We start from the raw sequence: 57,671 nt of genomic DNA on the forward strand, positions 1-57,671 counted from the left end.
TTCTCTTTCCCAGTTGTACCAAAAGGCAAGGCCCGTATTCGCACGCAGATGTCTGCGGCGCATACCATCGCGCATATCGACCAAGCCGTTGATGCATTTATTGAAGTGGGCAAAGAGCTAGGAGTGATCTAATGGGCGTTATGAATAAGCATCAATCATCAATGAAGTCCTTATCCAAACTCAAGTCTGAAAAAGGCATTTGGATGGTTGATAACCCGGTGCCAACGATTGGTCCCAATGACTTGTTGATCAAAATTCGCAAAACCGCTATTTGTGGTACCGATATGCATATCTTCAACTGGGATGAATGGTCTCAGCAAACGATTCCTGTGCCGATGATAGTGGGTCACGAGTATGTTGGAGAAGTATTAGAGATTGGCCAAGAAGTGGCTGGTTTTTCAATCGGTGACAGGGTATCGGGTGAAGGCCATATCACCTGTGGTCACTGTCGAAACTGCCGAGCAGGGCGAAGACACCTTTGCCGAAATACAACGGGTGTAGGTGTTAATCGACAAGGTGCGTTTGCAGAATATTTGGTTATTCCTGCATTCAATGCGTTTAAAATCCCCGATAATATTTCAGACCAAATGGCCGCCATTTTTGACCCCTTTGGCAACGCTGTTCACACTGCGCTTTCATTTGATTTAGTGGGCGAAGACGTTTTAATAACAGGTGCTGGCCCAATTGGTATCATGGCAGCTGCGGTTGCAAAGCACGTCGGTGCAAGGCATGTTGTGATTACTGATATTAACGAATACCGTCTTGATTTAGCTCGTAAAATGGGGGCAACTCGCGCGGTCAACGTGATGTCAGAAGATCTAAAAGATGTCATGAATGAGCTTGGCATGACTGAAGGTTTTGATATTGGTTTAGAAATGTCAGGTGTACCCGTGGCCTTTAGGGATATGTTAGACAAGATGAATCACGGCGGCAAAGTTGCCATGCTGGGTATTCCCCCACAAGATGTAGCTGTAGATTGGAACCAGGTGATATTTAAAGGCCTGACAATTAAAGGTGTCTATGGGCGCGAGATGTTTGAGACGTGGTACAAAATGGTTAGTTTGCTACAAAGCGGGCTCGATCTTAGCCCCATCATTACGCACGAATATTCTGTTGACGAATATTTAAGAGGGTTTGAAACAATGGGCTCTGGTCAATCAGGAAAAGTAATTCTCGATTGGCAGTCTTAATAGCTTGATATTCATGCCCTCAGTCCCAATTTCAGCTATTATAAGCAAATATTAATAGCTGATACGCGTCACTCGGATTGGGAGCCTTCATGGAACAGTTTGCACATATATCACCGCAAGATACTAAAAAGCGTTTGGACGAAAACAGCATAAAAGTGGTTGATATCAGGGATGAACAATCATTTGCCTCAGGTCGAATACCTGGTGCATTTCACCTAACTAATGGCTCTATTCAACAGTTTATCAATGATAACGACTTTGAAACACCGGTGGTGGTGTGTTGTTATCATGGGATTAGTTCGCAGCAAGCGGCCCAATACATGTTGCATCAAGGGTTTGAAGAGGTGTATAGCATGGACGGTGGCTTTGAAGCTTGGCGTGGTAACTATGAATTTGAATCAGGTGAGATTTAATACTTCGTGTCTAAAGTACTGATCAGTTTCAAAGCGTCAACAGCGGCGGATTTGCTTTCATCCTATTTAAGCAGTCGCGGTATTCAAAGCGAAGTGGTCTTTAGCGACAATATCTGCGAGCCTGAGAGCACAGAAGTATCGTCTGGATATCAGGTAGCTATTGTAAACGAACGTGATCTCCCAGCTGCTATAACGATAGTCAATGATTTCATCCGAAATCCAAATCAAGCAAAGTTCCAAGATAGTGCTTGGGAGCAAGGCAGTATCTCTTCTCATGCCAATGCAGCAGAAAATGAGGCTTCGAGCAGTGCAAAAGTACTTTATGAATTTAAACGCACGCCGTTTACCTTCATTGTATTAGCCCTTTGTAGCCTTGTTTTCATCGTCAGCTTTTTAGGCTATTTACCGCTAATGGGAGCATTGTTGGAAATACGCCCCTTGGGCGAACTATTGCAAACACACCAATGGTGGCGTTTAGTTGGCCCTAACTTTTTGCATTTTTCATTTATGCATATTGCGTTTAATTTGGTGTGGTGGTGGATGTTGGGAAGGCAACTTGAAATTTCATTTGGCACCAGTGCAATTATCATATTCTTTTTTATTGCCAGTTTGTTTGCCAATGTATCTCAGTTAATTGTTTCTGGCCCTAATTTTGGTGGTTTATCAGGCATCGTATACGCACTTGTTGGTTTTGTATGGTGGATAGGGTTTTTGCGACCTACTTGGTTGATTTCATTGCCAAACAACGTGATTTATTTTTTGTTAGGCTGGTTGATAATCGGTTACTTCGAAATTTTGTGGGTTAATATGGCGAATGAAGCACACACATTTGGGTTGATGTCAGGTTGTCTGATGGCCCTCATTATTCATTTAGGCACCCCAAAAAAAATAGTAAGGTGGATAAAGATTAACCACCCTGTCTTAAGAATTTAGTAAAAATGATGTTCTTCATCACTTCGTCACCTGTTTCTTTTTTCATGATGTCTTTAAAGGCTTGAAGAAGCGTTCTTCTTATATCTTCTCGTCCGGTTAATGACTTAATTTTGTCTTCTGGTTGGGCACCAATAACCTCAATAGCGGTGGCGCGAAGCAGCGGCATATGATGTTCGATATCTGGTATTTTAGTGGGATCGTCAATCATCATTTCGATGGTAATTCTTACGTAGCCCAGTTTTTTAGCATTATCACCTGCGTAATTGGTAATGATGTCTGGCTCTATACCTACATAAGCATAGGCTGGCATCATAGGCGTTGCGTCAGCTTCGTCTTGGGCACTGGCGTGATTGACGGTAAGCGCTAATAAAATCAACCAAAAAAGTGTCGCCAACTTAAATGTCATGGCTTTAGTGTTTTGTAACAACTCAATATAGCTTGTTGGCGTTGTTTTATCACTTGCTGTCGATTGCATTTACTTTGCCCTTTTATTAGTGCATCAAAACTGCGGTTTTCTATTTTGCTGTGGTAGACTTCTTGTTATCGGTTTTAATCACAATTTTCTGAATCTTTTGTCTCAAGAATATAGTTTTCCTGTGGGGTTAAGTGCAAATTGGGTCAATCCTACGCAACTCAAACCCCAGCAGTCGTTATTAAATGACTGGTTGCTTAACACCGGCTCATTAACCGAACGCCTTCAGGCCAATTCAAGCCAGTTTGCTGTACAAGTCATTGGACAGAAAAAACTAGTGCCAGATAGCAGCGAGGCGAGACTCTTACCTGATTTACACAAGTACGAGTGGCAAATTCGAGAAGTTGTTTTATATGGAGATAATCAACCCTGGGTATATGCGCGTTCTGTGCTGCCTGATTTTTTGTGCTCTACTAAATGGGCGGGTCTTGGTACTCAGCCCTTAGGACAGCGCATATTTAATGACGATCAGTTTGTTAGAAGTGGATTTGAGATCGCTAAATTAGCATGTAATCCGATCAACCCAATACAAAAACAGACATTGTGGGCGAGGCGTTCAGTCTTTACTATGGAAGCGTATCACTTACTTGTCGCCGAAGTTTTCTTACCAAACTGTCCCGCTTATCGATCTGGTGCTTAATGCTACTCTTAAAATGGAAAAATAGACGTGCCTATTGGCGCTTAATGCGGGCGGATAAGCCAATTGGTATTTACTTGCTATTGTGGCCGACCATGTGGGCTTTACTACTTGCCTCTTCCGGCTACCCACCGTGGGACATAACACTGATATTTATGTTAGGGGTAATTGTGATGAGAAGTGCAGGTTGTGTCATCAATGATTATGCCGATCGAAACGTTGATGGTGGCGTGGCACGCACAAAAACACGCCCTCTTGTTAGTGGAGAGGTTACGCCAAGAGAAGCGCTTCAATTATTCGCTTTATTGATACTAATCGCGTTTGGGCTGGTGCTTATGCTCAATTGGCAAACGATTCTGCTATCAGTAGGAGCACTGGTTCTGGCGAGTATTTATCCTTTTATGAAGCGCTACACTCATTTACCTCAAGTATTTTTGGGCGCTGCATTTAGTTGGGCGATACCGATGGCGTTTATGGCTATCACGCTCTCTTTACCGGCATGGATATGGCTACTCTACGCCGCAAACCTTTGTTGGACAGTGGCATATGACACTCAATATGCAATCGTTGATAGAGAAGATGACTTGAAGGTCGGCATAAAATCAAGTGCTATATTGTTTGGCAGATATGATTTGTTTGTAATAGCGCTTTTACAAGGGGGAACGATTGCCTTGATGGCAATAGTTGCCCAGGCGCAGCAATTGAATTTGTTTTTTTATATCGCTTTGGTGGGTGCTGCATTGATGTTTGTTAAGCAAGCATTTCAGACACGGACAAGAAATAGAGACGCTTGCTTTAAAGCATTTCTAGAAAATCACGTCATCGGAATGATAATCGCGATTGGTATAGCAGCGAGTTATTGGAGCCCTTAAAAAGCGCTGATGATTATTCGCTGTCTTCTTGTTTTGGCTCTAACGCGGCTATTCTTGCCTCCAAAGCTTCAATCTTTTCGCGAGTACGAATTAAGACCTGACTTTGTACATCAAACTCTTCACGAGTCACAAAGTCTAATTTGGAAAGCTGGGTTTGAAGGTTTTGTTTGACCTTGGTTTCAACTTCATCAGCCATTGATTTAAGACCAGGTGGGATCGCATCTGAGATGTTTTTTGCAATTTCTTCAAGTTTTTTTGGATCTAACATTTTTTATCCTGTGTTCTTAATCGGTTAGCTGATAAAGCTCGGTTGAAGCATATCTAGTTTGATTTTATCACTCAAGCTAGATTAAAGCAGATTAAAAAAGCATTGTCCTGTCTGAGTTTGTTATAATTTGTTGCTGCACTGATAGCTAGCGTCTTTTTTGACAACTATTAATATCTTCATTCTATTGGAAACTGAATAAATGCGCCTTAATCCTGCCCAACAACAAGCCGTTGAATATGTCTCTGGTCCTTGTCTTGTTCTTGCCGGTGCGGGTAGTGGTAAAACACGCGTCATTACAAATAAGATTGCTTATTTAGTGAGAGAGTGTGGGTATAAAGCGTCACAAATAGCAGCGGTGACATTCACTAATAAAGCTGCGCGCGAAATGAAAGAACGCGTTGGACAAACACTAGGAAAAAAAGAAGCTCGGGGGTTAAAAGTCAGCACGTTTCATACCCTTGGCTTATCTATAATTAAAAAACACGTTACCGTTTTGGGATACAAAGCTGGCTTCTCTTTATTTGACGATAAAGATACTTTTGCTCTGATTAAAGATTTAAGTGATGAACTGTACGATGGTGATAAAGACGCTATTTCGGCAGTAGTGCGTTCAATATCAAATTGGAAGAATGATTTGATATTACCTGAGCAGGCAAAAGTACAATCGAAAGATGCTCTTCAGTCAGAGCATGCGCAGTTTTATGAGCGTTACACTTCTCATATGAAAGCTTATAATGCAATGGATTTTGATGACCTCATCATGCTGCCCACTCTTTTACTGAAGCACAATGAAAGTGTCAGAGAAAAGTGGCAAATGATGCTCAAATACTTATTGGTTGATGAGTATCAAGACACTAATACAAGTCAATATGATTTGATCAAGTTACTGGTCGGGCAACGCGCAAGGTTTACCGTTGTGGGAGATGATGATCAGTCTATCTACTCTTGGCGGGGAGCAAGACCACAAAACTTAGTTTTGTTGCAAAGCGACTTTCCGAAACTAAAACTCATCAAGTTAGAGCAAAATTATCGCTCTTCTGGGCGCATATTACACAACGCCAATATACTGATTCAAAATAATCCTCACGTGTATGATAAAAAGCTTTTTTCCGAATTGGACTATGGCGAAAAGCTAAAAGTACTCGTTGCTAAAAATGAAGAACATGAGGCTGAAAAAGTCGTCGCTGAACTAATGGCTCATCGTTTCATGAACAATACTCAATATAAAGACTATGCGTTCTTGTACCGTGGCAATCATCAATCTCGTTTGTTTGAGAAGGTGTTAATGAGCAACCGTATACCATACAAAATCAGTGGCGGTATGTCGTTTTTTGGGCGTTCAGAGGTTAAGGATATCATGGCGTATCTTCGTTTGCTGGTTAATCAAGATGATGACAATGCCTTATTACGGATAATTAATACACCTAGCCGAGGTATCGGTCGAGCAACACTTGAAAAAATAGGGCATTTTTCTAATGCAAATAAACTGACGCTTTTCGAAGCGGCTTGTCATGATGGGCTCAGCTCTATTTTAACCGGTAAGTCTTTACAGTCTGTTCAGCAATTTACACGGTGGGTAGTTGAAGCTTCTGACAACGCACAAAGAGGTGACACTATCGCTGTGATACGTGACTTTATTAAAACGATGGGTTATGAAGAGTGGTTATATGAGACTAGCACTAGCCCCAAAGCCGCTGAAATGGCGATGGCAAACGTTAGTACTTTGTTTGGTTGGATCGCGGATATGCTAAAAGGAGGCGATTTAGATCCTCCAATGACCTTGCCAGAAATAATCAACCGTTTGATATTGAGAGATATGATGGAACGGTCTGAAGATGACGCCGAAGCGGATCAGGTTCAGCTAATGACTCTACATGCTTCAAAAGGTTTGGAATTTCCCTACGTTTATATGGTCGGCATGGAAGAAGGCTTGCTTCCCCATCAAAGTAGCATTGATGAAGATAATATCGAAGAAGAACGCAGACTTGCATATGTGGGCATTACACGCGCCCAAAAAGAGCTTGTGTTTAGTATTGCACGTGAGCGCCGTCAGTTTGGTGAGGTAATCGAACCCGAACCCAGTCGCTTTTTATATGAACTTCCTCAGGATGATGTTGAATGGGAATGGACTAAGAAAAAGCAGACTAAAGAAGAACGGCAAGAAAAAAGCAGTCAAGCGATTGCAAATCTAAAGAATCTTCTATGACCACCTAAGAATCAGATGATAAAGCGTCATTTGGTGATTGGTCTAAATTGCCTTCGATTTCGACGTCTATTGTCTCACCCAATAAAGCACCAACACCATATTCGCAGCCCATTTCGATTAGCGTGTCTAGTTTTTGCTGGCTGTTTATACCTTCGGCAATCACGGTTAATCCAGACTTTCTTGCAACGATAATTACCGACTCAATAAACTTAAAGTTTTTACTAGAGCGGGTGAGTGAATTAACGAAACGCTCATCTATTTTTATTAAATCGTAGGGATATGAAAACAAAAAGTTTAAAGATGCACTGCCGCTTCCAAAGTTATCCAATACTAAGCCAAAGCCGTTTCGTTTTAGTTTCTTAAGAGCAGGAATAATAAACTGGGAACGATTACTCAGTGCACTTTCAGAAAAGGCCAGCAGTAATTTATGAGACTCAAAGCCACACGAAGATACAGAGTTGATTAACTGAGAAATTAATCCCGGTTGCATCAAATGCTCCACAGACAAACTCACGCCGATTCTATCATTGGCTTTTGTTTTATCATTGCCCCATTCGGCTAACAGCTTACAGGCACCATCAAGCAAGAACTGATTGAGTTGCAAGGTCAAGCCACATTGCTCAACAATCTGCCAAAACTGCTCTTTATTGATATCGCCAAAGCTAGCATGGTGCCAGTTGATTGCGCACTCATAATAGAGTATTTCTTGAGTAGTTAAATTAACAACTGGTTTAAGCACACAATCAAACTCTTTGGCTTTGAGCGCTTTTCTAAATGCAGACTCTAGTTGAATATCTTCTAAAAGGCGCTCACGCATACTCTTGTCAAAGGTAACGTAACGGCCGCGGCCAAGGCTTTTCGCTTGATACATCGCCGCGTCAGCGTCACGTAGTACTTCTTCAGCTGTAATATATGTACTATTAAGGTGTGCAATACCAACACTGGCACCAGAGTACATTTCTTTGCCTTCTAATTTGAAAGGCGCGGAAACTGAACTGATCACACGTGATGCTACTTCTTCGATGGCCTTGATATCAGTGAAGCTATCAACCAAAATGACGAATTCATCGCCGCCAAGTCTAGCGAGTAAGTCATGGCCTCGCTTACACATTCCGACACGCCTTGCCACCTCAACCAAAAACTCATCTCCAGCATGATGGCCTAAGGTGTCATTTATGACTTTAAATCTATCGAGATCGATAAACAGCACTGCAAACTGATTTTCAGGGTGACGCCGTTTATTAGCAATTGCTAGCTCCAAACGGCTCATAAACATCGCGCGATTTGGTAGATCGGTGAGGGCATCGTGATGCGCATCATGAATCAACTTGAGTTCGATTTCTTTTCGTTGTTCGATTTGCTTTTTCAGGTACTGATTGGTTTCATGTAACTCTTCGGTGCGCTCTTGCACTTTCTCACTGAGTTGTTTGTTGTATTCTTTAAGCGCTCTTGCACTCGCTCTTCGTTCCATTGCCACTGCTATGTGGTGAGATACAAAGCGTAAAATTTCGAGGTCTTTTTGTGTATAGTCTTGGCCTTTGCCATACGTTTGTACTGCAATCACGCCTTGGACTTCATTGTCGATCATCAATGGAGAGCCCAGCCAAGAATTGCCATATTTGAGCATGTTATCCGCAACTTTTCGGTCTATTTCACCTTCATTTGCCAACTCGCCTATACGATGTTTGTCGACTAGCGATGCCTCGCCTCGCCTAATAATATATTCACTCAGACCTAAGCTTAGCTTACGTTCTTCAACAGTCTCATTGATTTCGTCACTAAAATAAGGAAAGCGCAAGCCATCTTTTTCTTCGTTTAAAACCGCGACATAACAGTTAGGTGCACTAATAAGGCCTGCAAGAATTTCGTGGAGTTTGGTATAAAAACTCTCGAAGTCTTCGTCGACGGTGGAAGACAACTCAGAAATCTGGAAGAGCGCTTGTTGAAGCTTTTCAACCTTTTGTCTCTCTAATATTTCCTCTTGTAGGTCTTCGTTAATTCGACGAAGTTGTTTTGTACGCTCTCTTATTGTGCGCTCGGTGTGCTCTCTGCTCTTGACGCGATCGACGGTTGTGACGATATGCTGTGATATGAAAGACAGGACTTCGAAATCATCGTGATTATATCTCACAGCATCGTGATAGCTTTGAACAACCACGGCCCCTATGACTTCTTCACTTCGTTTTAAAGGAACACCAATCAAATCGACAGGCGGCGTTCCAAGAATAGTAATACCTTTATCTGCTTTTATTTCTTCGATATTCTCTTTAGTTACAATAAGAGAATCGCCTGACTTTAGAATGTAGCCAGTGATGCCGCTTAATAATTTTTCTATTGGAATACTTTTAACAACGTCTTCGTCTTTTTGATCAACAAAATAAGCGAAGTCAACCTTTGCGTTTGGTTTATCATAAAAAGCAACATAGAAGTTGTCGGCGGTAATGAACCCTGAGACTATTTCGTGGACAGTTTTGTAGAGGCGCTCCAAATTACTTGCAGAGCTTGCAAGTTCGCTAATTTGGAAAAGAGCAGATTGAATTTTCTCTGCTCTTTTATATTTTTCAGTCAACTCTTGAAGCTGAGGAATGAGCTCTCTCAGTTCAGCTTCAGTTAAATCGCCTATTTTTTGATGATCCGCCATCTATCCTCAAATATGGTTTAGTATCACTAATACACTGTCGATAGGCGGTATCTTGTAACTTAAATGCCTTCGATCATATACTCGATTGCAGCTTTAATATCGTCTTCAGTGCAATCACCGCATGTTCCCATGGGAGGCATTGCATTGATCCCGTTAACTGCGTTTTTCCAAACTTGGTCAAACCCTTTTTCATCTAAGCGAGGTTGCCAATCAGCAGCGTCTTTGAGCTTGGGAGCACCAAGTACACCTGATGTGTGGCAAGCGACGCACGCTTGATTATATATATCGGCACCAGAGCGAGGTCCTGCAGCTGCTGCAGGAGCAGCGCCAGCAACATGTACCTTACCTACCGGTTTAATTCGGTTCTTTATGTCTTCTTCGGTCATATCTTGCGCGTTTACAGCTGCTCCAATAAGCATAGCAGTTGAAATGCCCAATACAGATAATCTTTTATAATTCACAGTTTTACTCCCGCTTAAAGCGTAGACTTTTTACAAATTACCCTGATTATAACGTGAAGCTTGTTCGACACAATAGTTTGTTGTGTACAATCTTGGTCTTAAAGTAATGTCGGCGATACAGCGGAGTACTTTAGTCAATTTTTAAAGCTCGAAAGGATAAACTACATTCGTAAAATTAAAGTATCGAGTGTGTGTGTAGAGTATCCGCTCTTATACCAATAGCCCCACTTCATAACGAATAACTTGTCTAGGACTTAAAGCAATTTCTCGGGACATAACATCGCTTTCAAGCTCATAAGTATGGAGCGGTTCAGATAATTCCTTCTAATTGACTGTTTTTTATTCATCAACACTGTACAGTAGAGAGAAAGACAGCATCCCCTCTGTTGTTAGTTCAATTTAGACAAGGAACCGTGGCCCATGAAGCTAATTCTCAGTATTGTGATTGTTCAACTTAGTGTGTTATCCAATTATCTATATGCCCAAGAGACTCGTCTATTAAGACAGCCAACGGTTAGTCAACAACATATTGCATTCGCCCACGCTGGTGATATTTGGTTGACCGACTTGAACGGTCAAAACAGTCGGCGCCTAACTAGCACAGGCGCTATTGAGAGTCACCCACAGTTTTCTCCAGATGGTCAGCATATTGCCTTTTCGTCGGATCGTTCGGGGACTAACTCGGTTTATGTGATGGATACAAAGGGGGGACAAGCCAAACGGCTTACGTGGCATGCTTCAGGGGGAGCTGTGCGAGGTTGGACCGTTGATGGTCAACACGTTCTGTTTACATCGGATCGAGATACGGCACCGCGTCCAATTAACCGATTATGGACAGTGCCCGCTGACGGTGGTCCGGCGACCTTGGTATTGAATCAATGGGCGTTTAATGGTGATTATTCAGACGATGGGAAACACTTAGTAATCGACCGAATGGCCCGTTGGGATACAGAGTGGCGTAATTACAGAGGTGGCCAAAACACCCCTTTGGTTGTTGTTGATCTTCAAAGCTTGCAAGAGACGATGATTAGCAATGACTCAACTATCGATATCGAACCTGTATGGGTAGGTGACAAAATTTACTTTTTGTCAGATCGAGATTGGGTTTCAAATATTTGGGAGTACTCCGTAAAGCGCAAAAAATTGAAACAGGTCACTCGATTTAGAAACGCCGATATTAAACAACTAGCTAGCAATGGTGAAATTTTGGTGTTTGAACAAAATGGAGATTTATTTCGCTACAATATTGCATCTCAGAGCACACAAAAACTCTCGATCAGCTTGATTGGTGACTTCCCATGGGCTGAAGCTCGCTGGCAAAACGTCGGTGATACTGCGGGTGCAGCTTCTTTATCACCTACTGGCAAGCGCGCATTAATGTCGGCTCGCGGTGACATTTTTACCATACCATTAGAAAATGGCAGTGTACGAAACATTACCCAAAGCTCTGACGCTGCAGATCGCGCTCCAATTTGGTCGCCAAAAGGGGATCAAATTGCGTGGTTTTCAGATCAAGGTGAGCAAGGCTATCAATTGATGCTACAGGATCAAGCCGGCCTATTGCCAGCCAAATCCTTGCCTATTGGTGAATCCAAAATGGCATGGGAGCCAAGTTGGTCACCCGATGGTAAATATATTGCTTTTGTGGATGACGATGTGCGAATTCGTATCATTGAACTGGCTACTCAAAAATTGAGGACGATCGACGTTGGCGGAACAAATTTAGAACGGGGATACAATGAGTTAACTTGGTCACCTGACTCAAATGCACTGGCATACGTCAAAACTGCCGACAATGGTTTTCAACAAATCAAGGTCTATACGCTTGATAGTCAAAAAGCTCACTTCCTCACAAATAAGTTTGCTAATTCTTTGTCACCCGCTTGGGATCAGAACGGTAAGTATCTATATTTTCTTGCTAGCACTGATTATGGATTGGATAGCGGTTGGGCCAACACAAGTGCGATGTCTGCAGAACCAGAATATGCTCCCTATGTAGTGAGTTTGTTGGCAGAACAAGTGTCACCGTTTGCGCCTAAAAGTGATGAAGAAGAAATTGCTAAAGACGATGACAGTAAAGCAAATACCACAGAAAACGACGATGAAGAGACGGCTGATAAAGACAGCAAAATCAAAATTGATTTTGCCAATATCCAAAGACGTATTTTGCCCTTACCAATGCCTGTTGGCCCTTACGCTTTTGCATTGAGCGCAGGAGAAGGTCAAGTATTCTTTGCTACTTCTGAAGGTCGACAAATTGCATTAGTAAAATTCGATCTCGAAAAGCAGAAAGCCGAGCCATTTGTCGATGGTATTGAGTCAGCAAGTATATCAGCGGATTTTAAGAAACTACTTATTAAAAAAGGTGAAAGTTGGTTTGTTGTAGATGCTGGTGGCGGCAAAGCAAAACTAGAAAAACCGCTAAATCATCAATTAATGATGCGTCTAGATCGCAAAAAAGAATGGCGCCAAATGTTTGTGGAAGCGTGGCGTTATCAGCGTGACTATTTCTACGATAAAAATATGCATGGTCGTGATTGGAATGAAGTGTTTAGTCGTTATGAACCGCTCGTTGAGCATGTTAAGCATCGTATAGATCTCACTTATTTACTCGATATGGTGAATGGTGAGCTATCGGTAGGTCACAGCTTTGTATTTGGCGGCGATTATCCAGACACTGAAAAATCGGTAGCAGGTCTGCTGGGTGCAGATTTAAGTGTCCAACAAGGGCGATGGAAATTATCTCGAATCTTTACCGCTGAAAGCTGGAATCCAAATTTAAAAGGCCCCTTGGACCAGCCGGGCCTTAAGGTTGCTGAAGGTCAGTATTTGCTTGGTATCAATGGGGAGGAACTTACCAGTAGTGACAACCCTTATCAGTTATTGGATGGTACTTTAGGCCAACAAACAGTCTTGCATATTAGCGATTCAACCGATTTTTCCGATGCATGGGAAGTCATAGTTAAACCTATCCGCAGTGAGAACGGATTGCGTCAACGCACATGGGTTGAAGATAACCGTAGGCTAGTTGATAAGCTATCAGACGGTAAACTGGCTTACGTTTGGGTGCCAAACACCTCGAATCAAGGTTTTGTATCATTCAATCGTTATTATTTCGCCCAGCAAGATAAACTCGGAGCTGTGATAGACGAGCGTTTCAATGGGGGCGGTTTGTTAGATGACTATATGGTCGATTTGATGAAGCGAAAACTTCGTGCTGCGATAACCAATGAAGTACCTAATGGCAAACCACTGTTATTGCCTGCAGGCATTAAAGGCCCTAAGGTACTGTTGATAAACGAACTTGCGGGTTCTGGTGGTGACTATTTCCCATGGGCATTTCGTCAGCAAAACGTGGGTAAACTGATTGGTGCTAAGACGTGGGGGGGCGTAGTAAAATCCTCTGTCCATTACCGCCTAATAGACGGTGGCGGGTTGACTGCACCAGATAACGCAGTGTTTGATCCAATTAACAATGAATGGGTTGGAGAAAACAAGGGAATCGCACCAGATATAGAGGTTTATCAAAATGCACGTGCGTTGAGTAAAGGAGAAGATCCTCAACTGCAGAGCGCAGTTAAAGAGCTACTCAAGCAGTTGAAGAAATCAAAGCCCATTAAAGTGAAGCCACCTGCGTTTTCAACCCCAGCAATAGAAGGTTAGCGCGTTTATCCAAAAGAATAGTTGCTTAAATAGTGAAGGAAATGGGGCTCCCTTCGGCTTCGGAGGCCATCCCTCAACTAAGCCATGATTTGTATTTTATTGATATTAAACGTCGTAGACCAAGCTGTAGAATGGTAAAGCGTTTTGTTGAATGAACAATTAAAGCCAATCAGTGTCTTTTTTATCAGGATTATGTTATCTCGACATAATTTTTCGAATCGAAAAATAGGATATTTGAAAAGTGTGAAAGACAAACAATAGATGGTGAACACAACGGAATTTTAAACTACGTCGTCTTATCTTGATTTGTTTCCTAGTAAAGAAAGCAGAGATTTTTATGAATATCTCAAGATTTTCAAAAGATTCGCCAGTATTCATTTTGGTTCTCGTGATATTCAAGCTTGTGCTTATGCTTCTGAGCTTGATGATACTGAATGCTTCCGTCAAGACTGTAAATCATCAACCTTAAGTGGACCGTTTGGTTCGCTTTTTAATTAAGTTAGACTTCAATAGGAACAAGTTTGGGAATGTTGTAACTATTGAGCTTGTTCCGCATAAGTTTTTAAGGAAGCTTTTCTAAAGGTCCGTTCTTAACGAGCTTTATGGAAAGCAAACGTCAACGTTAATTTTTTATTCGGTTGATCGTACCTTGCGCAACAGCAACGAGCTTGTCTTTTCCCTCTGCAAGTGCGTAGACTTTACATTCGCACACTGCTTGACGCTTTCCCCAAGACAAAACACTTGCTCTCGCAATTAACTGATCACCAATTGCTGGGCGCACAAAGTTAATTTTGTATTCAGAAGTTACACTATCGCCCATCACTGAGCCGCCTGCAAAAGTTAAGCAATTGTCCGCCATATAACTAACAACACCACCATGCACAAAGCCGTGCTGCTGTTTAATTTTGTCAGTAATGAGAAGGCTTAGTTCAGCTTTACCTGTTTCGAAAACATTTAATTGAGTTCCAATAAGTTGACTGAAAGGTTGAGCTTCTAATATGGCTTCACCGAATTGAAGTAAATCGTCCATACTATTATTTTTTCCTTAATGATATTTCCGATTGAATAGTTAGTTTCATTAATATTCTCCGTGGATAAACAAAAACAAAGAATCTACATTTGTTTGGAACTGAATGACGACCTGACCGAACGGTTAGTACCTTTTTATACGCTTTATATCAACCGACGTTGTGTTTAAAGAACACTTCCTTATTAAGTAAACGCTAGGGAGTTTGGGAACTTACAATAATTACATATCCTGTTTGATTTTGAGACCAAGAGCTTATAAATTATCCTCGTCAAAAATCACTTTAAAAAGGAGTTACAGTAATATGAGCTCTTTGCAAATCTCCTTGTTTGCGATTGCTATTAGCTACGGCATGCTTTGTTCTTATCGCTTTTATAGAATGAAATCAGCTCCTGCGTTTCGCCCACTTTTGGGCTTTTTAATCATTGCTACAACTGGTTATGTTGCCGAATGGTTAATGTTGCACCCTGACACTCCCTTTAAAAACGCCTGGTTATGGACAGTCATTAATTCAGCTTTACTATTATTGCCGGTATTTTGGTTTTGTATTCGCAGTCTGTTAAGTCCTGAAGCAGTACCCAAAATTAAAGCCATAGGTTGGCTTATTTCATTGGCGGTAATCACAAGTTTACCGCTGCTTACCACCACGCATTGGGGTAACACATTCAGTAATGCCATAAGTCCAACTTCTGCGTTTTACATTCTTTTTGTGCAAAGCGGTATGCTAATAAGTGCGGGTATTTACGCGGTATTCACGCCCCACCTATTGATGCGGGCTCGACAGTTAACCAATAACTCAAATAAGGCCGCGTTAGGCAACGAGCGAAAAGCACCATCGAGCTTGCATTACCAATTGGTCAATCTGCTGATACTTGCGTTAGCCACCAAGTGGATGTGTTGTTTTTTACGGGTTATTCACTGTGCTTTTGGCGTTGAAGATGGAGGATACCTTCTCAATGTTGTGATGACCTTAGATATTGTGGTTACACTCTGGGCACTATCGCAAATATTTAAACTGTTGCCATCCCAAATTGAAGATGATGTTGTCAATAAATCGTCTGAGGATATTGTTCCCAATATACCTAACAAATATCAAAATTCAGGGGTCAACGCAGTGACTCGTCAGCGCATTTTAACAAAGTTGAGAGACGCCTGCGATAAGAATGGATTGCACCGGCAGTCAAGTGTAAGCCTCAAAACACTAAGTGAAAACTTGTGTGAAAAGCCCCATTATATTTCACAGGTGATGAATCAGGAGCTAGGTTGTAATTTCTATAGTTGGTTAAATCAGCAGCGCATCAAAGATGCTTGCGAGCTTCTTGCTGCCAACCCTGAAGCTAAGGTTATCGATATTGCCGAGCAAGTTGGTTTCAACGCAAAATCTACGTTTAACAGCGCTTTTCTTAAGCAAACAGGGTACACGCCGCGTCGGTTTAAACAAAGCTTAAAAAAAGGTACTAACCGTACGGTCAGGTCGTCATTCAGTTCCAAATAAGAGAATGTTTTCTGTACTTTATCTACGGGGAATATTAATGAAAATCACCTTTAAAATTATATGTAAATACACTCTACAATTTTTGGCGTTATGGAGCTTTTTATTTTCAGGCTTTAGTGCCGCAGGTTATATTGAGAAACAAGTGTTACATGCTAAAACACTGGAAAACAATTTACTGGGCATAGATCCCAAACGCGAGGTATTAATCTACTTACCCGATTCCTACGCCAACAACATCAAACGGTACCCGGTGGTATATTACTTCCATAATAAATGGTGGAGCAATACACAGCTATTTGGAGAGGGTTACAATCTTAAATCTGTTCTGGACTCAGCCATAAAGGCGGGAAAACTGGATGAAGTCATCGTCGTCGCAGGCGATTTCACCTCTCCTCAAGATGGCGCATTTTATAGTGACGCCCCTAGTAGTGGTCGCTGGTTATCTCATATTAACGACGAGCTCATTCCTTTCATAGAAGAAAATTACCGAACTCAGAACGGATTGCGTATCGGCGTGGGAGATTTCTTTGGTGGTTACGCAGTCATGCGCCTAGCTATGGATTTTCCGGGTATTTTTACCGCTGTTTATGCTATGCACCCGGTAGGTACTGATGAAGGGGAAGTGTCCAATACAACACTTCCTGATTGGCGCACATTAAACACAGCACAAAGCTGGGAAGAGCTCTCTGGAAACAACTATAATCGAGTATTTATGGCGATGGCACAAGCCTACCTACCAAACCCAAATAAGCCCCCATTTTACGCTGATCTTATGATCGAGCTAAAAGACGAACAACTTGTTGTTAACAGTGACAATGTGCGTAAGTTATATCAAAATTTTTTACTGCGTGATTTAGTGCCCTATAAAAGTGAGGCGCTAAAACAACTCAGCGCTTTTTATATCGATTGGGGGCGTATTGATCCTACCGTTAATCATGTCCAAGGCAACCAAAGATTCACGCGGTTATTGTTAAATTATGGTGTTGAGCACGAAGCTGAAGAATATAACGGAGGCCCTTGGGATAAAACCTGGGGTGAAGGTGGGCGAATACATACGCGAGTGTTGCCTTTTATTCAGAAAGTGATACAGCAGTAAAAGCTGAACGAATATCAATAAATGACTCTCTCATCGACATCAAATCCATTGGCTGGCTTTGGTGTCGAATTCTAAAACCGGCTGAGTTACTTTGGATTAACCTCCAAAGCCGTAAATAGCGGCGATGGTTACGTCAATAACTCTTTCTTTCGGCAAGTGATGCCACTGTTTTAGATTGAGGTAAATAAAAAAATAAAAGGAACAAGCAATGCAGCTCAAAATATCAATGCCAATTTTCCTAGTGTCACTGTGTTTATTTTTAAATGCCTTTGCCACATTAGCTGAAACACAAATGACAGTGTCATCAGGCAAACTGGTCACCATCAAAGCATTTCCGTCCAACTTTATTAATGAACGTCAGGTAATGATTTGGCTTCCAGATGGGTACAGTAAGTCTAAAAAATACAGTGTGCTCTACATGCATGATGGACAAATGCTATTCGATGCTTCTACCACATGGAATCAGCAAGAATGGGGCGTAGATGAAACTGCAGGGCAATTGCAAAAAATGCAGCAAACTAAACCTTTTATTGTGGTCGGTGTGTTCAATGGTGACTCATTACGCTACTCAGAATATCTACCGCAAAAACCTTGGGAAGCATTGTCCGAAGAACAACAGCGCCAGGTTGCAGGGTTTGCTACAACACCCGAAAAATTACTGCCAGCGAATTTTATTCGTTCAGACAATTATCTAAAATTCCTAGTTAAAGAGCTAAAACCATACATTGACGAACATTACGCTGTGCATACCGATAGAGCCAACACTTTTGTTGCCGGATCAAGCATGGGCGGGTTGATATCTATGTATGCTATAGGTGAATATCCTGAAATCTTTGGCGGCGCAGCTTGTATTTCTACCCATTGGCCGGGCTCAAGCGTACTTGAGTGGACGTCCATGACAGACCAGCTGCTCTATTATTTGAAAACCTCTGTACCAGCATCGGGTGATCATCGGATTTATTTTGATTATGGCGACCAGACACTGGACGCTCTTTACCCGCCTATGCAAAATGCCGCCGACCAAATCATGCATGAGAAAGGCTATAACCAGAGCAATTGGCTAACGGTTTTCGCCAAGGGCGCTGCTCACGATGAAGCGTCTTGGCGAGCAAGGCTGCATCGGCCACTAAGATTTTTGATGAATGAAAAAAAGTAATCTTGCATATTACAATTTAGTTAATGCAAATAAAGAAATAAATAACGAAACTGTATTGATTATATTTGCCGTATTTTGGTCAAAGCTATGTGTAGCATCGAGGTGGAAGGTTACAATGTTGTTGAATTCTTTGCTGTAACGAGCAAGTATTTCGGACTTGCCATCTCCACTGCGACCGCGTAAAAAATGGTTTTCTTTTCAGTTTGAGCTGTTTCACTAAACGCATCTTTGAAGTCTTGCTCAATCTTTGTTGGGATATATAGGTATTGTTTTACCATATCAAGCTGTGCTGATGTAGCCTAAGTCTGCTCTTTCGATACAGCATTTGGTGAAGACTTAGATAAAACACTTAATATGCCTCTAAAACATACTTTAACTCTCTTAAAGCTATCACATCATAATTTTGATTCGAACAGTCGTATGCGCAAGTACAAGTAAGTAGCTATACACAAGATAATTCCATCTATTGAACGAACTGCACTGTAGCTACAATCCTTAATAATATCAAAATAATCAAACATATAAGAAGTGAAGCCGGTGCTCGATACTAAAGGATATAGTCTTCCAAAGTGTTGACGATTATACGTCAGGTTTTACTTTTTGAGGGAGGGGGCAGTGACAAGCCCTTTCTTCTATTGTAAAAAGTTTGCGATGATGCCATAGAAGTAATTGAATCTAGGTTGGTTATACAAGAAATCGATTTAAACTTTTAATTACCATCTTTACGTTAATACAGCTCTATTCATTAGTTGGGGTTACGGTGAGGTCACGCCTTTAAAAAAGGAATAAAATTGTCACAACTGCCGACACTCAAAAAAAAGAAAATGGCGCTCCCGACGCGATTCGAACGCGTGACCTTCGGCTTCGGAGGCCGACACTCTATCCAGCTGAGCTACGGGAGCTAACAATGAGGCAAAAATTTTGCGTCGCGAATGTTAACACAATTATTAAGGCGGGTTACAAGAAGTTTGTGTTCAACTTAAATCAGCTGTTTAGAATTGCTTAAACCTTAAACATCGTAAAGCCAGCCCAGTAATACGGTTTTTCTTCTCCGTATTTTTTTGTCATTCGTTCTATCGCTGTTTGAAATGCTGATTGTGCTCTGTTTGATTCTGACATTGCATGGTAGAAGCTTTGAATAAAATTTTGAGCAACATCCTCTGGTATGTCCCATATTGATTTCAATCTTATTTTTGAACCATCCTCAATAATAGTCGATAACACCTGCTTGGTTTTATAGTTGTTAAGCGTCAACATACATTCTCTATTACAAATACTTTCAAAATGATCGACGCACAAAAAGCCCTTCGCATCTATGGTTGCATTGTTTTGCAAGTTTGTTGAGGACGTTTTGGTGTTGCCAGTGGTCTTTATTAAAGAAAAATATGGCAGTTCACAGAGTTTGCCCAATCCGGCGATAGTTAATGTTGATTTGATATGATTAGTGACTTCCGGAGGAAGTAGCTTTTTTGAAATTGTATGAACATTTTGCGTGAACAAGTGTTTAGGTTGGCTCAACATGTCAATATAGCCGACAATACTTTCGTCAATATCGTCAATATGACCCACATCAAAATGCTGTAGGCGTGTTTTATTGACTAGCAAGCCACTGTATCGTTCTAGACTTCTTAGATACACGATCACGCTTTGATTTTCGCTTATTAAGTTTTGTAGGTCACTAACACGGGTGGTTTCTTGTTCCATCGACTGCTTTTGGCAAAACTCTTCATCATCAAACCAAAGAGGCAACTCCAAAGAGTGTTGTCGATCACATAACGCAAGATACCAACTGTGTTGTATTTGTTTCACTATGGCTGAAAGCTGGATTGTATTTGCAGCATACTGCTTACTATCACTTCTTGTATCAATGTGCTTTTCTGAGCTTTCAAAGTGACTTCCATGCACTTTGATTGACATAGTTTTCCTCATTTACTCAATTATCAATTTGAAACCTTGTATAACAATAGTTTCGCCTTTGTTGTTTTTTAACTCGACTTGATAACTTCCAGAATCGAGATTTTCCGTTTCTAAATGTAAAAACGCCTCGCTCGACGTGCTTACTTTAATATCTTCTATTTGGCTAATTGTATTGTAGTTGCCATCTACTCTTTGTTTGATAACGCCTGTGAGTGAGCCGGGCGATTGGGCATCAACATAAATTGCAATGATGAATCCACTGTTTGCTGCTTGGCGAATAACGGTGTCTTCGGCACGTATCGAGCGCATTGTTTCCAAGTATATTATTTGATCTATACTATGAACGTGCTGGTGACCAGTGACAAAATTAAACTGGAATATCGAAAACACAAAGACTGCACTTACTAAGGCGCCAGCACTAAAAGGCATCGCAAAGCGCGCCCAAAATGACCTTGTCGCCCGTTGTTCTTCAAACAAATTGGCATGTTGCTTTATCGCGAGATTCAACTCCAAGTCATCAATTAATTCTGGTTTATCCAATATGAATTCTTCAAACGCAAGTTGTTGCTCAGCTGTCAAACGTCCTTGTTGATAGTCAAGCTTGGTACTTTCTGCTTCAAACCACTGCCTATCAAACTGATTCATTGTTAGCCTCTACATTATTGTTGCGTGCAAACTCATTTTCGGTAATTGTTAATGGTAAGTGTTGGTTGAGAGTGTTTTCTCCCACTTTATTATTAGTATTTAAACTAAGCTCTAATAATAGATGTGAATTAAGTAAGCTAAAAATACCCACCACGAGTCCTAATATTTTTCCTAAGTGTGAAGGTGTTATTTTTAAGTTGTGCATCAGTTTTTGTTTTAAGCGATCACGCGCGCGAAACAAAACCCTGTCAAAGTGTTGGTTGCTTAGGTTGAGGTTTTCACAAACAACTTCTTTGGGTTGCTCATACAGGAAGGTCTGAATAATTATGTCTCGGTCACGCTCTTGGTTTAGCTCTTGAATGACCTCTAAGACAATCTTTCGGACTTGTGTATTTTCAATTTGATGGCTCGAGGACGGTGTGTCACTTGGAAACAAGTGGTCGATGTTTTCGTTACTGTCTGTTTTATGGCGAGCTTGTTTACGCTTTTGGTTGACAAGAAGATTGATGCCCGTTTGACGAACAAAGCTCGATAGTCCCCTAGCACTGGTTATTTGGCCATTTCTTGCTTTTTGAATAACAATAATAAGCGCATCTTGTGCTAAATCTTCGGCTAAAAAATGGTCATTACACTGTCGGTTCAAAACAAATACTAAACCGCGCCAAAACTTATTAATCAGTTCTGACTCTGCCACTTGGTTGCCTAAAGCAATCTCTCGCAACAGTTGTGAATTAACGTCTACCTCACCGTCCATGATGTCATCCTCTCAAGGTGCTAACTTGAACTTAGTGGATGTTTGAATTTTACACAATAGCACTTTTGGGTGATCGAGTCGTTTATTGAATCATTCTTCCAAAGAATAGAGCCCAAAGCATTGAAAGTTCAATGCTTCTTCTATGGTTTGTATTTTCAAACACAAACCTTGTTAATTAAATGTTACATTTGAAGTGAGGTTTTTTTATCGCCTAATAAAAAATCATCAGAAATTTAAGCTAAAGAAAAACAGCAATACTTTCTTTTGCATATCGGAGACATCGAATTCATTATTAGTGGGATACAAATCAATTCCTGTGATTTGTTCGACTGCTCTGACATCTGCAACTCTCACTTGTCCTGAACCAAACTTGGCGTAACCACCGAACGTTACAGGGATATCAAACAAGTTAGTATCAATTGATGCGCTAATGCCTAGCAAGTCAACATCTTCTACGCGTTGAAAATCAATCGCAGGGTCGATAGCAATATTCGATTTATCAGTAAATATACCCACTCTAAATTGACTCTCTGTGCCAAGCTTTTTGCTTACTCCCAATGCAAAGTTGGTAACAGATTTAAAATCTCTTGTGATCGGAACAGGAAACCCCTCTAGCCGCTCTACACCATCATTTGTCGACAAGTGATGCTGCACATCAACACTAAATTGCCACTCTCCAAATTCTCTGGCGACGCCCAGCGCAATATTAATGGGTAGCTTTTGTTTGCAACAGGCTTCTTCAGGTACTAGCAGTGCGGGCGTTACGCCAGGTAGGCTGGGGTCGACGCCCGCAAAAAAGGCAGTAGAAACCATTTCATAATCACGGTTGATCACCATTGGAACATTTAGCTTCGCGCCGAAACTTACTTTGTTTGTTTTATAAAGGGCCGATATAGACGGTATTGTAACGATATTAATATCATTAAACCTGGCGGTTGCCTGAGCACCAGTATTGATCGAATCACTTGCTGATATCGGCAATGATATTTGTGTACCAGAAGACTGATCAGTCTGAAATGTACGATATTCAATCCCTAAAGAAAGGCCAATTGAAAATTCAGTTGTTAATTGTTTAGCGCCAGCAAAATATAACTGATAAGCACTATTATCAATATCAATGTTGATGAACTCTTTTACATTTAATGGGATGCCGGTTGCAATGTCTATTGTGTTATATTCGATGACATCACTTGAACGCTCTTGACTAAAATCGTTAACGACAAATGCTAAGCCATAATGCCAATCTCTAAACTGTTTTTTGAATCCAAAAAAACCTGGGACCACTGAGAACGCGCTTCGAGTGAAGTCTGAGCCATCACCATAGACAGCTTCAAAAACCGTTTCTTCCCATGCGAAGGTATTTATTGACGCCATATTGCCATCTTTGATGGAGGCAAGACCAGCAGGATTGTAATGGATTGCAGATAAATCATCAGCTACACCGGTAAATGCGCCGCCCATTCCTACCGCATTTTTACCAATTAATAAGTTGTTGTGATGGTATTCATCTGCAATGGCAGACGATGCCACCACAAATAGAAGACTCATAGATAGTTTTTTGATTATAGAGGTTTTGTGTAAAACCTTATCGAATGAACGTTTTGACATATTTTTACTTCCTTTTACTAGCATTCTTGAGTACTAGTGTCACTGTCCTTATATTTATTTCACCAAGGTATTGTATTTCTTTCAATGTTGCTACGGTGCACATATAGGAAAATAACATTATAAAAACAACTATGCCATTTGCACAGGGCCTTAGTCTGCCGCAAGACTGCTTAAAGCTAGACGCATGCAACCACTGCGAAGCTCATCTTCCCCTTGGTCCTCGGCCGATCTATCAACTAGGGCCTGAAGCCAAAATTTTAATTGCTAGCCAAGCACCAGGTCTTGCCGCTCATAATTCTGGTATTGCTTTTGATGATCCCAGTGGTGTGCGATTACGCGCTTGGATGGGACTTGATGAATCTGAATTTTATGATGCCAATAATATCGCCATACTTCCGATGGGACTGTGTTATCCCGGCAGGGGGAAATCGGGTGACTTGCCCCCGAGGCCAGAGTGTGCCCAAATATGGAGAAAGCCGCTGATGTCTCAGTTATCAAAGGTTAAACTCACACTCATTATTGGTCGGCATGCCTTAAAATGGCATTTACCCGAGCATAAGCACACCCCTTTGCAAGCTGTGGTGCAAGGCCAAGATTTTGAAAACGCGCGCAATATCGTACTGCCACACCCAAGCCCTCGCAATAATATTTGGTTGGCAAAAAATAGGTGGTTTGAGGCTGAAACAGTGCCTATGATACAGCAACGTATCAAGGTGCTGTTACGTGATTAATTATTGCATAATAAATTGATAAACAAGGAAACAACATGAAACTTATCGGTTCTACCACTTCACCCTTCGTTAGGCGTTTGCGTTTGTTTTTAGACGGCGTTGATTATCAGTTTGAGCAGGTCGATATTTTTAATCCAAGCGATAGAGCGTCTTTGATAAAAGAAAACCCAACTTTAAAAATCCCAATGCTTAAAGACGGTGAGCAAGTGATTTTTGATTCAGGGCTTATTTACCGCTATTTAGTTGCGAAGTTAGGCACACAAGCTTTGTCATGGGATCAACAAAATGCCTTGGTCAGTATCGATTCGGTCAACGATGCTTTGGTAAACATGTTCATTATTGAGCGTTCTGGTATCGATAATTCACAAGATAAAATGTACTTCAATATTCAAAGAGAGCGCGCGGTAACAGTATTTACCTATTTAGATAAATTAGCTGAACAAGGTATGTTTGAAGAGTGGAACTACCTTGCTATCTGTTTGTATTGTTTGCTTGATTGGAGTGAATTTAGAGAGCGTTATGACTTCAGTCAGCATCAAAATCTCATGGCTTTCTACACTCAAAACAAAACCAGACAATCGGTGATCGATACCGACCCGCGATAGAGAGCAACCAAGGTTTAATGATGAAGTTTATTCATACCTCTGATTGGCATTTGGGGCATTCGTTAAAGGGTAAAAGTCGGCACAGCGAGCACGAACAGTTTTTGGCGTGGTTGTACGAACAGGCGCTAGTTCATCAGGTCGACGCCCTAATTGTCGCGGGCGATATATTTGATACGAGTGCACCCTCAAGTCGAGCGCGTGAAATCTACCAAAGCTTTATCGCCAAGCTTTCTCACACTAATATCCAGTTAATTCTACTGGGCGGTAACCATGATTCCGTAGCGGTATTGAATGAATCGAAAGCTATCGCTGCAGAATTAAATGCTTTTGTGATCCCAAGCACGGGCATGGCGATTGATGAGCAAGTCTTAACACTGCGCGAGCCTGAATCAAACAATGCCTTAGCCGTTGTTTGCGCCGTGCCATTTATCCGAGCAACTGATGTGCTGCGCAGTGAAGCTGGACAAGACGATAGTACCAAGAAAAAAGCATTGGGCGAAGCAATTACGCAACACTATGCAACACTTTTCGAGATGGCAAAAGTAGAGCAAGCCAAAATAGAAACTGCCGAAAAGCGTACCGTTCCAATTATTGCCACAGGTCACTTAACCGCGGTCGGCGCGAGTTTGAGTGAAAGCGTACGAGAAATTTATATTGGTACTTTAGAAGCGTTTCCGGCCAATAACTTTCCAAATGCTGATTACATTGCGTTGGGGCATATCCACAAACCACAAATCGTCGCTAAACAAGACCATATACGATATTGTGGATCACCTATTCCTTTGAGTTTTGATGAAATCTCTTATCAGAAAAAGGTCAATCTTGTCAGTTTCACCGATGAGAGCAACAGTCCTGAAATCACTGAAATTAACGTCCCATTATTCCAAGCTTTGAAAACCATAAAAGGCGACTTAGCGAGTATTGAAGCGCAAATTGCGACTTTAAAAGAAACCCTAAATGGCCAATCACTTTGGTTAAATGTAGAGGTTGAAAAACAGGATTATTTAGCCGATTTAAATCAAAAAGTACTCGATATGTTGCAAGGCTCAGCTATTGAGTTATTAGCGTTAAAACGTAGTGCGAACAAAGATGTTCAGTTAAAACAGTTGCAAGCCACACAAACATTGGATGATTTAAACCCAGATTTGGTCTTTGAAAAATTGTTATCTTTTAGAGAGATAAGTAAGAATGATGAGTCTTATATGCCGTTAAAAGCACTGTTCAATGAGATTAAAAATGAAGTTGAAACGGCTCAGATTGAGAAGGAAGAAGCATCAGATAAACCAGCGGTTGACGATCCATTATGAAGATCTTATCCGTTAGCTTTGAAAACCTTAATTCGCTTAAAGGAAAGTGGAAGATTGATTTCACTACCTCCACTTTTACCGACAATGGCTTATTTGCCATCACAGGAAATACTGGCGCGGGCAAAACCACTATTTTAGACGCGATATGCTTAGCGCTTTACCACCGCACGCCGCGTTTGGGGCTAATCTCGCAAACATCAAATGAAATCATGACGCGCGGCACAGGGCAATGCATGGCAGAGGTTGAATTTGATGTAAAAGGTAAGCAATACCGAGCGTTTTGGTCTTCAAAACGAGCCAGAGGTAAAGCTGAAGGCAACTTACAACCGATTCAATGTGAGTTAGCTGAAATCGCCTCAGGCAAGATATTGCAAACTAAGCTGTCAGAGAAAATCACGCTGGTTGAGAGCATCACAGGGCTTGATTTTCAACGATTTAATAAGTCGATGATGCTATCGCAGGGCAAGTTTGCCGAGTTTTTAAATTCTAGTAAAAATGAGCGTGCGGCTTTGCTAGAAGAGATGACGGGCACCGAGATTTACAGTGAGATTTCGATCAAGGTCTTCAACCGTCATAATGAAGCACAACAAGCACTAACAACGCTTAAAAAAGTAGCTGAAAACGTGACCTTGCTCAGCGAAGAAGAGCGGGTTGAACGACAACACGAACTAGCAGACATTAACCAAACACTTGGACAAACCACTACAAATATAGCGGAATTGAGTCGTTGTTCAAAATGGCTACAAGACATGCGGCAGGCGCACGCAAAACTTGATGACGCAAAAAGTTGTGTGGATAGCACAGAGCAAGCGATTAAAAACGAGCAAGCTTCCTTTAATCAGCTCGAAGCGGCAAAAAAAGCAAACACAATCAAACATGAATATGAGAAGTTAAGGAGTGCTAGAAACGCGTTAGATGAGCGCATAAGCGACACTGAGCAACTCAAGACGCAGCTTGTTAAGGCAGAGCAAGATTACGCACTTGTCAAACAAGCAAGTGATACTGCACAACAAGCTTTTCAAGATAAAGAGCACGCGGTAGAAGCTGAAAATCACCTGATTCAAAAAGAAGTATTGCCTTTAGATACATCGTTAATACAGGCTGAGCAGAGACTGCAAGCGCTCAACGCTCAAATCGAAGAATTGACTGCTTCGATTAAAGATGTGACTGAACAAAAGCAGACAAGTGAGCAAGACCTAAACGTGGCTTTACAACAATTAACGAAAGTCAATGAAGCGCTCAGTTCATCAACACTGTTGCTAGAGCACCAATCGACGATCAATGATTGGAAAACCTTTTTACATCAAAAGCATCATCAGTCTCTTCGCCTCAATGAGCTTCAACAGAAGCAGAATGATGAAGCTCAACTTCTCGTTCAAAAACAAAGTGAATTAAAAAAAGACGCTCAGCTTATTGCTGACAAACAAGCAGAAATTGATGCTAAAAAAGAGGCGCTTTCTGGGCTATCTGTTGAGAAAGATCTAGCCGCGTCAATTCAACAAGCAACGCAAGAAAAACAGCGTTTAGAAAAACTGATAAATATTGATTTTGTCACGCTAAGCGATACTCAAAAAGCTTACCTTCGAGCACTATCATCCCAGCAAAACACGCTTGCTAAGGTCAGCGATTTAGAAACGCAAAGAGTCCAAGAAGATCAGAAGTGCAAAGACCTGCGACTCGATTATAGAAAGACTGAAGCGCAAATTGAAAATATCCAACTACTATTGACGCAAGATGAGCAATTGGCGCAATTTCGATTGGCTCTCAAAGAACATGAAGCATGTCAGTTATGCGGCTCAACAGAGCATCCCAATATCGACCATAGCAACGACAATACAAGCTTGATTGACAAAGATAGCAAGGCAGCGGAGTTGGCTGAACTACAAACACAATTGAGAGAAATTACAGAAAAAGGCACTGATTCAAAAGCCTTGCTTGAGCAGGCCATTACTAACCTTGACATCTACCGAAACGAACTGCAAAAAACAGATGAGATATTACGCGAGCTTCGGACGAAGTGGGGCGCGAGTTTATCTACCGAATCCATTGCTATTGAAGATAACGACCAGCTTAATGACCTAGTGAACTTGACTCAGCAAAAATACGATAAGCTTTGTCAGCAAATCGAACACGAACAAGTGCTTTTCAATAATCAACAGACACTAAACGAAAGCCTAGATAAACTGCAAGTTGAACAAGAGCTGGCGCTAAACAATCAAAGCTATATTGAAAAAGAAATAAAACGCTTGGGCGCAAGTAATGACAAGCTGTCGGTTGAGATTAATACGCTTAGCGATGAATTAAATCGAGCTGATACAAAGGTTTATGCTCAATATCAATCCTTGAATTATGATCCACAGCCTTGTGCTAGAGAAGCGTTAAGCACTAGGGTAGAGGAATTGATAGCCTTACTGGATCAAGCGTTGAGTCAACAAAAACAACAAGTTGATGTTCAACAGACTATTTCAAAACTTCAACTAGCCCTATCACCTATCGAAAGTAAATTGGAACAGCTTGTTGAGACAAAAGGAAAGTTAGCGGTAGAAGCGGATGAGTTAAGTGAAAAGTGCCAAACCCTTATAACAAAAAGAAATACTTTCTTTGACGGCGCATCGGTTGAAAGCATCCAAACGGCCAGTAAACACAAGCTAGCTGACTTAAAAGAAGCACGAGATAAGTGCTTGAAGCAAGAGGCTGATGCAAAACAGACTCTGGTGCAAATTCAAACACGATTAGAGGCCTCAGTGTCACAAACTCAAAGCTTACAGACTGATGTGGATGGTTTTGAAACAAAATGGGCGGATACGCTAAAAGCATCTGCTTTTAGCACCCAATCAGAATTTGAAGCGTCGCTGTTGGATGAGGCTGATTTCAATGAGCTTAATGCTCTACAGATACGCTTGAACAAACAACTTGAACAGGCAAAAAATACCCTTTCAACCATTCAGGCTGACATCGATAAATTAGCAGAAGATCCAAATGCGAGTGAATACCAAAAAGAAACACTCGAACGCGTTCAAGCCTTACTCACCGAACTCACGACGCAAAGAGATGGTTTATTGAGTCAGCAAGGCGCATTAAATCAGGCGCTAGAAACTGATAAAGAAAACAAAGCAAAATTTGAGCAACAACTTGAAAAGATCGCGATTCAAGAAAAAGTGTGTGAACAACTCGGTCACTTAAATAGTCTGATTGGCTCTGCAAAAGGTGATGCATTTAGAACATTCGCCCAAGGCTTAACCCTAGACTATTTGACGCATTTGGCTAACCAACGGTTAGAGCAGTTACACGCGCGCTACCAATTAAAGCGATCCGACAGTAAAAATTTAGAACTAACCGTGTGTGATACTTGGCAAGGTGATATTCAACGTGACACCAAAACCTTGTCAGGCGGTGAAAGCTTTTTGGTGAGTCTTGCATTGGCCCTAGCGCTTAGCGATTTGGTCAGCAATAAAATCAGTATCGATTCATTATTTTTAGACGAAGGCTTTGGTACCTTAGACAGCAATACCTTGGACATGGCGTTAAGTGCGTTGGAACGTTTGAATGCCTCGGGTAAATTAATCGGCGTGATCAGCCATATTGATTCACTAAAAGAGCGTATTCCCGTGCAAATAAAAGTCTCTAGTGAGGCGGGCGCTGGGGTCAGTCGATTAGAAGACTGTTATAAAGTCGCACAGTCTTAAGATAGCTTACTTGGGACAGCTTGTTGAGACAGTCTCACAGGCTGGTTGTATTTTGAGCAGCCTATGGCATTGTATTTGCTTAAATCTCTTTAAAATTAATACTTTATAAATTAAATATGAGTAAAAAGCAGGTATACGTAGGCATGAGCGCAGATCTCGTGCATCCCGGGCATCTTAATATCCTAAAAAAAGCGGCAGATTTAGGCGAAGTCACTGTTGGTCTTTTGACGGATCAAGCGATCGCTAGCTATAAACGCGTGCCGTTTATGACCTTTGAGCAACGAAAACAAGTCATCGAAAACATAAAAGGTGTCAGTCAGGTAGTGCCTCAAACGACCTTGGATTATCGCCACAACCTCACTCAACTTAAACCTGATCATGTCGTGCATGGTGATGATTGGAAAGAGGGTGTTCAGCAAAAAACTCGACAACAAGTCATCGACTGTTTAGCCCAATGGGGCGGCAGCTTAGTTGAAGTTCCTTACACCGACGGCATTTCATCCACTCAATTGCAACACGCGATGAAAGAGTTGGGTACGACCCCGCAGATTCGTTTGAAATCTTTAAGGCGATTGCTCAATGCCAAACCGCTATTGCGATTTTTAGATATTCATAACGCGCTATCGGGTTTAATCATCGAAAATACCAAAGTTGAGGTAAATGGCCGAGTGGAGGAGTTTGATGGCATGTGGGGAAGCAGCCTGACCGATTCTACTGCCAAAGGTAAACCTGATATTGAAGCGGTCGATGTGTCATCGCGCATGAGCACATTAAACGAAGTCTTAGAGGTCACGACCAAACCCATTATTTATGACGGTGACACTGGCGGTAAAACCGAACACTTCGTGTTTACGGTAAAAACACTTGAGCGTTTAGGGGTATCGGCGGTCATTATCGAAGACAAAACTGGCCTCAAAAAGAACTCCTTGTTTGGCACTGATGTAGAACAAACACAGGACAGCATTGAAAACTTCTCGCTAAAAATTAAAGCGGGTAAACAAGCTCAAGCTACCCACGATTTCATGATCATCGCTCGTATTGAAAGCTTGATTTGCGGTCAAGGCATTGATCACGCCATGCAAAGAGCAAAAGCCTTTATTGAAGCAGGTGCCGACGGCATTATGATCCACAGTCGTGAAAAGAGCCCTGATGAAATTCTTGAGTTTTGTCGGCAGTATCGTCAATTAGAAAACAAAAAGTACTTAATCGCGGTGCCCTCAAGCTATAACAGCATTTACGAATCTGAGCTAGCCGAAGCAGGTGTCAATATTGTGATTTACGCCAATCAATTATTGCGTAGCGCATATCCTGCTATGCTCAATACAGCACAAAGCATTTTGCAACATGGTCGTTCAGCCGAGGTAGATGAACACATGATGCCGATTAAGCAAATCTTAGAATTGATACCCGGAACGAAATAAACGATGACGCACCCCGCTGATTTTTGTGACGCCTTAACACCTTTCGACATCGACTTTTTTTGCGGTGTGCCCGACTCTTTACTCAAAGATTTATGTGCATATGTTGACGACACTTTTGATTCACAACAACACATCATTACCGCAAATGAAGGTAATTCGATTGCGATGGCCGCGGGTTATCACCTGACAACAGGGCGTTCAGCAATGGTGTATATGCAAAACTCAGGTCTGGGTAATGCCGTTAACCCTTTGACTTCCTTGGCCGATCCGCAAGTTTATAGCGTGCCTATGCTGTTGGTAATTGGGTGGCGAGCCGAACCTGGTATTAAAGATGAACCTCAGCATATTAAGCAAGGTGCAATTAGCGAAGAAATGCTTAAGGTCTTGGATATTCCTTATATCGTTTTGGATAAAAGCGGCCTCAAAACATCTGAGTTAAATGCCTTATTGTCGCAGATGCAAGCGCATCAACGCCCCGTTGCAATATTAGTTAAGAAGGGCAGTTTTCAAAAATACAAACAGCTTCAATCCTTGGATAAGCCAACAATAAATACAAATACTAGACACGCTGATTTGTCCCGCGAACAGGCGCTTGAAGTGCTCTTAGATAACCTGCCGTCGAATGCGCTAATCGTGTCAACCACGGGTAAAACCAGCAGAGAACTCTTTGAATTGCGTCAAAAACGCAAAGAAGCCTGCGCTGACTTTTTAACGGTTGGTGCGATGGGGCACGCTTCCTCAATTGCGATGGGCGCAGCCCTTGGTAACCCTGATAGATTAATCGTCGTGGTAGATGGAGATGGCGCAATGCTGATGCACATGGGCGCTTTACCCATTATTGGCTGTCATCAAATCAATAATCTAGTGCATATCGTTTTAAACAATGCTTGCCATGAGTCTGTCGGCGGTCAAGCAACGGTTGCTGATCAAATAGATATTCCCATGCTTGCTAAAGCCAGTAACTATGTAGATTGTGAGCAGGTTCAAACGGCTGAGCAAATTAACCATGCAATCGCCCGCGCGATGAATCGTTTACAGCAACAAGCCGATGGCGCTTGTATGATTGAGGTGAAGGTGCGGGCGGGGTCGCGAGAAGACTTAGGCAGACCGACTTCAACGCCGATTGAAAACAAAACAGCATTTATGAACAAAGCCAATGATTGAAAACGTGAAGCCTTCCTTTGAGTCTCTTGCGACTCAAAGCCAAACTAGCATCCAGCAATCTGGCGGCTATATTCAAGACTGCGTGAATTTACTTCAAGCTAATTCTGAAACGCATTTAGTTAAGCGGGTATTGTTGATTACAAGTCCCAGCTTTATCGAGCGAGGTATGGTCAACGCACTTGAATCCCAAATCATCAAAGCGTTTAGCGATATTAGCTTTGATGTGCTTGCTGACATTAAGCCAAATCCAGAAATGCAAGATTTGTCGAATGCACTTCCTACGATACGTGCTTTATTTGGTGGCGAAGCACATTCGGCTCCTCAAATAATTATTGCGCTTGGTGGCGGCAGTGTGATTGATAGTGCAAAGGTGTTGTCTGCTTGGTTAACATGTCCTTCATTAGTATTTAGCGACTTAGTATCTGCATTTAGCGCTTTGCTTAACAGCGACTCAGGCGAAACATCAAAAACAGTATTAACACAAAAAATTCCCTTAATCGCTATTCCAACAACGTCTGGAACAGGGGCAGAAGTGACACCTTTTGCGACTGTCTGGGATAGCAATGCGCAAAAGAAGCATAGTTTAGTAAATGTACCCCCAGATTTTGCGATCTTAGATGCCAGTTTATGCAGTTCGCTTCCTTATCACGAAACACTTTATGGCGGTTTAGACGCCTTAAGCCATGCGATAGAGTCACTTTGGAATCACAATCGAACTGCTAACACTGAAGTCCTTTCATATTTTGCACTTGATACTATTTTAGAAGCGCTTCCGACTGTTCTAGCCGACCCAGTAGACTTAGCAAGTCGACAAAAAATGCAGCAAGCAGCATGTGTTGCTGGTTTGGCAATCTCCCACACTAAAACAGCGATTGCGCATGCAATTTCTTATCCTATTACCCTTAAATATGCTGTTCCACATGGACTTGCTTGCAGTTTTACACTTGCTGAAATAGTCAAGCACTTTGGTGCTCAACGCCTAGGACTTAAAGAGCAATATGAGCAAAAAATTGCTGATCTGGTTAAGCAATTAGCGTTGCCAACATATCTTGAAAAATACACGCAAGGCCGCTGTATTACGCACGATATTGAATTTGATTTAGATCCAAGCCGAGCAGGTAATTTCGTAGTACCAATGACTTCATCAGAAGTGCTGAGCGTTATCAATAAATCACAAGGTACGGTGTTATGAGTGTCATGAAGAAAACGGTTTTATTTGGTGCTGGTTTGGGGGCGACTCAATTTATTGCGAATTTCCAACACGAAAGAGACTTTATCGCTATTTTTGATAATGATGAAAGCAAGCATGGATCGGCTGTTTCAGGTATTCCTATTAAACATCCTAATGAGATCTTAACAACGGATTTTGAAGAGTTAGTGATTGTAAGCCAGTACGTAAAAGACATAAAAAGACAATTGCTTGAAGATATTGGATTGCCAGAAACCAGAATTGTTACGCCACAAAAGAACAAACTAAAGAATCCACGTCCGTTTGAAAATCCAAACAGTATGTCTCTAGCGCGCGAGATCGTATGTGTCTTCAATCAAATGGCGATTGAAGCCTCATATCCCTTAAGCTTAGATTTTGGCACTTTGCTAGGTATCGTACGAGATAAGGATATTATTGCCTGGGATGACGATATCGACTTTGCAGCACCTGTAAATACTGAAGATCGCGCTTTTTCACTCTGCGAACAATTTATTGAAAAGCAAAGCAATAATTTGCATTGGAAAGCAGAAAAAATATTCAATAACCGGGGTGTGTGTACCTGTATATTGCTTACATTTGAAAGCAATAATGAAGACTACAAAAGCTTCATCACTTCGATTTGCTTTAGAGAAGAGAAGGAAAACAAATCACTGCATTTACCTAGCTTAGGTATGTGGTACTCACCCGCTCTTCATTTTCAAACCTTAGAAACTATTGATTGGAACGGGCAAACCTTGCAAGTCCCCGCTAAATATAAAGAGTATCTAAGTTTTCTTTACGGGGATTGGCAAACGCCGAAAAAAGACATTCAATTCGACGATTACGCTAACTTACAATCTGTGTCGATGGATGAAATTAAAGAACAGTAATTTGGTTTTACTGTTCTTTGAATCCTTTACGACAAAGCCTTCAATTTTCTGTAGTGAAAATACGCGATTACAAACAGCAGGCACGCTAGACTCAAAAAGAAGTACTGGCCACTTGTTGTCGTATATTCGAGCAAGCGCGAGATAAATTCATTTTCAGTAGCCTGTTCATTAAAGACTAAGAATGGTTTTGTGAATGCCAGTAACAGGCTTGCAAAGGCAAACACCAAAATATCGATTAAATATGCAAGCGCTATTGTTTTAGTCCAATAGCTTTTTGTGAAGCGATAGAGCGTTTGTAGCAGTGATTGCGCACACAATACGGTCAGTATAATCCGCCAATATTCAGCTGATGGTGCCAGTGAAAATACTTGTTGATCTAAAATGGCAGGCTCCATCCACAATGGCGTCCATAAAATCAAAAGTAAAAAGCTATTGGTGATTAAGTCGGTGATGGTATCCGAAGTTTCAATAGGCAGAAGTGAACTATTGGGCAGTGATCGAACCGTCCAACTTGAATGCTGCCAGCTCACCAAATTAACGGATTTTCCGACAAAGTAAAAAATAGAAGTGACGATTAATAGCATCCAAGCAGCGTTATCAAGAAAAATGAATAGGCTTTGAAACATCAATCTAAACGGGTTAATCGAGTTATCTTGAAGCATACTAACCAATGTGATTAGCAGCGAATATACAAATAAAGCAGCTGCACCGTGTGTAATTACTCGTTTAAAAAAAGGCATGTATTCACTTTTTACAAGCGGCGGTGCAGGAAAGAATTTTTGAGCAGTCACTTGAGGGTGGCCGTATTTTTGTAACACCTTTTCAGTCGCGGCTTCTTTAGAGCTTGAAGGCGGTAAGGTTTCTGCGCAAGCGTCAATTTCATCCTGTAGATTAGCACGCAACTCTCGCCCAATTTCGGTTTGCTTGTCAGTTGGTAATGCTTGTTTTACAGCCAAAATATATCTATCTAAAAGATCCATTATCGTTTCTCCAACAGCGCTGAGATGCTGTTATTCAATTGCTGCCAGTCATGAGTGAGTTCTTCTAACACTTCCCCGCCTTTTTTGATGCAAATATTTTTTTGAAGAAGCTAATTAATTAACTCGACAGGAACCGTGAAAGCTCTCGGCGTTACCATGAGAGCGACTGACTTTTAGAATAGCTTAGTCTGCAATCTTGAATGTAAAGTGCAGCACAAATGCACCAGCAACAAGCATACTCGAAAGTGATAGGGTTATTAATAAACCTGCTGATTGCACGTTTAAAATAACGTTAAGTGAAAAAATTAAATAGGCACCTAAAGTAAGCAATTTCGCAGTTTTGTACAAAACCTCGTTCTTTTTTACCCCGGACAAAGAAAAGAATAGTGACGCCAGCAATAGTACAAATGCAGTAATTACAAACGCTATATCATTTGTAGAGCGTAAAAGAATAATCGCCGGTACAAGTGCTGATATAGCAAAGAAAAAACGTTCGACGTAAGCGCGTGAAAACACAATTGCCTCCTTTTAGTTTGAGGGTCCTCGCTGATAAGAAACGAAGACCCGTTCGCTTAGTTATTCACTAAAGTACTCAAATGCATCATATGCAACCCATGCTACGGCAACGACTGTACCCACGCCGGATCCCATCAAAAAGCCTCGAGCCAAATTTTTGGAGGCAATTCGAGCGAATGACTTTAGAACGGTTCGGTTTGAAGCGCCACCGCTAATATTGCTAATCTCAACTGATGTTATTTCTCGCATATCAATTTTCCTCTTTTGGAAAAATTGTTCTAATTGCTGAACTCAGCCCAAATGCTGTGACTGTTCCTGCAGTTACTATTCCTAATGAAACGCCTGTCACTTTAAATGCAAAACCGACAGCAGGGGGAATTAAGAATACTAAACCTCCACTTACTAAATCGCATTCATGAACGTTTAACTCTTTTAAATCTTCCATAATGATTTTCCTTAATCATAAATAGCATCATAGGATTATGAAGCTTTAAAATAATAATCGATTATAGAAACTCATGCTGCTGTGCTTTAAACCAGTTTGTAAATTCAGATTTCTTGAATATGATGCAATCACTCGCGCTCATCTTTACAAGACTCCATCAGCACATGAGTCGTAATCGTAGCAACTTGTGGCAAGGTGCCTAATACATCAGTATGAAAGGTCTTATAGTGTTTCAGATCTGTAGCCTCTACTCTCAATATGTATTCAAAAGGCCCCGTGACGTTGTGGCATTCTTTGACTTCTGAGGCTTCTGCGATTGCACTTTCAAACTTCTCTTGGGACTTTTTGGTGTGTTCATTTAGCCCGACCATTACATAGGCTAAGAACCCTATGCCCAACTTTTCTCGATCTAAGACGGCTCTGTAGCCTTTTATTAAACCCGAGCTTTCAAGATCTTGTACTCTTCTGAGGCAAGCCGAGGGTGATAAGCCAATTTTATTGGCTAGTTCTGTATTTGGAATGCGTGCATTTGATTTTAATTCACACAATATTTGTTTATTAAATTTATCCATCGCGCTTAATTATTGTTTTACTTTGATTGTTTATAGCATATTTAACAATAAAAATTGGTCGAATATGCCCTATAATTGTCGTTAACAAATACACCAAAGCACTTAATCTTAATGACACTTGATATCCTGTTTGCACTGATGCTTTTTGCATTAGCTTCGTCTATTACACCTGGGCCCAACAATCTGATGTTGATGACTTCTGGTGTGAATTTTGGCTTCAAACGAACCTTACCGCATATGTTTGGTGTCTCTTTAGGCTTTGTTTTTATGGCGATCTTGGTGGGCTTAGGTGTGATGCAATTATTCGATGCTTTTCCAATTAGCTATCAAATTTTAACGGTACTGAGCGTCAGTTATATGACTTACTTGGCATATAAAATTGCTTTTTCAACATCATCACTTGGGGATGGCGCCAGTAAAAGTAAGCCGATGACGTTTTTTCAAGCGGTAATGTTTCAGTGGGTCAACCCTAAAGCTTGGACGATGGCATTAACTGCCATTAGCGTTTATGCACCGACTAAGAGTTTTTCGTCTGTTGTTTTGGTCGCGGTGGTGTTTGGTTTAGTCAATTTTCCGTGTATTGCAGGTTGGACGACTTTAGGTACAAAGATCAAGGTGCTATTACAGCAAGCCAAGCACCTCAGAGTGTTCAACTGGGTGATGGCGAGTTTATTGATCTTGTCGCTGTATCCAGTGTTTTTGTAGCTTAGTTTGCACTTACTTCGTTAGTAGAGTTTGTATTAGCGTTCACTATATAAGCATCAGTATTCCAAAGCGGAACGGTTGATAGACTATGTTTGTAACTACCAGAGGTTTCTTTTGTTGAATACGAGACATACATCAATGTCTGTGATTTAGCATCGAAAATTCTTCTGACTTTCATATTTTTAAAGAAGATACTTTTAGATTTTTTGAAGACAACTTCACCAGAATCTGACTTATCGATTTGCGCGATCATTGTTGCCGTAATCGGGCCTGTTTGACGACAGGCGATAGAACTATCGGACGGATCGGCCAAGTCTAGGTTGGCTTCGATACTTGAGATATGACAAGTTACGCCGGTTATTATCGGGTCTTGAAGCGCGTCTAATTTAATGTCTTTTGTCGTGAAAACACCTAAAGATACATCACCGACTTCGCTATCGCTGCATGCTGTGAGAATTAATAGAGCCAAAGCGATAGTGATAAATCTGTAGTTCATATTAATTCCTGCCGTTCAAAATGTTAAAAGGATTAGAAGTCCGATACTTCTAACCCTTTTGAGTTTATCGCTATAGGCTAACGATTTCATCATCTTTTAAGTGCGCGACTAGAGGGCTGTTTTCGGCGTCTTCGAACGCTTTGTCTAAAAATTGAGCGCGCATTTGAACAGAGTCACGGTAGTTGGGATGTGTAAATATATAAGTCTGCTTATTGTTCAATGCTTCAATGACTCGTTGAGCTAACAACTCAGAAGAAATGCCTGACTCAACTAGAGCAGCAGCTGCGCCAAAGCCTTTCTTTAACGTTTCTGGGTTGCCCAATGGCTTCTCGGATTTATACTTTGGCTGCATAGTACGCAAAGACTCATGTATTCTCGTTTTGACAAAGGCGGGGCATAAAGCAGATACCCAGATGTTGTCTTTTTTCAATTCTTGCGCCCAACTTTCTGTCATTGAGACAACAGCGGCTTTAGTGGCAGAGTATGCTACTGAATAAGGCACACCTCCCATTCCAGCCATACTGGCGACATTGATAATCCAACCGCCACCTGCTTCTTTGATCGCAGGAGTGGCTGCTTGTGTGCCAAATAAAACGCCCATCATATTTACGTCGACAACCCAGCGAAAAGTGTCGTGATTGGTTTCTTCAATCTTACCTGGGATTCCGCCAACACCTGCATTATTAACCACCATGTGCACTGCACCAAAAGCTTCTTTTGCTTGCGCAACCACCGATTCCCATTGTGCGTAATCAGTGACATCCAAGCGCGCAGCTTTTGCTGATAATCCATCGGCAATTAATGATTCGACCGACGCGTTAAGTGTGGCCTCGTCGATGTCAGCCATTAAGATATTCATGCCTTGGCTAGCAAGCTCTTTAGATAACGCGAAGCCAATACCGCCCGCTGCACCAGAAATAATTGCTGTTTTACCTGAAAAGTCTATTGCCATGATGATTCCTTTTTAGTTTTATTGAGAAAACTATAGTGCTCGGTTAAACATTCGCCCACTTTATTAAATCAATCTACAAAGCTAAATTTAGTGAATGGATGCTGGGTTCTATTGATTTTTAATGTGATTCTTTCCATAGTGTTAGTATCAAGCGTAAATAAGAATAATAAAATGAACAAAGAACAAGACATGGAGCAAGTCTCACTGGTCCTTAGTCAATTGAAACAAAAGCTACCTTGCTCACATAGCCCTTATTCTGGTGTGCAAGTCGCAGCGGCTGTCGAATATGAAGTTGAGGGTGAAAAACGCGTCGCCTATGGCGTTAATGTAGAAAACGTATCTTACGGTTTAACGGTTTGCGCAGAACGCTCTGCCATTTCGAATGCGATCATCGATGGCATGAAATCGATAACTGCATTGTATGTGACTTCAAATCAAGAGGCACCGATATCACCGTGCGGCGCATGCCGACAGGTTGTGACTGAATTTATGCAACAAGCTGATGCGCCCGTTATTTGCACAAATTTTGACGATTCCCAGCAATGGCAATCGACCTTATCCGATTTACTTCCCAACCGTTTTGATTTGGACTAGTGATGAATACAACTGACACCCGACCTAAATTTGATCCCGCAGCCATCGTATTTACCATTATTGTTATCATGGCTGTCGGGCTTGCCTTATACCAACCTAGTTTATTTACTCAAATTGGTGATTTTGAGTTAAAAACACTGATTGTACCCTTACTAATGGTCATCATGTTCGGTATGGGAACGTCCTTGAGTGTCGATGATTTTGTGCGGGTGAGTAAAATGCCAAAAGGCGTGTTTATTGGCCTAGCACTGCAGTTTTCAGTTATGCCGATCATTGGCTTTTCGCTTGCTTTGGTCTCTGGGCTACCACCTGAAATTGCTGCAGGTATTATTCTTGTCGGTTGCTCGCCAAGTGGTTTGGCGTCCAACGTTATGGCTTACATTTCTGGCGCAAATCTGGCACTTTCGTTAAGCCTAACCGCGTTATCGACCCTTATTGCACCGTTTATCACTCCCCTATATATGTCATGGCTTGCCGGTGAGTTTGTGCCAATTGACAGTTTGGCCATGTTTTTAAGCATCAGTAAAATCGTGTTATTACCGATTTTAGCTGGATTGATTTTTAATCATTTTTTGCATGGTAAATTTGGTTTCTTAGATCGTCTTATGCCTAAGGTGTCTATGTTTGGTATTGCATTGATTATCGCGATTATTACTGCGGCTGGGCGCGATAGTTTGTTGAGTATCGGTTTCTTGTTAATTGCACTCGTGCTTATCCACAATATTGTTGGCTATGTGTTGGGTTATTACAGTGCCAAGGCCTTCGGTATGGACGAAGCATCCAGTCGCACCATTGCGTTTGAAGTCGGTATGCAAAACTCTGGCTTAGCATCAGGTATCGCCGTGGAAATGGGGCGAACTGCTACGATGGGACTAGCCCCAGCGGTTTTCGGCCCAGCGATGAATATTACTGGTTCTACACTTGCGGCATGGTGGCGTGGAAAACCAGTAAACGATACAGATCTGCCAAAAACCAAAGATGAAAAAAGTAAAACGTGAATGCGATTGGTGTAGTGCTCGCCGGTGGTCGTTCGTCGCGCATGGGTACTGATAAAGCTGAATTGACTTTTGAAGGTGTGACACTGGTAGAACACACGTTCTCTATTTTGGCATTGTCGAATCTGGAGGCCGTTTATGTCAATAAAAACATTGGTTTAGGAAAATTCTCGGCCAAGAGTAATAGATTGCCTGAGTTCAATTACATTAAAGACAGATTTTTAAACAAGGGCCCGTTATCTGGTATCCATGCGAGCTTGTGCCAAAGTCTAGAAAAACACGAGGGGCGACCGGTCGTATTGTTACCTGTTGATCAACCGCTAATAAGTTATCAATCTATCAAGTGTTTAGTCAGCGAGGCTTTGCACAAGCAGCAAAGTTGCTATTTTGATACTCAAGTTGATACTAAGGGGCAAGCAAAATCTAATGTCCTGCCGCTGGTTATCTTTGACGTTCAGCAAGCCCTCACCGCTATTGAAACGATTTTTAATGAAAACAAACCTTTATCCCTTGGTTTTTTTCTTGAACACATTCAAATATCTAAAATTCCACATCATAAACCGCATGAATTTCTTAATGTGAACAATCCAAAAGACTATCAAATACTGATTAGCAGAAAAAACTAAAGCAATACTTAGCTTTTGTTGGTTGGACAAAAGCTTAAGAAAAACCTACATTTACCCTCGACAGAATAAAAGTGACATTTAAGTTGCTGAAACAAAGTATCGAAAAAACAAGTTACTTAAAATAAAAGAAGGGAAATCCTCAAATGGTTCATAAATCAATCAAAACAGCGCTAGCACTAGCCTCAGTCACCGCACTGATAGCTTGCCAGCCTGCCCAACAATCTACAACTGCTGATGATGTAGTATCCTAAGCAAAAGAGGCAAGTGTTATTAAAGTTGAATATCCAGTAACAGCAAAAGGCGACGTCGTAGATACCTATTTTGATACGCAAGTCGCTGATCCCTATCGTTGGCTAGAAGATGATAGAAGTGCAGAAACCGAAGCATGGGTAAAAACTCAAAATGAAGTGACTCAAGGCTATCTCGCACAAATCCCATATCGCGAAAAAATCGCAGATACTGTTAGAGACCTGATTAACTACGAACGCGTTACCGCGCCATTTAATGAAGGCGACTGGACCTATTTTTATAAGAACGACGGCTTGCAAAATCAAAGTGTCGTTTATCGTCAAAAAGGAGATGGGCCGGCAGAAGTCTTTATCGATCCCAACAAGTTTAGTGAAGATGGCACGGTATCACTGGCTGGACTTTCATTTTCAGACGATGGCTCAATCGCAGCTTATCAAACCTCTACTGGCGGAAGTGATTGGAGAGAAATCTACTTTTTAGGTACAAACACAATGGAGTTTGTTGGCGAGAAGCTTGTCGATGTTAAGTTTAGCGGCATGCAGTGGTACAAAAATGAGGGTATTTATTATTCTAGTTACGATAAACCCACTGGTTCTGAGTTAAGCGCAAAAACTGACCAACACAAGCTTTTCTATCACAAAGTCGGTACCAAGCAAGCTGATGACCAGAAAGTCTTTGGGCATATCGATGCCGAAAAACATCGCTATGTTGGCGCGCAAGTCAGCGAGGATAATCGTTACTTGTTGGTCTCAGCAGCAGTTTCTACGTCTGGTAATAAAGCATTTTTAAAAGACTTAGAAAATCCAGATGCTGGCTTCAAAGTCGTAAAAGCTGACGTTGCTTCAGACGTCTATATGCTCACAAGCCAAGGTGATAAGTTGTTTTTGGTAACTAACGAGAACGCCCCAAACAGCAAAATAGTGGTCGCTGATGCGAATAACCCAAGTGTCGAAAATTGGACTGATTTGATTGCAGAAACAGAAAATGTGCTTTCGCCTAGCACTGCTGGTGGATTTATCTTTGCGGAATACATGGTGGATGCTATTTCAAAGGTTTATCAATACGACTTAGAAGGTAAGCAGGTGCGTACAATCGAGCTGCCGGCGATAGGCAGTGCTGGAAGCTTCGCAGGTAAGAAAACTAACGATGTGACCTATTACACATTTACCAATTATACGATGCCAACCACGATTTATAGTTTTGATATCAACAGCGGTGAATCAAGCCTATACAACAAACCAGACACAAAATTTGATAGTGAACAGTATGTGTCGAAGCAGGTGTTTTATAGCTCTAAAGACGGTACTAAAGTACCGATGATTATCACTCATCACAAAGACACCCAACTAAACGGTGAAAACCCGACGATTTTATACGGCTACGGTGGTTTCAATATTTCATTGACGCCTCGTTACAGCTCAACCGTTGCTGCATGGTTAAAGCTAGGCGGTGTTTATGCTGTGCCAAATATTCGTGGTGGAGGCGAGTACGGTAAGGCATGGCACAAAGCCGGTACGCAATTGGAAAAACAAAACGTGTTTGATGATTTTATCGCTGCTGCTGAATATTTAATTGCAAACAAATATACAAGTAGCAGCAAGCTTGCGCTTCGTGGTGGTTCTAACGGTGGTTTACTGGTGGGTGCAGTGATGACACAAAAACCTGAATTAGCTGCGGTTGCATTGCCTGCAGTAGGCGTTTTGGACATGCTTCGCTACCACACTTTTACAGCTGGCGCTGGGTGGGCATATGACTATGGTACGTCAGAACAGAGCAAAGAAATGTTTGAATACTTAAAAGCGTATTCACCAGTACACAATGTGCGCGAAGGTGTTGAATACCCTGCGACCATGGTGACGACAGCAGATCACGATGACCGTGTTGTGCCTGCGCACTCATTTAAATTTGCAGCCGTTCTTCAAGAGTTCCAAACCGGCGATAACCCAACTCTGATTCGCATCGAAACGGATGCAGGGCATGGTGCGGGTACACCAATCAGTAAAACGATAGAACAATTTGCTGATATCTATGGATTTACACTTTGGAATATGGGAGTTGGCTCGTTATAACACACTAGCCCGTACTGCTAATTTTAATTGGCAGTTTTGTAGTTAACTAAAACCCTCTAAAGCATAGTATTTAGAGGGTTTTTGCTTTTAAGGGAGTTGTTCAATTCATATTATAGTTCTTATTTTTGTGATTCTTTGTTAGATTAAATTTTAATCAAACACCGCTTTCATCTGACAAGGAGAATCCAATGCAAAACCCAGTAGGCTGGTTCGAAATTTACGTTCAAGACATGCCCCGTGCTTCCAAATTTTACGAAACCGTATTAGGTGTGAGTTTCGAAGCAATTAGCGACCCCACCGATGATTCGGTTGAAATGAATGGTTTTCCGTCAAACTATGAGGCTTATGGTGCAAGTGGTGCCTTGGTCAAAATGAAAGGAGTACCCTCTGGTGGAAGCACAATGATTTACTTTTCTTGCGAAGACTGCGCGGTAGAAGAATCACGCGTCGTCGGCGCAGGCGGGAAAATCGAACGACCTAAAATGTCGATCGGCGAATACGGTTTTATTTCTTTAGTGTGGGACACTGAGGGCAATATGGTCGGCTTGCATTCTCAAACATAGTTTTGGGTATGTGTATCGAGCACCTAAGCCCACATCACAAAAACAGCAGCCAGGCCAATGAGTAGCAAACCTATCAATTCGTGTCTTTGGATTTTATTTTTAAGCCAAAAGTGAGCTAGGACAAGGGTTAGCAGTACTTCAAGTTGGCCGAGTGTTTTGACATACGCGACATGCTGTAAGGCCATTGCGCTAAACCAGCAAATCGAACCTAGGCAACTGGTCAAGCTTGTTATCATAGTGGCGCTACTTCTTTGCCGAAGCTGCTTGAAAATGACAGGTTTGGTGAATGCAATGTAGGCGCACAATATAATGCTTTGTAAACACAACACCCACAACAATACCCATGCTGCGCTATACGGAAAGGCAATGTCTAAACTTAGACTCGCTTCTCTTACATACAAGGAGGTCAAGGCAAAACAGGTTCCGCAGGCAAGTCCGATGACGACCGTTTTTAAGCTGAGTTGACCTTTTTTACCGCCGCCGCTAAGGATAAAAACAGCGGCAGCACCCAACAAAATACCGACCCAGCCTAACAAGCTTAGCGCGCTTCCAAAAAAGAGAGTTCCAAGCACACCCGCCACTAAAGCTTCACTTTTTGCCAGCCCAGCACCAATCGCAAAATTCTTTTGCTTAAACAGCACTACCATAAGCGAAGTGGCCGCTATTTGAAGCAAAGAAGCTAAGCCAATATACAAGAAAAAGCTTGATTCAAACCTAGGAATACCGAGGTTCGAAAACTGATAAAGTAACAATAAATAGGCCGCGGCGATTGGGCTTGCAAATAGAAATCTAGCGAGCGTCACGCCTAAGGTATCAACAGTATCGCTTAACTGACTTTGCAGTGCGTTTCTGAACGTTTGCATGATCACCGCACCGATTGTGAATAAGACCCAGCCTATGCCGTCTATGCCAATCATGCCACTTTCCTTGTTGATTCATTTGAATAATCTTTGGCTCAATTCTATGCTTTATACAAACGCATACCAAGCGATAGTCAGAAAATATAACTGACAAAAAGCTCGATTAAACAGTTTTGACTTATGATGCGTATCCTAATATAAACATATCGTTAACAAGTCTAACGACAGTCAAACTATAAAAAGTACGTTAAAAATCGTACATCAATAAAATCGGAGTACCCCATGCTAAACAAAGCTTTTAAGCTAAGTCTACTTGCCGGCGCATTGACATTATCAAGCGCAGTGATGGCAAAGGCTGGTTTCGAAATTGAACATCTTCCTTTAGTTAAACACGCTGGCAACGTCACCGTATCGGGTGATGGTAAGTTGACAGCCTATACTGTCTCAAGCCCTAGAAATCTCCTTGAGGGTGATGATGATGGTCGCGCAGATACGCACTTATTTGTGATGCGTGACGGTCAGCAACCCGTTCAATTTATTGGTGGTCATGGAAGTGTATCTGCGCTTCAGTTCAGCCCAGATAATAAAACCTTATTTTTTAAAACCAAACGAGATGATGATAAGCAGACCTCGCTGTATTCAATTTCCTTATCCGGTGGTGAGGCCTTAAAGCGTTTCGAGTTTGAAACCAGTATTGGCGATTATGAAGTGGCAAAAGATGGCACGACTCTATACTTCGTTGCCAAAGCAAAAGACGAGACACCCGATTTAAAGAAAAAGGGATTCAAAGCCTACGCTTATGAAGAAGATGACCGACTCAACGATTTATGGTCAGTCGACTTAACGGATCCAGATGCTGAAGCGACTAAGTTGTATGAAAAAGGGCATATGACAAGTTTTGATTTATCTGACGATGGCGACACGATTGTGGCTGCGGTTGCTCCGACTAATTTAATCGATGATTTTTATATGGAGCGCAACCTTGTCGTTATCGATGCTAAAAGTGGTGAGCAAACCAATTTAATTGATATCCCAGGCAAGTTAGGTACCTTTGAAATTTCACCTAATGGCAAACACATCGCGTTCAACGCAGGCACAGATAAGCATGATTCATCAACGGGCGTCTTGATGCTTGCAAAAACTGACAGCGCGGAGTTTACTCAACTCACTGCTGAAAAAGAGCAGCATATTGTAGATGTCGATTGGTTGGGTAAAGACATATTGACCGTGGTTCACAAAGGTGTTGAAACCGACCTTGTGGTGTATAAAACCAATGGCGATATTCGACGTACACTCAAAACATCCGACGATATTGCGGTGAGAAGTGCAGATGTAGGCGACGGTGAAATTAGTTTTATTGCAGACAGCCCAGTGCACCCACGAGAGGTGTTTAAAGTTGAGCGTAGAAGCGGTAAAAAAGCCTCTGACCACAATGCATGGTTAAAAGACGTGGATTTACACAGTCAGTCTACGTTTACCTATAAAGCACGCGATGGTGAAAACATTGAGGGACTTTTAATTACGCCAAATGGTCAAGCACCTGCTGGAGGGTGGCCGCTTATTTTAGCCGTTCACGGTGGTCCCGAAGCGCACTTCAGTGATGGTTGGATTACTCGTTACTCTGAACCTGGACAGTTTGCAGCAACAAAAGGCTATGCGGTTTACTACCCTAACTATCGCGGATCTACGGGACGCGGCGTTGCATTCGCTAAACAGCATCAAAACGATTATGCGCGCAAAGAGTTTAACGACTTAGTTGATGGTGTTGAAGCGCTGGCTGAAGCAGGTGTGATCAACAAAGATCGCGTGGGCATTACAGGGGGATCTTACGGTGGTTATGCTTCAATGTGGGGAGCAACTGCCCTAACTGAGCATTTCGCTGCTGCTGTTGCCTTTGTTGGGATTTCAAACCAAGTATCCAAATTTGGTACCAGTGATATTCCAAAAGAGATGCATTTGGTTCACTCGCTCAAGTGGCCTTGGGAAGATAACTGGATGAATCTAATAGAGCGCTCTCCAATTTTCCATGCTGGAAAAAGTAAAACACCTACACTCATTATGCATGGTGAAGAAGATACTCGCGTACATCCGAGCCAATCAATGGAATTATATCGTTCAATGAAAGTGCGCACGGACACGCCGGTTAGATTGGTCTTTTATCCGGGCGAAGGTCATGGCAATAGAAAAGCAGCAGCTCAGTTCGACTATGCACTGCGTTTAATGCGTTGGATGGATACTTACCTTGCTGAAGAAGCTTCTAGAATGGATCCGATGCCTGCATTTGATCTAGGCATGGAAGACATCCTCAAAGGCGATGAAGAGTCGACAGATGCTGATGAAAGCAAAGATTAAACTTTCGTAATAATCGGTAACAAAGGGGCGACTTGGGTCGCCCTTTTTATTTTCTACCCATTGCTTTTTGGCCTCGACCAGTCATTAAGTCATTGCTTTTCAGCGCTTTGTATCAGTTAACAATTGTAAATTTATCGAAAAGATGGAGTCCTTTACTCTACAAAAGTCGTATTTTTTGGTCTGATCGGAATTACGTTCATTAGCGTAATCATAAGCTTACAAATCGGGATAATTAAGTCATGCTTTTAAATAAAAAACACGGCCTAGCCGCTTTTGTGCTTTTAGTCTGTTCTAGCAGTGTATGGGCACAAAGTTGGGGCGGTGCTGAACGCGCAGCAAGTGTGTTAGTTCAACCTGTCGTTTTTGAATACGAAGAAGCTAAAATTGAAGCTGTCGGCACCGCGGAAGCGGTCAAGTCCGTGACGTTGTTTCCAGCTGTCGCAGATAAGGTAACAGAAATTAATTTCACACCCGGGCAGCGAGTAAACGCCGGTGACGTATTAATTAAGTTAGATGATCGCCGCCAAAGAGTTGCGCTTTCTAGGGCGCAGATTCAACTTGCTGATGCTAAACGCAACTATCAGAGACTACTTGATAGTCAAAAGAGGGGCGCCGCTTCGCAAAGTGCTTTGGACGATGCCAAAACTGTTCGCGATTTAGCAGAGGTTGAACTTGAACAAGCTCAAGCAGATTTAGAAGACCGAAGTCTTCTCGCGCCATTTGACGGGGTTTTAGGGTTAACTGACATTGAAGTAGGAGATCGCATCACCACTCAAACGGTGGTCACAACGATCGATAAGCGTGACAATATTTTCGTAAACTTCAACGCGCCCGAGGCTGCTTTAGGTATCTTGCTTAATAATCCTGAGGTTAGCCTTCAACCATGGTCCAATCGGACGACCTATTTAAATGCAAAAATTGCAGAGGTCGATTCTCGAATTGACGAGAATGATAGAACGATTCGAGCCCGCGCTATTCTAGACAATGCTGATGATAACTATCGTCCAGGTATGAGCTTTCGCGTTAGCCTTAGTTTGAAAGGCAAAGAATACGCCGCTATTCCAGAAGCTGCTCTTTCTTGGGGCGCTTCTGGTGCCTATGTTTGGAAGTCAGTAGACGACAAAGCTCAAAGAGTCGATGTTAAAGTGAAACAACGACTGCGTGGACGCATACTAGTTGAAGGTAAATTAAATCAAGGTGATACTTTGATTACAGAGGGAATACAAAGGCTTAGAGTAGGGCAAGCCGTGAAAGCAGTGCCTACCGCCGTTGCAGACAAGCCGCGAACAGAGCCAGCAAAAAGAGGTGAGTCGTAGTCATGAAGAGCAACGAACTCAACCAAGTAAATGACTTGCCGTCATTATCAATCCGCAGACCCGTTTTAATTGTCGTTGTAAATTTGTTGATTGTGATAGCAGGTTTATCAGCAATTTTTGGCTTAGAAGTGCGAGAGCTTCCAGATGTAGATAGACCCATCGTATCTGTTCGCGCTAATTTCCCCGGCGCTTCACCTGAAGCTGTCGATTCAGAGGTGACCAGTAGATTAGAAGGTGCGGTTGCCCGAGTCAGTGGCGTCAAATCGATTCGCGCTCAAAGCGAAGAAGGCTTTTCAAGAGTCAGAGCTGAATTCCGTCCCGGCATCAATTTAGAAGACGCAGCTAACGAGATGCGCGAGGCTATCAGTCAAGTGCAACGCGAACTTCCAGACGATGTAGAAAGGCTTTCTATCGTCAAGGCCGACAACGACGCTCAATCAATCGTTAACTTAGCGGTTTCTAGTGAGACACTCAATCTAGAATCCCTCACCGAGCGAGTCGAAACCGACTTAGTACCTCTATTTTTAAGTATCCCCGGCGTCGCTGACGTGCGCTTAAACGGCGAGCGCGAGCGAGTGTTGCGCGTGATGGTCGATCCTTTGCGATTAACAAGTTTTAATTTGTCGATGACACAAGTGGCTGATGCTTTACAACTCGCGCCCTTTGATGTGCCAGCGGGTAGTTTAAGGTCGAGTGATCAGCAATTGATCGTAAGAGCAGATGCAACCTCAGTTTCAGCAGAAGACGTAGAAGATATCGTTGTACAAGGCAATACGCGTATTGGAGATATCGCCAGTGTGTTCTTTGGCCCTGCTGATCCAAATAGTTTTGTAAGGCTAAATGGTACACCCGTGATTGGTGTGGGTGTTATCCGTCAAGCAAAATCCAATACCATCGAAATTTCTGATGAAGTTCTGGCGATGATCGAACGTTTGGATAAGCGCTTTCCTGATATGACGATGGTGGTAACGTCAGACGATGCTGAGTTTATTAGAGATTCAGTAGAAGAGGTAATCGTTTCGTTAACGCTTACTGTTGCGCTGGTTGTGCTAACGCTTTGGGTGTTTATCGGTTCTCTGCGCTCGACAGTCGTGCCAGCGTTCTCAATACCCGTGTCACTTGCAGGTGCATTGGCAGTCATCTATCTTCTTGGTTTCTCCATTAATATTTTAACCTTGCTGGCACTTGTTTTAGCAACCGGCCTAATTGTTGATGACGCCATTGTTGTATCTGAAAATATTCAACGTCGACGCGCAATGGGCATGGGCGCACGCGCGGCAGCGGTCATCGGAACTCGGGAAGTGTTTTTCGCGGTGGTTGCCACTACCGCTGTATTAGCCGCGGTATTTATTCCTATCGCATTTTTACCATCCACCGCCGGTAGATTGTTCAGAGAGTTTGGTGGTGTGCTCGCGGGAGCGGTGATTATCTCATCTTTTGTCGCCTTATCACTGGTGCCAGCCTTGACCGCCAAACTGCCACTTAAAAGCAAGGAGAACGGGCTATTTAGTCGAACATTCGGCGCACTTGGCTTAAAAATCCTTTCTGCCTACCAGACGAGTCTAGGATGGTCGCTTAGATATGCATGGCTCATTGTGCTGCTAAGCGTTGCAGCAGCAGGAGGGGCGTTTGCACTTTATAAGCAGATTGATAATGAGTTACTCCCACCCGAAGACCGCGGCACGATTAGAGTGTTTGCTAGAGGCCCTGATGGTGTTGGAATTAACTTTATGGACCGACAAGCCCAACAAATCGAAGAAAAACTAGCTCCGTTTGTTGAAAGTGGTGATGTTGAGTCCTTTTATACAATCGTTGGTCGTTGGGATCCTAATGTGACGTTTATCACAGTTCCTTTAGCGCATTGGGATGATCGTGAGCAAACACAGCAAGAAATACTCGATAAACTCAGGCCACAGGTCGCTGCCATACCAGGCTCACCGGGGCGTGCTTTTGGTTCAAACAGTCTAAATCTTCGAGGACAAGGCGGCGGGCTAGAGCTTGCACTAACGGGAAGTTCTTATGAGCAAATATACGAAGCTGCGCTAGAATTTAGCAAGCAGATTGAAGACCAATTACCCGAGCTAGGCTCTGCACGCATATCATATCAGCCAACACAGCCGCAAATGCGGGTGAATATTGATAGACGCCGTGCTGAAGAATTGGGTGTACCTTTCAATGATATCAGTCGCACATTGCGAGCTGCCATTAATGGTGATGATATCGCTGATTTAAACGTGGGCGACCAAGCGGTGCCGATACTTTTACAAGCTGACAATCGCAATACGAGTAACCCTGCTGACTTAACAAATCTATATGTTGCTTCAAATACAGGTAGCCTTGTACCACTTTCTAGCATTGCTTATTTGAGTGAAGAAGGCGTTGCAGCTGAATTAGAACGTCATGCACAACGTCGCGCAATTGAGCTGGATATGGAATTACCCGACGATTTGCCTTTGTCGGATGCCGTGAGTTCACTGAGAGAGCTTGCACAATCAACCCTACCTGATGGTATTGGCCTTGTATTCTTAGGTGAAGCGCAGACTTTTGAAGAAACCTCTCAACAGGTGATGTTTACCTATGGTTTGGCTTTCTTAATTGTATTGCTTGTGTTGGCTGCGCAGTTTGAGAGTATCAATAGCGCCGTTGTGGTCATGTTAACTGTTCCGTTTGGTATCGCAGCGGCAGTATTTGCACTTTATCTGACAGGTACATCAATTAATGTTTATTCACAAATAGGCCTTGTGATGCTAATCGGCTTGTTAGCCAAAAACTCGATTCTCTTAGTTGAGTTTGCAGACCAACTTCGAGACAAAGGTGAAACGGTCAAAGACGCAATTTTGAAAGCGGGTGAAGTACGTTTACGTCCCATTATGATGACCTTAATGTCAACTATTTTGGGTGGCTTACCGCTGATTTTATCAACGGGTGCCGGTGCTGAATCTCGCAACGCAATTGGTTGGGTTGTATTTGGTGGACTAGGTATCGCCGCAGTGTTTACTTTGTATCTCACGCCTGTGATTTATTTAGCATTGGCAAGGTTTGCGAAGCCGCGCGCTAATGAAACAAGGCGTCTTGAAAAAGAAATGCAGGACGCACAAGAGATCCATTAGTCTTTTAGTGAGCAATGTTAGGCGATGCGCTATACTTGCCGCATCGTCTAACATTTGATGTCTTAAAATACATTAGAGAGCTCACTACTCGTGATAACCATAATTAAAAATGCAAACGTGTTTGCTCCACATTCGATGGGGCTCAACAACATCGTGGTCGCAGCCTCCAAAATTATTTATGTGGGAAAATCCCTTCCTACTATCGATTTACCCTCGACAGTCATTGACGCCGAAGGAGCAATGGTGACGCCTGGTTTTATCGACAGCCACACTCATTTAACAGGGGGTGGTGGTGAAGCAGGGTTTTCCACACGAGTACCTCCAGTACCTCTGAGTAAATTTACGTCCGCTGGCGTCACCACTGCTGTTGGCCTGCTAGGTACTGACGATGTGACACGCAATACAGAATCGATGGTTGCTCAAGTATACGCATTACGAGAAGAAGGGTTCTCAGCCTATTGTTACACCGGCGGTTATCACCTTCCACCCACCACATTAACGGGTTCAGTGCAGTCAGATATCGTGTTTATTGAGCCAGTCATCGGTGTTGGAGAATTAGCCATTAGCGATCACCGCTCTAGCCAACCTACCTTAAATGAGCTATTGAAAGTGGCTTCGCAAGCCCATGTCGCAAGGTTGATGACCGGCAAAGCAGGGATGTTGCATCTGCATCTGGGTGATGGTGAACGAGGATTGAGCTTAGTCAGAGAAGCCTTAGAACAAGCTGAAATACCACCGCGCACATACAACCCAACACACATTAATCGCCAACGTTTTTTGTTTGAAGAAGCCTGCGAACTGGCTAAACAAGGTTGTTGGGTTGATGTAACCGCTTTTGAGACGGGAGAAGAAGGCTATGAGCCTCCTGAAGCCTTACTGCGTTACATGAATCAAGACCTGCCACAAGACAAATTGACTATTAGCAGTGATGGAGGCGGTTGCCTACCTGATTTCAATGCAGATGGCAGTTTGCGCAAAATGGACTTTGCAGCATCGCAATCAATGACTGATGTTTTCTATCAACTTGTCGATAACGGCGAGAAAGTTGAAACATTTTTACCGTTTTTCACATTAAATGTTGCACAGTTGATGAATTTCCATCATAAAGGCCGCATTGTGGAAGGCGCAGATGCCGATCTTATAATTTTTGATAAGCACAATCGCATTGAGCACGTCATGGCCCTTGGCCATTTACACGTTAAACATAAACAGCAAGTTATTAAAGGTACATTTGAGTAAATACTTTTCGACTTCCTGATAAAGGGCGAAATCATTTTTCGTTTGAGTGAACTTTAAAAAGTCATACGAGAATCACATTACTACACTTGGTAATTTCTTGAGGGCAATAGATAACGACTCACTTGCTAACTACCCAACAGTAAAAATTTAAAATTTCTTTAAAAATCAATATATTTAATATTTTTCTTGATAATTGATAATTGATAATTTGGTGGTGGTGTTGCGGTTTTAAAGCGCCATTACCATAAAGACACAATAGTCACTCAAGGAATTTTTATATGGATATTCAGCGAGCCGCTCGGCTTGTCACTTCGCTATGTTTGTTAGTTTTAGCGCCACAGGCATTTAGTGATGATGCACTCTTCCAGTACGATTTTGAAACACACTCATTGTATTACGCGGACGTCGACGGTGACGGCGGGACGGATATGTTTTTACATGCTCTGGTTGAAGGCGAACCCTCGCTTTGGGTGAAGGGCAGCGCGGGAAATAATCAACTTATCCATAAGGCGGCCGACGCACAGCAGCTTCCTTTGTTGATTGAAGGTGAGTCATGGCATGAGGGTGTTGCTCAGGTGTTTATTGGGCGGTTGAACGACGATGCCATGATAGACGTAGGCGTAATTCTGCCCAACAGTCAGCAAGTCTTTGGGTTATGGGGGGCGGCGACTGATGCACTATTATCCGCGCAGTTACTTGATGTGAGCACGTTTACTTGGGACAGAAATGAGGGCGAATACGAGTATTTAGCAGGCGACTTTAATGGTGATGATTTGATTGACCTTTTAGCGTTATCGCAATCGAATAAAGCGCACTTTGTCTATCACTATTCAGAGTCATCTGGGTTTGAGCAGGTTCAAAAGATTGGCAAAAATAAAAAATTGGGTAGTAAAAAAGACTTGAGGTTTTTGATGTCCGATTTTAACAACGATGGTAAGGATGATTTGTTTGCCATTGCGAGGAGTTCGGGTAAAAAACATTTTACTGCTTATGCCAATGAAAATGGTAAGTTCAAAGAAAAGGACATTGAGGTACTAAAGGATAAGTTCACCCCTTACACATGGCTAAGTGACCAATACAGCACCAATGTTGTGGATATTGATGCGGATGGCTATAACGAAATTCTCAGAATGTATAACTCCCCTTATGCTTATGACTTAGAAGGCAATCAATTTTTGCTTTTTGAGCCTGAAGTGCCACTCGATGAGCCATGTAAGATAGTGTTTTACAGTGTATTTAAAAAGGTACATGGCCTTTATTGCCCCGATGGTAGCGTAAAGCTCAGTCAGTAAATCAAAGACAAGGACAGTCATGAAACTAAATCAATACATTGCGGTAAAAGCGATGGTGGCGTTGTTATGTTTGTTGTTTGTTGCGTCTGCGCAAGCTACTATCCCTGCTACCCCAACCTCGTCACCAAGCGCAACTCATTATTACCCCAGTGTTGGGCAATTGTTTCGCATTGACTTTCCACGTGCCAGCAATACGATAGGGTATCGCGTGCATCGTAAACTGGGCAGTGGGGCGTGGAAGTTAGTCAAACACTCCCAAGAGAACTTCTACTACGATAAACAATCGACGCCGGGTGTTTATTATTATCGCTACACACGTTTTAATGTCAGCGGCACCTCCGGTGCAAGCCCTTCGGTAAAAGTCACGATTGGCAGCCTCTCTAATCCCACAAGGGCACCGTCTTCTTCAGTGGGCTCAGCATCTGAGGTGGCTCAAAACTTTAGGATAAGTTGGTCAGACGCTCAGAATGTCGGTAATTATGAGCTGGTAAGTCACGTGGATTCAACGTCAAGAGCTGCAACACGTTTATATTGGGGGCCTCGTAATAGTAAAAATTTGAATCACACGCATGTTGCCAATTACTACTACAAATACAAACAATGTAACCAAGCGGGATGTTCAGGTTACAGTCCACATAGACTTGTTTATGTCTATGGCTCACCCAATGGGGTTGCAAATCTGCGCGTCAGTGCTTCGAGCCTTGCGTTAGATGAATCCACCACGTTAACGTGGAATAAGCCTTCTGGCATGGCTGGCGATAAAGGGTACTACCTGATTAAAGAACAGTCTCCCAGCGGTGCAACGACAACAGTGGGTAACATTCGCAGCAATTTTAGCAATAACAAAAGCTTCAGTGTTTCGCCAAACAACGGCGCGGGTGACTACCAATATAGCGTATATGCGTGTAACGACAGCGAGTCAGCTCACTCACGGTGTTCGTCTGCTCAATCCGTTTCGGTTGAAGTTGTGGGCTTGCCTCCTTCCTCGCCGCCGTCTACAGTGACGGCAACCGTAGTGAATAACTCAGATATTAATGTTTCTTGGGAAAGTGTAAATAGCGCGACTTCATACGATATCGAGAACAGCGTTAATGGGGCTGCGTGGTCGGGTAATGAAAACGACCCTTCCACATCTAAAGTTTATTCTAATGTTCAGCCTGGTGATTATCACTTCCGCGTGAGAGCATGCAATGATAATGGGTGTAGTGATAGTTGGAGAACATCTAATGCGGTAACATTAGAACCTTCTAATATAAAACCAACAATTGCAATAACCTCCCCAAACAATGCTCAAAGTTTCTCAAGCGATCAAGATGTGATCGTGCAGGTTCAAACTGAAGACCTTGATGGGATTGTTGAGCGAGTCGACTTTAAACTTCTTGAAAACGGAAGTTGGACAACTGTTCATTCGATGCCATACACTCATAATTTCGGCACTTTACCGGTTGGCACATATGCCGTTGAAGTACGTGCAAAAGACGATGATGGGTATTTTTCTGCAATTGCTGCGGTTAACTTTAGTGTAACTGAACAAATCATTCAATGGTCAAACACAACCGAAACTACAGTACCGGACGCTACAGTTGCTGCGCCCACACTTACCAATAGTGACTTTTTTGGCGCGATCCCCGCAAACGCAAGTGTAAACGGTGGACAGGCGTCATATTCCATACCTATTCAAATTATCCCTGGGCGCGCTGCAATGCAGCCAAATATCTCATTAAATTACAATAATCGCAGTGGCAATGGCATTGCGGGAGTTGGCTTTGGTTTGAGTGCTGGAGGGGTAATTTCTCGATGCGCGCCAACTCTGGCGCAAGACGGTCAGCACAGTAATATACAGTATGATTTAGGTGTTGATAAGCTTTGTTTAGATGGGCAACGACTCGTATTGGCATCAGGTACATACGGCTACAATGGTGCAATCTATCGCAAAGAGTTAGATGATATGACAAGAGTCGAACAGTACGGGGATGATATAAATAGTACTGAGAGTTATTTCTTAGTCAAATCACCTAACAATCGCATCCTAACATTCGGAATGTATGCGCAAGTGGTGCCAAGTAGTATGTCTTTACCGCTAACTTGGCAACTTGATAAAGTAGAAGATTATTCGGGTAACTTTATTCGCTATTATTATGTGGATAGTGGCACAGACGAGGTTTTGCTCGATTATATCACGTACACAGGGTCTGAAGACGCTGATGGTAATCGAGAAGTTTATTTTTCGTACGAAAATAAAACAGACATCCGAACCAGCTACCTTGCAGGAGGCGCAACACGTTCAAGCAAGCGCCTAAAGTCTATTTACACACAATACAACAACAAAAAGGTTTCTGAATATACCTTAACTTATCAATACAGTGATGCGACTCAGCGGTCTTTACTTGCTTCTATTGAATTTTGTGGATATGACGATGATGACAATATATGTCGACCAATTACTGAGTTTGAATGGTCAGATGATACCCCTGTGTTTGAATTAGAAAGGCTGCAAAGCAGTGATGACAATGAACTTATTGAATTAGGTGAGGCGTCGACAATCACTGATATCACTTCTTTTGCCGCCTCGGGTGATATCAACGGAGATGGTGTGAGAGATTGGGGGGAGTATTTTGTGAATGCCGAAGGTGCAGAGAACGGCTCTAATAACTTCAACACCAATTCATGTGTACGCAGTTTGTTTACCTATAAGCCTGTGTGTGTCAATGGTGATTTTAATCTCGATGGCAAGTCAGATGTGTGGAAGATACAAAGCGATACGCTGCGCATTGGTTACACAAATTACCCGAGCACTGACGTAAGCTGGCAAGATACCCTCATACCGATTGAAATCAATTCGTTACACGAAGATAAGCTTGTAAACATTGGCGACTATAACGCAGATGGTTGGCCTGATTTAGTCGTTGAAAATAAAGCGATTAATAGCGCTGGTGAAACACTCGCACACTCAGTTAGTTTGTATCTGCATTCAACAGACGAAAATAATCCCTACTCATCCGCGCAGGAAATTTTAAATTGGGGGACTAACAGTGGTAACCTAAGTATTAGTTATCTTGGTGACATGGACGGCAATGGCCTACCCGATTTAGCCGTATCAAGTTCATCATTGCATGCGCAGAACGTCCTCACGTCACTCCTTTTGACCAAGTTGGATCGCTCAGTTGTCGAGTTTAAATCAAAATCCCTTGATTTTGGCGGCAAGAAACTAACGGGATCATTTTCAATATTGTTTGATGCAAACGGCGACGGGTTAAATGATTGGATAGGGTGGATAGACTATAGTGACAAGA

At 42.2% G+C, this 57,671-nt stretch carries 49 protein-coding genes and 1 tRNA gene (2 of these 50 cut by a window edge); 31 read left to right on the top strand and 19 right to left on the bottom strand.

Translation table 11 applies throughout. From position 1 onward, the window contains the following. From kbl to KUL10_RS15235, 4 genes are all read left to right on the top strand, one after another. Positions 1-132, top strand: the 3' portion of a protein-coding gene (gene kbl, locus KUL10_RS15220) for a glycine C-acetyltransferase (RefSeq protein WP_110429805.1). Its footprint begins 1,062 nt before the window's first position; the window shows 132 of its 1,194 coding nt (coding positions 1,063-1,194); the start codon falls outside the window, past its left edge; its stop codon occupies positions 130-132. 29 nt (positions 133-161) lie between these two features. Then, positions 162-1,190, top strand: a complete 1,029-nt coding sequence (gene tdh / locus KUL10_RS15225; protein WP_110429858.1) for an L-threonine 3-dehydrogenase — start codon at positions 162-164, stop codon at positions 1,188-1,190. Between the two features lie 89 nt (positions 1,191-1,279). Further along, the gene (gene glpE / locus KUL10_RS15230; RefSeq protein WP_110429806.1) at positions 1,280-1,603 is read left to right on the top strand and encodes a thiosulfate sulfurtransferase GlpE; all 324 of its coding nucleotides are present in this window, start codon (positions 1,280-1,282) and stop codon (positions 1,601-1,603) included. A gap of 6 nt (positions 1,604-1,609) precedes the next feature. Continuing rightward, positions 1,610-2,536: a rhomboid family intramembrane serine protease gene (locus KUL10_RS15235; protein WP_110429807.1), complete on the top strand. Its 927-nt coding sequence runs from the start codon at positions 1,610-1,612 to the stop codon at positions 2,534-2,536. Here KUL10_RS15235 and KUL10_RS15240 read toward each other — a convergent pair. Then, a complete protein-coding gene (locus KUL10_RS15240; protein WP_110429859.1) occupies positions 2,511-2,942 on the bottom strand; it encodes a flagellar basal body-associated protein FliL in 432 nt (143 codons plus the stop codon). The two genes, KUL10_RS15235 and KUL10_RS15240, sit on opposite strands and share 26 nt — an antisense overlap. A 166-nt stretch (positions 2,943-3,108) precedes the next feature. On the opposite strand from KUL10_RS15240, the gene KUL10_RS15245 reads away from it, so the two are divergent. Further along, a complete protein-coding gene (locus KUL10_RS15245; RefSeq protein ID WP_110429808.1) occupies positions 3,109-3,648 on the top strand; it encodes a chorismate lyase in 540 nt (179 codons plus the stop codon). After that, on the top strand, positions 3,648-4,517 hold the full coding sequence (gene ubiA / locus KUL10_RS15250) for a 4-hydroxybenzoate octaprenyltransferase (protein ID WP_110429809.1): 870 nt from the start codon (positions 3,648-3,650) through the stop codon (positions 4,515-4,517). Before KUL10_RS15245 ends, ubiA begins: the two co-directional genes overlap by 1 nt. Before the next feature lie 13 nt (positions 4,518-4,530). Here the strand turns inward: ubiA and KUL10_RS15255 are convergent, their stop codons facing one another. Continuing rightward, a complete protein-coding gene (locus KUL10_RS15255; protein WP_110429810.1) occupies positions 4,531-4,785 on the bottom strand; it encodes an accessory factor UbiK family protein in 255 nt (84 codons plus the stop codon). 199 nt (positions 4,786-4,984) lie between these two features. Here KUL10_RS15255 and rep point away from each other — a divergent pair, with 199 nt between their 5' ends. Beyond that, positions 4,985-6,991 (top strand): DNA helicase Rep, encoded by a 2,007-nt coding sequence (gene rep / locus KUL10_RS15260; RefSeq protein ID WP_110429811.1) that lies wholly within the window; start codon positions 4,985-4,987, stop codon positions 6,989-6,991. A 4-nt stretch (positions 6,992-6,995) separates the two neighbouring features. Here rep and KUL10_RS15265 read toward each other — a convergent pair whose 3' ends face one another. Then, on the bottom strand, positions 6,996-9,632 hold the full coding sequence (locus KUL10_RS15265) for an EAL domain-containing protein (protein WP_110429812.1): 2,637 nt from the start codon (positions 9,630-9,632) through the stop codon (positions 6,996-6,998). A 59-nt stretch (positions 9,633-9,691) separates the two neighbouring features. After that, positions 9,692-10,051, bottom strand: a complete 360-nt coding sequence (locus KUL10_RS15270) for a cytochrome c5 family protein (RefSeq protein ID WP_110429860.1) — start codon at positions 10,049-10,051, stop codon at positions 9,692-9,694. Between the two features lie 462 nt (positions 10,052-10,513). Here KUL10_RS15270 and KUL10_RS15275 point away from each other — a divergent pair, with 462 nt between their 5' ends. Continuing rightward, positions 10,514-13,756 carry a S41 family peptidase gene (locus tag KUL10_RS15275; RefSeq protein WP_110429813.1) on the top strand — a complete coding sequence of 1,081 codons (3,243 nt, stop codon included), beginning with the start codon at positions 10,514-10,516 and terminating at the stop codon, positions 13,754-13,756. 622 nt (positions 13,757-14,378) lie between these two features. On the opposite strand, the gene KUL10_RS15280 is transcribed toward KUL10_RS15275, so the two are convergent. After that, positions 14,379-14,786, bottom strand: a complete 408-nt coding sequence (locus KUL10_RS15280; protein WP_110429814.1) for a PaaI family thioesterase — start codon at positions 14,784-14,786, stop codon at positions 14,379-14,381. 301 nt (positions 14,787-15,087) lie between these two features. Here KUL10_RS15280 and KUL10_RS15285 point away from each other — a divergent pair, with 301 nt between their 5' ends. The 3 genes from KUL10_RS15285 (at position 15,088) to KUL10_RS15295 (ending at position 18,530) form a co-directional block, all read left to right on the top strand. Beyond that, positions 15,088-16,278: an AraC family transcriptional regulator gene (locus KUL10_RS15285; RefSeq protein ID WP_110429815.1), complete on the top strand. Its 1,191-nt coding sequence runs from the start codon at positions 15,088-15,090 to the stop codon at positions 16,276-16,278. 37 nt (positions 16,279-16,315) lie between these two features. Next, a complete protein-coding gene (locus KUL10_RS15290) occupies positions 16,316-17,374 on the top strand; it encodes an esterase family protein (RefSeq protein ID WP_158525403.1) in 1,059 nt (352 codons plus the stop codon). 208 nt (positions 17,375-17,582) lie between these two features. After that, positions 17,583-18,530, top strand: a complete 948-nt coding sequence (locus KUL10_RS15295; RefSeq protein ID WP_199509273.1) for an alpha/beta hydrolase — start codon at positions 17,583-17,585, stop codon at positions 18,528-18,530. A 110-nt stretch (positions 18,531-18,640) separates the two neighbouring features. On the opposite strand, the gene KUL10_RS18675 is transcribed toward KUL10_RS15295, so the two are convergent. The 6 genes from KUL10_RS18675 to KUL10_RS15320 all read right to left on the bottom strand — a co-directional run bounded on the left by KUL10_RS18675 (position 18,641) and on the right by KUL10_RS15320 (position 23,454). After that, the gene (locus KUL10_RS18675; RefSeq protein ID WP_158525404.1) at positions 18,641-18,808 is read right to left on the bottom strand and encodes a hypothetical protein; all 168 of its coding nucleotides are present in this window, start codon (positions 18,806-18,808) and stop codon (positions 18,641-18,643) included. 547 nt (positions 18,809-19,355) lie between these two features. After that, a tRNA-Arg gene (locus tag KUL10_RS15300) sits at positions 19,356-19,432 on the bottom strand. 100 nt (positions 19,433-19,532) lie between these two features. Next, complete coding sequence (locus tag KUL10_RS15305) at positions 19,533-20,447, bottom strand: CHAT domain-containing protein (RefSeq protein ID WP_158525405.1); 915 nt, start codon at positions 20,445-20,447, stop codon at positions 19,533-19,535. A 12-nt stretch (positions 20,448-20,459) separates the two neighbouring features. After that, on the bottom strand, positions 20,460-21,092 hold the full coding sequence (locus KUL10_RS15310; protein WP_110429818.1) for a hypothetical protein: 633 nt from the start codon (positions 21,090-21,092) through the stop codon (positions 20,460-20,462). Then, the gene (locus KUL10_RS15315) at positions 21,079-21,846 is read right to left on the bottom strand and encodes an RNA polymerase sigma factor (RefSeq protein WP_110429819.1); all 768 of its coding nucleotides are present in this window, start codon (positions 21,844-21,846) and stop codon (positions 21,079-21,081) included. The genes KUL10_RS15310 and KUL10_RS15315 overlap by 14 nt, the downstream gene beginning before the upstream one ends. Before the next feature lie 225 nt (positions 21,847-22,071). Next, positions 22,072-23,454, bottom strand: coding sequence for an OmpP1/FadL family transporter (locus KUL10_RS15320; RefSeq protein ID WP_110429820.1), 1,383 nt, complete (start codon positions 23,452-23,454; stop codon positions 22,072-22,074). 131 nt (positions 23,455-23,585) lie between these two features. Between KUL10_RS15320 and KUL10_RS15325 the strand changes: the two genes are divergently transcribed. From KUL10_RS15325 to KUL10_RS15360, 8 genes are all read left to right on the top strand, one after another. Further along, positions 23,586-24,185, top strand: coding sequence for a uracil-DNA glycosylase family protein (locus tag KUL10_RS15325; protein ID WP_110429821.1), 600 nt, complete (start codon positions 23,586-23,588; stop codon positions 24,183-24,185). Between the two features lie 35 nt (positions 24,186-24,220). Continuing rightward, positions 24,221-24,790: a glutathione S-transferase family protein gene (locus KUL10_RS15330; protein ID WP_110429822.1), complete on the top strand. Its 570-nt coding sequence runs from the start codon at positions 24,221-24,223 to the stop codon at positions 24,788-24,790. 17 nt (positions 24,791-24,807) lie between these two features. Continuing rightward, positions 24,808-26,097 (top strand): exonuclease subunit SbcD, encoded by a 1,290-nt coding sequence (gene sbcD / locus KUL10_RS15335; protein ID WP_233499854.1) that lies wholly within the window; start codon positions 24,808-24,810, stop codon positions 26,095-26,097. Next, positions 26,094-29,783 carry an AAA family ATPase gene (locus KUL10_RS15340; protein WP_110429824.1) on the top strand — a complete coding sequence of 1,230 codons (3,690 nt, stop codon included), beginning with the start codon at positions 26,094-26,096 and terminating at the stop codon, positions 29,781-29,783. The genes sbcD and KUL10_RS15340 overlap by 4 nt, the downstream gene beginning before the upstream one ends. Before the next feature lie 143 nt (positions 29,784-29,926). Continuing rightward, positions 29,927-31,204, top strand: coding sequence for a phosphoenolpyruvate mutase (gene aepX, locus KUL10_RS15345; RefSeq protein WP_199509281.1), 1,278 nt, complete (start codon positions 29,927-29,929; stop codon positions 31,202-31,204). A gap of 3 nt (positions 31,205-31,207) precedes the next feature. After that, positions 31,208-32,368: a phosphonopyruvate decarboxylase gene (aepY, locus tag KUL10_RS15350; RefSeq protein WP_110429826.1), complete on the top strand. Its 1,161-nt coding sequence runs from the start codon at positions 31,208-31,210 to the stop codon at positions 32,366-32,368. Beyond that, positions 32,361-33,560 (top strand): phosphonoacetaldehyde reductase, encoded by a 1,200-nt coding sequence (locus KUL10_RS15355; protein ID WP_110429827.1) that lies wholly within the window; start codon positions 32,361-32,363, stop codon positions 33,558-33,560. Before aepY ends, KUL10_RS15355 begins: the two co-directional genes overlap by 8 nt. After that, complete coding sequence (locus tag KUL10_RS15360; RefSeq protein ID WP_110429828.1) at positions 33,557-34,447, top strand: LicD family protein; 891 nt, start codon at positions 33,557-33,559, stop codon at positions 34,445-34,447. The genes KUL10_RS15355 and KUL10_RS15360 overlap by 4 nt, the downstream gene beginning before the upstream one ends. Positions 34,448-34,473: 26 nt before the next feature. Here KUL10_RS15360 and KUL10_RS15365 read toward each other — a convergent pair whose 3' ends face one another. From KUL10_RS15365 to KUL10_RS15385, 5 genes are all read right to left on the bottom strand, one after another. Further along, on the bottom strand, positions 34,474-35,427 hold the full coding sequence (locus KUL10_RS15365) for a hypothetical protein (protein ID WP_110429829.1): 954 nt from the start codon (positions 35,425-35,427) through the stop codon (positions 34,474-34,476). A 183-nt stretch (positions 35,428-35,610) separates the two neighbouring features. Next, complete coding sequence (locus KUL10_RS15370) at positions 35,611-35,943, bottom strand: hypothetical protein (RefSeq protein ID WP_110429830.1); 333 nt, start codon at positions 35,941-35,943, stop codon at positions 35,611-35,613. A gap of 60 nt (positions 35,944-36,003) precedes the next feature. Beyond that, positions 36,004-36,192: a hypothetical protein gene (locus KUL10_RS15375; RefSeq protein WP_110429831.1), complete on the bottom strand. Its 189-nt coding sequence runs from the start codon at positions 36,190-36,192 to the stop codon at positions 36,004-36,006. Position 36,193: 1 nt separating this feature from the next. After that, positions 36,194-36,388, bottom strand: coding sequence for a hypothetical protein (locus KUL10_RS15380; RefSeq protein ID WP_110429832.1), 195 nt, complete (start codon positions 36,386-36,388; stop codon positions 36,194-36,196). A 128-nt stretch (positions 36,389-36,516) separates the two neighbouring features. After that, positions 36,517-36,960, bottom strand: a complete 444-nt coding sequence (locus tag KUL10_RS15385) for an Lrp/AsnC family transcriptional regulator (protein WP_110429833.1) — start codon at positions 36,958-36,960, stop codon at positions 36,517-36,519. 111 nt (positions 36,961-37,071) lie between these two features. On the opposite strand from KUL10_RS15385, the gene KUL10_RS15390 reads away from it, so the two are divergent. Beyond that, complete coding sequence (locus tag KUL10_RS15390) at positions 37,072-37,665, top strand: LysE family translocator (RefSeq protein ID WP_110429834.1); 594 nt, start codon at positions 37,072-37,074, stop codon at positions 37,663-37,665. A gap of 1 nt (position 37,666) precedes the next feature. On the opposite strand, the gene KUL10_RS15395 is transcribed toward KUL10_RS15390, so the two are convergent. Beyond that, positions 37,667-38,161, bottom strand: coding sequence for a CreA family protein (locus tag KUL10_RS15395; RefSeq protein ID WP_110429835.1), 495 nt, complete (start codon positions 38,159-38,161; stop codon positions 37,667-37,669). A 70-nt stretch (positions 38,162-38,231) separates the two neighbouring features. Then, the gene (locus KUL10_RS15400; RefSeq protein WP_110429836.1) at positions 38,232-39,113 is read right to left on the bottom strand and encodes an SDR family oxidoreductase; all 882 of its coding nucleotides are present in this window, start codon (positions 39,111-39,113) and stop codon (positions 38,232-38,234) included. A 171-nt stretch (positions 39,114-39,284) separates the two neighbouring features. On the opposite strand from KUL10_RS15400, the gene cdd reads away from it, so the two are divergent. From cdd to KUL10_RS15425, 5 genes are all read left to right on the top strand, one after another. Beyond that, positions 39,285-39,707 carry a cytidine deaminase gene (gene cdd, locus KUL10_RS15405; protein WP_110429837.1) on the top strand — a complete coding sequence of 141 codons (423 nt, stop codon included), beginning with the start codon at positions 39,285-39,287 and terminating at the stop codon, positions 39,705-39,707. A 2-nt stretch (positions 39,708-39,709) separates the two neighbouring features. Next, positions 39,710-40,705 carry a bile acid:sodium symporter family protein gene (locus tag KUL10_RS15410; protein WP_110429838.1) on the top strand — a complete coding sequence of 332 codons (996 nt, stop codon included), beginning with the start codon at positions 39,710-39,712 and terminating at the stop codon, positions 40,703-40,705. Then, complete coding sequence (locus tag KUL10_RS15415) at positions 40,702-41,328, top strand: molybdenum cofactor guanylyltransferase (protein ID WP_110429839.1); 627 nt, start codon at positions 40,702-40,704, stop codon at positions 41,326-41,328. The genes KUL10_RS15410 and KUL10_RS15415 overlap by 4 nt, the downstream gene beginning before the upstream one ends. 269 nt (positions 41,329-41,597) lie before the next feature. Then, complete coding sequence (locus tag KUL10_RS15420; protein ID WP_199509284.1) at positions 41,598-43,646, top strand: prolyl oligopeptidase family protein; 2,049 nt, start codon at positions 41,598-41,600, stop codon at positions 43,644-43,646. A 188-nt stretch (positions 43,647-43,834) separates the two neighbouring features. Then, on the top strand, positions 43,835-44,209 hold the full coding sequence (locus KUL10_RS15425; protein ID WP_110429840.1) for a VOC family protein: 375 nt from the start codon (positions 43,835-43,837) through the stop codon (positions 44,207-44,209). A 23-nt stretch (positions 44,210-44,232) separates the two neighbouring features. Here KUL10_RS15425 and KUL10_RS15430 read toward each other — a convergent pair whose 3' ends face one another. Next, on the bottom strand, positions 44,233-45,108 hold the full coding sequence (locus tag KUL10_RS15430; protein WP_110429862.1) for an EamA family transporter: 876 nt from the start codon (positions 45,106-45,108) through the stop codon (positions 44,233-44,235). Between the two features lie 243 nt (positions 45,109-45,351). Between KUL10_RS15430 and KUL10_RS15435 the strand changes: the two genes are divergently transcribed. The 6 genes from KUL10_RS15435 to KUL10_RS15460 form a co-directional block, all read left to right on the top strand. Then, positions 45,352-47,421: a S9 family peptidase gene (locus KUL10_RS15435; RefSeq protein WP_110429841.1), complete on the top strand. Its 2,070-nt coding sequence runs from the start codon at positions 45,352-45,354 to the stop codon at positions 47,419-47,421. 239 nt (positions 47,422-47,660) lie between these two features. Then, positions 47,661-48,737, top strand: a complete 1,077-nt coding sequence (locus KUL10_RS15440) for an efflux RND transporter periplasmic adaptor subunit (protein ID WP_110429842.1) — start codon at positions 47,661-47,663, stop codon at positions 48,735-48,737. Positions 48,738-48,739: 2 nt separating this feature from the next. Continuing rightward, on the top strand, positions 48,740-51,847 hold the full coding sequence (locus KUL10_RS15445) for an efflux RND transporter permease subunit (RefSeq protein ID WP_110429843.1): 3,108 nt from the start codon (positions 48,740-48,742) through the stop codon (positions 51,845-51,847). A 90-nt stretch (positions 51,848-51,937) separates the two neighbouring features. Continuing rightward, positions 51,938-53,086, top strand: a complete 1,149-nt coding sequence (gene iadA / locus KUL10_RS15450; RefSeq protein ID WP_110429844.1) for a beta-aspartyl-peptidase — start codon at positions 51,938-51,940, stop codon at positions 53,084-53,086. A 278-nt stretch (positions 53,087-53,364) separates the two neighbouring features. Further along, positions 53,365-54,378, top strand: coding sequence for a VCBS repeat-containing protein (locus KUL10_RS15455; protein WP_110429845.1), 1,014 nt, complete (start codon positions 53,365-53,367; stop codon positions 54,376-54,378). A gap of 19 nt (positions 54,379-54,397) precedes the next feature. Further along, positions 54,398-57,671 carry the beginning of an RHS repeat-associated core domain-containing protein gene (locus KUL10_RS15460; protein WP_110429846.1) on the top strand. 4,832 nt of this gene lie beyond the right edge of the window, so only the first 3,274 of its 8,106 coding nucleotides appear in the window; the start codon lies at positions 54,398-54,400; its stop codon lies beyond the right edge, outside the window.

It is taken from the genome of Glaciecola sp. KUL10 (genome assembly GCF_003203515.1).
GTDB lineage: Bacteria > Pseudomonadota > Gammaproteobacteria > Enterobacterales > Alteromonadaceae > Glaciecola.

Excerpts from the sequence above, each read along its gene's own strand:
- KUL10_RS15355 (WP_110429827.1), top strand. The coding sequence starts at position 32,361 with ATGATTGAAAACGTGAAGCCTTCCTTTGAGTCTCTTGCGACTCAAAGC.
- ubiA (WP_110429809.1), top strand. The coding sequence starts at position 3,648 with ATGCTACTCTTAAAATGGAAAAATAGACGTGCCTATTGGCGCTTAATG.
- KUL10_RS15320 (WP_110429820.1), bottom strand. The coding sequence starts at position 23,454 with ATGTCAAAACGTTCATTCGATAAGGTTTTACACAAAACCTCTATAATC.
- KUL10_RS15265 (WP_110429812.1), bottom strand. The coding sequence starts at position 9,632 with ATGGCGGATCATCAAAAAATAGGCGATTTAACTGAAGCTGAACTGAGA.
- KUL10_RS15360 (WP_110429828.1), top strand. The coding sequence starts at position 33,557 with ATGAGTGTCATGAAGAAAACGGTTTTATTTGGTGCTGGTTTGGGGGCG.
- KUL10_RS15445 (WP_110429843.1), top strand. The coding sequence starts at position 48,740 with ATGAAGAGCAACGAACTCAACCAAGTAAATGACTTGCCGTCATTATCA.
- KUL10_RS15385 (WP_110429833.1), bottom strand. The coding sequence starts at position 36,960 with ATGGATAAATTTAATAAACAAATATTGTGTGAATTAAAATCAAATGCA.
- KUL10_RS18675 (WP_158525404.1), bottom strand. The coding sequence starts at position 18,808 with ATGGTAAAACAATACCTATATATCCCAACAAAGATTGAGCAAGACTTC.
- KUL10_RS15285 (WP_110429815.1), top strand. The coding sequence starts at position 15,088 with ATGAGCTCTTTGCAAATCTCCTTGTTTGCGATTGCTATTAGCTACGGC.
- KUL10_RS15325 (WP_110429821.1), top strand. The coding sequence starts at position 23,586 with ATGCCATTTGCACAGGGCCTTAGTCTGCCGCAAGACTGCTTAAAGCTA.
- rep (WP_110429811.1), top strand. The coding sequence starts at position 4,985 with ATGCGCCTTAATCCTGCCCAACAACAAGCCGTTGAATATGTCTCTGGT.
- KUL10_RS15310 (WP_110429818.1), bottom strand. The coding sequence starts at position 21,092 with ATGAATCAGTTTGATAGGCAGTGGTTTGAAGCAGAAAGTACCAAGCTT.
- KUL10_RS15255 (WP_110429810.1), bottom strand. The coding sequence starts at position 4,785 with ATGTTAGATCCAAAAAAACTTGAAGAAATTGCAAAAAACATCTCAGAT.
- KUL10_RS15410 (WP_110429838.1), top strand. The coding sequence starts at position 39,710 with ATGAATACAACTGACACCCGACCTAAATTTGATCCCGCAGCCATCGTA.
- KUL10_RS15275 (WP_110429813.1), top strand. The coding sequence starts at position 10,514 with ATGAAGCTAATTCTCAGTATTGTGATTGTTCAACTTAGTGTGTTATCC.
- glpE (WP_110429806.1), top strand. The coding sequence starts at position 1,280 with ATGGAACAGTTTGCACATATATCACCGCAAGATACTAAAAAGCGTTTG.
- KUL10_RS15395 (WP_110429835.1), bottom strand. The coding sequence starts at position 38,161 with ATGAACTACAGATTTATCACTATCGCTTTGGCTCTATTAATTCTCACA.
- aepY (WP_110429826.1), top strand. The coding sequence starts at position 31,208 with ATGACGCACCCCGCTGATTTTTGTGACGCCTTAACACCTTTCGACATC.
- KUL10_RS15380 (WP_110429832.1), bottom strand. The coding sequence starts at position 36,388 with ATGGAAGATTTAAAAGAGTTAAACGTTCATGAATGCGATTTAGTAAGT.
- KUL10_RS15330 (WP_110429822.1), top strand. The coding sequence starts at position 24,221 with ATGAAACTTATCGGTTCTACCACTTCACCCTTCGTTAGGCGTTTGCGT.
- KUL10_RS15290 (WP_158525403.1), top strand. The coding sequence starts at position 16,316 with ATGAAAATCACCTTTAAAATTATATGTAAATACACTCTACAATTTTTG.
- KUL10_RS15435 (WP_110429841.1), top strand. The coding sequence starts at position 45,352 with ATGCTAAACAAAGCTTTTAAGCTAAGTCTACTTGCCGGCGCATTGACA.
- KUL10_RS15455 (WP_110429845.1), top strand. The coding sequence starts at position 53,365 with ATGGATATTCAGCGAGCCGCTCGGCTTGTCACTTCGCTATGTTTGTTA.
- KUL10_RS15240 (WP_110429859.1), bottom strand. The coding sequence starts at position 2,942 with ATGACATTTAAGTTGGCGACACTTTTTTGGTTGATTTTATTAGCGCTT.
- tdh (WP_110429858.1), top strand. The coding sequence starts at position 162 with ATGAAGTCCTTATCCAAACTCAAGTCTGAAAAAGGCATTTGGATGGTT.
- KUL10_RS15375 (WP_110429831.1), bottom strand. The coding sequence starts at position 36,192 with ATGCGAGAAATAACATCAGTTGAGATTAGCAATATTAGCGGTGGCGCT.
- KUL10_RS15425 (WP_110429840.1), top strand. The coding sequence starts at position 43,835 with ATGCAAAACCCAGTAGGCTGGTTCGAAATTTACGTTCAAGACATGCCC.
- KUL10_RS15390 (WP_110429834.1), top strand. The coding sequence starts at position 37,072 with ATGACACTTGATATCCTGTTTGCACTGATGCTTTTTGCATTAGCTTCG.
- sbcD (WP_233499854.1), top strand. The coding sequence starts at position 24,808 with ATGATGAAGTTTATTCATACCTCTGATTGGCATTTGGGGCATTCGTTA.
- KUL10_RS15440 (WP_110429842.1), top strand. The coding sequence starts at position 47,661 with ATGCTTTTAAATAAAAAACACGGCCTAGCCGCTTTTGTGCTTTTAGTC.
- KUL10_RS15270 (WP_110429860.1), bottom strand. The coding sequence starts at position 10,051 with ATGCTTATTGGAGCAGCTGTAAACGCGCAAGATATGACCGAAGAAGAC.
- aepX (WP_199509281.1), top strand. The coding sequence starts at position 29,927 with ATGAGCGCAGATCTCGTGCATCCCGGGCATCTTAATATCCTAAAAAAA.
- KUL10_RS15400 (WP_110429836.1), bottom strand. The coding sequence starts at position 39,113 with ATGGCAATAGACTTTTCAGGTAAAACAGCAATTATTTCTGGTGCAGCG.
- KUL10_RS15280 (WP_110429814.1), bottom strand. The coding sequence starts at position 14,786 with ATGGACGATTTACTTCAATTCGGTGAAGCCATATTAGAAGCTCAACCT.
- KUL10_RS15295 (WP_199509273.1), top strand. The coding sequence starts at position 17,583 with ATGCAGCTCAAAATATCAATGCCAATTTTCCTAGTGTCACTGTGTTTA.
- cdd (WP_110429837.1), top strand. The coding sequence starts at position 39,285 with ATGAACAAAGAACAAGACATGGAGCAAGTCTCACTGGTCCTTAGTCAA.
- KUL10_RS15305 (WP_158525405.1), bottom strand. The coding sequence starts at position 20,447 with ATGTCAATCAAAGTGCATGGAAGTCACTTTGAAAGCTCAGAAAAGCAC.
- KUL10_RS15340 (WP_110429824.1), top strand. The coding sequence starts at position 26,094 with ATGAAGATCTTATCCGTTAGCTTTGAAAACCTTAATTCGCTTAAAGGA.
- KUL10_RS15315 (WP_110429819.1), bottom strand. The coding sequence starts at position 21,846 with ATGGACGGTGAGGTAGACGTTAATTCACAACTGTTGCGAGAGATTGCT.
- KUL10_RS15365 (WP_110429829.1), bottom strand. The coding sequence starts at position 35,427 with ATGGATCTTTTAGATAGATATATTTTGGCTGTAAAACAAGCATTACCA.